Genomic DNA, 42,427 nt, shown 5'->3' on the forward strand with positions numbered 1-42,427 from the left:
ATAATGCCGGGTTACGAGGACGTTTGGTGGTTTCATGGCAGTGTTATCCAATCAGGAGGGAGAAAGACCGCCACGATAATAAGCACCCTAACCACATGCTGCAACGCAACGGTTGCGCATAAGATGCGACGTATTGCCGCATCTTGTAAAGTATTTTTATTGGCTTAACTCAATATAAAGTCTGATGCCTAAATCACTCTACCGTTACGCTTTTGGCCAGGTTACGGGGCTGGTCTACATCGGTGCCTTTGAGCACTGCTACGTGGTAGCTCAATAGCTGTAGCGGCAGGGTATACAGCAGCGGTGCAAGCGCTTCGTGAACATGCGGCAGGGTCAATACGCGAACATCTTCCTGAGTATCGATACCCACGCTCTCATCGGCAAATACAAACAGCTGGCCCCCGCGAGCACGGACTTCCTGAAGGTTGGATTTTAGCTTTTCAAGCAAGTCATCGTTGGGGGCGACCGAGATCACCGGCATTTCGCTGTCCACCAGCGCCAGCGGGCCATGCTTTAACTCCCCGGCGGGATACGCCTCGGCATGGATATAGGAGATCTCTTTGAGCTTTAACGCCCCTTCCAGGGCAATCGGATAGTGAGCCCCACGCCCTAAAAACAAGGCGTGCTGTTTTTCCGCAAACGCCTGGGAAAGCGCTTCGATGTTGCCATCCAGCGCCAGCACCCGCTGACACACCTCGGGCAGCGTGCGCAGTGCCGCGATAATATCTGGGTAGTCGGCCTGGTCTTTAGCTTTACTGACCGAAAGCGTCAGCAGCATTAGCGCTATAAGCTGAGTGGTAAAGGCTTTAGTGGAGGCCACGCCAATTTCAGGGCCTGCGCGGGTCATTAGAGTAATATCAGACTCACGCACTAGCGAACTACCGGGCACGTTGCAGATCGCCAGCGAGCCAATGTAGTTGAGGGTTTTAGCAAAACGCAGCGCGGCCAGCGTATCGGCGGTTTCGCCGGACTGGGAGAGGGTGACAAACAGCGTACCGTCAGGCACCACTGGGTGGCGGTAGCGATACTCGGAGGCCACTTCGACCTGCACCGGCACTCCCGCGTAGCGCTCTAACCAGTAACGCGCCACCAGCCCCGCATGGTAGCTGGTGCCACAGGCAATGATATGGACGTGGCGAGTGCGCTGGAAAAGCGCCAGCGCATCCGGGCCAAAGCTCTCTACTAACACACTTTGAGCACTCAGCCGTCCCTCTAATGCTGCCTCAATCACCGCTGGCTGCTCGAAAATCTCCTTGAGCATATAGTGGCGGTACTCGCCCTTACTGGCCGCGCCATCGCCGTGCTCAAAGGTATGGATAGGACGCTCAACGTCGTTACCCTGGCGATCCACGATGCGAATGGCCCCTTGATCGCGAAGCTCAACCAGATCACCCTCTTCAAGGTAAATAAAGCGATCCGTCACCGGCAGCAATGCCAGTGGGTCAGAGGCTAAAAAGGCCTCATTAATACCTACACCGACCACCAGCGGGCTACCCTGGCGCGCGCCAACCACTACGCTCGGCTGTTGAGCACACATGACTCCCAGCGCGTAGGCACCGCCTAAGCGGTTAACGATCTGCTGGGTAGCATCAAACAGCGTTAGGCCGTCAGCCAGTTTTTCGGAGAGTAAGTGAGCAATCACTTCGGTATCAGTTTCAGAGCTAAAAACATAGCCACTGCGCTGCAAGCCTTCTTTTATCGGCTCGTAATTCTCAATAATACCGTTGTGCACCACGGCAACCTGATCACTGCTGTGATGCGGATGTGCATTGGCCTCAGAGGGTTTACCGTGGGTTGCCCAGCGGGTGTGGGCAATGCCCGAAAAACCCGGTAGTGAGGCAGTATCCAACCGTGCCGCAAGCGCTGCCACTTTACCAAGCGCTCGATGACGAGTTAATACACCCTCACTCAACACCGTCATACCGGCCGAATCGTAGCCGCGATACTCCAGGCGTTTTAGTCCTTCTAATAGAATTTCTTGGACGTTGCGCTGGGCAACGGCGGCCACAATGCCACACATAACGACTCTCCTGAGTTTTTACGAACCTATAAAACGCCTAAAACGGTATTACCCTGGCGGTGAGATAGGAATACGGCTTTTTAATGATTCTTAGCACTATGTTTTTTTAGAGCTATGTTTTTTAAAAGCTATGTTTTTAGAGCTATGGCTCTATACGTTTGCTGGGGCGCAGCCAGTCAATTTTTTCTAACTGGCGGCCACGGGTGACGGCCAAGGCGTAGTCGGTGACATCTTTGGCAATCGTGGATCCCGCGCCAATGGTGGCACCTTTGCCTACCGAAACAGGCGCGACCAAAGCAGTGTTAGAACCGATAAAGGCATTATCGCCAATGTCAGTATGGTGCTTATTCGCCCCGTCGTAATTACAGGTAATGGTGCCTGCTCCCACATTCACGTCACGTCCTAAGCGAGCATCACCAACGTAGCTTAGGTGATTGATTTTGCTACCTTCACCCACGTCGGCATTTTTGGTTTCAACAAAATTGCCGACCTTGGCTTTTACCGCCATGCGCGTACCGGGGCGTAGCCGCGCAAAGGGTCCGATCTGATTTAGGCCCGCTGCCACGGTGCCGTCTATCACGCTGTGGGTATCTATCGCGCTTTGCGCACCAATGGTGCTATTTTTAATCACGCAGTAAGGGCCAACCCGCACGCCTTCACCTAGCTCAACCTCGCCTTCAAATACGCAGCCCACATCAATAAACACATCGTGTCCACAGGTTAAACGCCCACGTACATCAAGCCGTTCGGGGTCGGCGAGGGCTACCCCCTGAGCCATTAACTTATCAGCCAACTGGCGTTGATAAACGCGCTCCAAGCGGGCCATTTGTGCTCTGTTGTTAACGCCTTCCACTTCCACGGCGGTAGCCGGTTGGGCGGTGCATACCTTGATGCCTTCGGCTGCGGCCAGGGCTATCACATCGGTCAGGTAGTACTCACCCTGGGCATTATTGTCTGAGAGCTGTGGCAACCAGCGTTTAAGCTGTGCGCTGGTCATGGCCATGATGCCAGTATTGCATTCAGTGATGTCGAGTTGAGCACGACTGGCATCTTTTTGTTCGACAATCGCCACCGCATCGCCTGCATCATTACGCTCAATACGCCCATAACCAGTGGGGTCGTCTAGCGTTACCGTCAACAGCCCCATGTGTTGTTCATCCACATAGGCTAACAGTTCACTGAGGGAGTCCCGCTGCAGCAGCGGCACATCGCCGTACAGAACTAGCACCTTGCCACTGCCCAACCGTTCAAGCGCTTGAGACACCGCATGCCCAGTGCCCTTCTGCTCGGCCTGCACGGCAAACGTTACGGGCTGCTCTGCCAGCGCTTCGCGAAGCTGGTCAGCGCCATGGCCAATCACCACATGGGTGCGATCCGGTTGCAACCCAGAGGCTGTCTCCAGCACATGCTGAACCATGGGCTTACCCGCCAGGGTGTGAAGCACTTTAGGTATTTGTGAGTGCATCCGCGTGCCTTTTCCCGCAGCGAGAATGACAATATCCAGTTCTTGCATGTTATTCACCTGTTACCGGTTGGTCGTCGGAGGTGGTAGCTGTTAATGGAGCAACTGAAAATTGCTCTATGCCCAGCTCATCGACCAACGTTTCACCGAAGTAGTTAACAAATTCAGGGCTGGCAATACTACGCCACTGCTCGTCATCCCGAACCAACATCAGTACCTTCAGATTATTTTCAATCGCCATCTGCATAGCGTCCTGTTCGCCTACCACCAGTAGCGCAGTCGCCCAGGCATCCGCCCAGGCATTGGAAGGATGGAATACCGACACCGATGCAAGCTGATGAGTCACTGGCCGCCCCGTACGCGGATCAATAGTGTGCGAGAAACGCTGGCCGTCGACTTCAAAATAGTTGCGGTAATCACCCGAGGTGGCCACTGACATACTCTCTAGTGGAATAATATGCTGGGCTCGCTGCTGACCATCCTCGGGTACCTCAATGCCAATTCGCCAAGGCGTCTGTTCGTCTTCATCACGCACCCCACGTGCAATCAGATCACCGCCTAAATTAACCAAGTAGTGCTCTATACCCTGCTGATTCAGGTATGCGGCTACCCGGTCGGTAGCATGGCCTTTCGCGACGCCAGACAGGTCGACAAATACATCGCGAGTACGCCGTGCCTGCATATTTTGCGTATCGACCTCCACTGCATCAAACCCTACCTGGGCAAGCTGCTCGGCCAGGACATCATCAGCGGGCACCTCTTCAGGCCTTGCGCCAGGGCCAAAGCTCCAAAGATTAACCAGGTCGCCTACAGTAATATCAAAAGCACCATGGCTGGCTTCAGCCACTGACTGACTGATCGCCAACACCTCAATCAGCTCATTAGAGAGCGGCTGCCACTCCTCCAACGGGGCCTCGTTAAACGCGATCAGTTCAGAGTCATCCCGGTAGGTGGACATCGACTGATCAACGCTCTCCAGCTCTGCTTTGAAACCCTCTTCCAGCTCAAGGGATTCGCCTTGAGTGAGCGGATCCATAATGGTCACCTGATAGAAGGTGCCAAAAATATTGCCTTCAAAGCGTACCGGAGGCTCCAGCGGCCGATCACTCTCTGAGCAACCGGCCACACTGACCACTAAGCCCAACAGAAGGCCCATCACGGTCACTGCACGTCGCCACCTTGTACTGCGTTCAGCACACAATTCCTGTTTAATTTTTTTCATCGTTGCCTTGCCTAAAAATGAAGCACTTAAAAATGACGCACTTAAAAATGAAAGAACCACAGCAGCCAGGCGCCGAACAGCACGCGGTAAATCACAAAGGGCTGCATTCCCAATTTTTTTATAATTACCAGGAAGTAGTGAATGCACAAGTAAGCGCTTACTCCTGATAGTAGCGTACCCACTAGCATGGCGACCCAATCGATAGACTGCGGCGCATTAACAAGACCGATGGCTTCCAAACCACCGGCCAACACAATCACCGGAATCGACAGTAAGAAAGAGAAACGCGCAGCGCCCTCACGGCTCATACCCACCATTAGCGCCGCGGTAATGGTAATCCCCGAGCGCGACGTGCCGGGGATCAGCGCCAACGCTTGAGCGCCGCCAATAATCAGTACATCCCTTAAACGCAGCTGATACTCGCTTCGCGTACCCTGCTTACGCCAGTCGGCATACCCCAACAATAGACCGAAACCAATTAAACTGACGCCGATAATCAGCGTAGAGCGCATATAGTGAGAAATAACATCGTGCAGCAGTAAACCAATAATACCCACTGGGATAGTGGCCAATGTCACCCAGAAGGCGAGCCGCGCATCCTCGTTGACGCCCTTCCCCCCGATGGCGGCCAGGCTGCTGGTGATCATTTGCCAGATTTCGTGCCTGAAATAGATGATGACCGCGGAGAGACTGCCTAAATGTAGTGCCACATCAAAGGCTAAGCCTTGGTCTTGCCAATCTGTCAGAACAGGCACCAAAATCAGGTGGGCAGAGCTTGAAACGGGTAAAAATTCTGAAATGCCCTGAACAATCGCTAACACCACCACCTGGAGCCAATCCATAAAAAAATCCTGTGTATAAAAACAATTTGATGGTTTGCAATGGCGCTTAAGGATACACATCCGCTAATTCATTGTCCGCCACTGCTTTTGCTTGCACGCTTTTACTGACACTATCCGCCACTGGCACTCAAAAATGCCGTTTCACAGCTTGAACGCAGTGGAGGCTATAGAGGATATAAGGAGTGCGCTACAATAGGCATCTATTGAATGCGTGCGTCCTTGCAAGGTACCCATGACTCAGACCATCGAAACGCCAGTGGTTCACGACCAAGCGCAACTTAGCCAGGAAGCCAAACGCGTCACCTATATAGGTGCATGGTTGGATGGCCTGTTGAGCATCGTCAAAGTCACCATCGGTTTTATGGTCGGTTCAGCGGCGTTGATCGCCGATGGCATTCACTCCTTGTCTGATTTAGTCACCGACGGCTTTGTTCTTGCGGCCATTCATTATGGGCGCCAGGAACCCGATAAAGACCACCACTACGGTCACGGTCGAATTGAAACCCTGACGACGCTGCTACTGGGAAGCGTGCTGATTTTCGTGGCAGGCGCGATTGCCTGGTCGAGCCTGGATCGCCTGTTTAGCGGTACCGACGTTAACGCCCCAGGCGCGCTGGCAATCGTGATTACCGTCATCGCGCTGTTTAGCAAAGAGTGGATTTTTCGCTACACCATGCGGGTCGCCAAACGGGTAAAGTCTAAGTTACTCGAGGCCAATGCCTGGCACTCCCGCAGCGATGCGCTCTCCACCGCCGTAGTGCTGGTGGCACTGGTAGGTGCCCAGTTCGGTTTAGGCTGGCTGGATGCTGTGGCTGCTATCATCGTAGGTTTATTAGTCGGCAAGGTAGGTTTGGACTTACTGTGGGAGTCTGCTCGCGAGCTAGTCGATACCGCTCTGCCGGAAGATGTCCAGGATCAAATGCATGACGTTGCATGCAGCGTACCCGGTGTAGATAGCGTCCACGACCTGCGTACCCGCCAATCGGCTGGCTGGGTAATGGTTGATTTGCATGTGGTGGTGGGGCCAAAAATTACCGTCTCGGAAGCCCACGAAATCGGCAACGAAGTGAGCCGCCGCCTACGCCATGAATTCCCCGCACTGACCGATGTGATCTTTCACGTTGACCCTGAAGACGACGCTGGCGCAGGTGATCCCAGCCGCCTGCCCGGCCTACCGCTGCGACCAGAAGTTGAAGCTGCCCTGGATGCCCGCTGGTACAAGCATCCGGTATGGCGAACGCTGAACGAACTTCAGTTGCACTACTTGGATGACAAGGTCTCCGTATCGCTCATCATTGATGACGCCGTGCATCAGCCGCCCCAGTGTCTCGCCAGCCAGCTAAAAGCGCTGGCGAGCGATATCGAATGGCTTGGCCACGTAGAGGTGCTGTTTATTACCCGCGCAGCAAGCAGCTCAATGCGTTAGGTTTAACCGCCTGTTTACAGACCGGATAGCATGAGGGTGGCAATACTGAAGTAGATCACTACCCCAGAGGCATCAATCAGCGTGGTCACCAGCGGTGCCGACGCGGTTGCCGGGTCGACCTTAAAACGCTCGAGTACAAAGGGTAGGCACATGCCCAACAGGCTACCAAACAGCACGATAGTGACCATACTCAAGGCGACTACCATCGCTAGCGCCTCGCCGCCACGCATGATCCCAATAGGCGTTACCGCAATCGCCATGGTAATACCCAGCGAGCCTGCCACGAGTAGCTCACGGCCAAGTAGTTTCCCCCAGTCTTTAACACCCACGTCACCGGTCGCCATACCGCGCACCATGAGCGTGGCTGCCTGTGCACCGGCATTACCGCCACTGCCGATTAGCAGCGGTAAAAAGAACACCAGTGCCACCTGAGCGGCAATGGTATCTTCAAAGTAGGCGATCCCGGCGCCCGAGAACAGGTTGGCAAAGACCAGCAGTACCAGCCAAAACACCCGCTTACGGTATAGGCTCCAGAGCTTCACGCGGCTTACGCCATCTTCCAGTTGGCCGATCGACATCCCTTTGTGAAAATCTTCGGTGGCCTCGGACTCGGCTACGTCCATGGCGTCATCGTGGGTCACGATGCCGACCATACGGTCATCCGCATCAATCACCGGTAGCGCTAACAGGTCGTACTTCGCCACAATTCGGGCGACATCCTCCTGAGCACTATCGACCCGGGTGCTGATGACATCTTTGATCATGATGTCATCAACAATGGCACCGGGGCGTGCCACCATAAGCTGACGCAGCGACATGGTACCGATCAATTGCCCGTCGCTATCAAGAATATACAGCTGGTAGACCGTTTCCGCATCGGGCGCCGTCTGGCGTACCCGCATCATCGCTTGTGACACCGTCATGCCACTGGCTATGGAGACATAGTCAGAGGTCATGATGGCGCCAGCGGTGCCCTCTTCGTAGCTGGCAAGCCGCTTTAGATCTTCACGCTCGCGATGCGCCATGCGACGCAGCAGTGCTTCGCGGCGGTCTTCACTGAGCAGATTAAACAGGTCGGCACGTTCGTCCGAGCCCATCTCTTCCAGCAGCTTGAGCACCTGGCTATCATCCAGTTTTCCAACTACCTCAAGCTGACTCTCGCCTGGGAGATAGCCCAATACGTTAGCGGCACGCTCAGCAGAGAGAATATCCAGCAGCGAGAGCGCCGCAGGCAGCTCTTCGTCGTCCTCAATCATCTCTTCGAGGATTTCGCCAATATCCGCAGAGCGGGTTTCGGCCAAACGCAAGGAGAGCAACGTTTTACTCGGTACTTCCTTGGCCAACTCGTCGAGCAGCTCGGCTTTTAATTCCTGTAGGCTTTCATCATTCAGTGCCATAGCTCTCCCCTTCACGCAAACTGACGTCGTACTGCCGACTTAATTCTACCTACTAACAAATTCCATATACTTACTTATCATACTGACAAACAAAAAAACGCCCCTTAAACCCTGGTACGGGTCTAAGGGGCGTTGGACACACGCCAAATGCGTGGTTGTTAGCCTTTACCCGCCTTTTTACGCAGTTGCTGAATCGTTCGCAGCTGTGCAACGGCTTCGGCAAGTTCAGCGGCAGCCCGAGTATAATCGAGCTCCGATGACTTCTCATTAAAGGCTTTCAGCGCCTGCTGACGCGCTTCTTCTGCAGCAGCTTCATTAAGGTCACTGGCACGCGATGCGGCGTCGGCTAGTATCGTCACCACATCCGGCTGGACTTCCATGAATCCGCCTGAGACAAAGAAGTTCTCTTCCTTGCCATCATCATGAATCACGCGAACCGGCCCCGGCTGAAGCTCGGTCAGCAGCGGAGCGTGACCGGGTAGAATACCCAGGTCACCCATCATCCCGGAAGCAATCACCTGCTCAACGGTACCTGAGAAAATGGATGCTTCAGCGCTGACGATATTGCAAGTAAAGCTATTCGCCATAGCGAATCCCCCTAATGGACGGGATTACTTCTTCATCTGGTTGGCTTTCTCGACGGCTTCGTCGATGGAGCCGACCATGTAGAAGGCCTGTTCCGGCATATCGTCGTATTCACCAGCAAGAATGCCCTGGAAGCCACTAATCGTGTCTTTCAGTGAGACATACTTACCTGGTGAACCGGTGAATACCTCCGCCACGAAGAACGGCTGCGACAAGAAGCGCTGGATTTTACGTGCCCGTGATACGGCCAGCTTGTCTTCATCAGACAGCTCGTCCATACCCAGAATGGCAATAATATCCTTAAGCTCTTTGTAGCGCTGAAGAACGTTTTGCACACCGCGCGCGGTAGCATAGTGCTCTTCACCAACGACCAACGGATCCAACTGACGCGAAGTGGAGTCCAGCGGGTCGATCGCCGGGTAGATACCCAGTTCGGCGATTGAACGCGCCAGTACCACGGTGGCGTCAAGGTGTGAGAAGGTGGTTGCCGGCGACGGGTCAGTCAAGTCATCCGCAGGTACGTAAACGGCCTGTACGGAAGTGATTGAACCGGTTTTCGTCGAGGTAATACGCTCCTGCAGAACGCCCATCTCTTCAGCCAGTGTCGGCTGATAACCTACCGCTGACGGCATACGACCCAGCAGTGCCGATACTTCGGTACCGGCCAAGGTGTAGCGGTAGATGTTATCGACGAACAGCAGAACATCGCGGCCTTCATCACGGAATTTCTCGGCGATGGTCAGGCCAGTCAGCGCTACGCGCAGACGGTTACCCGGGGGTTCGTTCATCTGACCGTAAACCAGCGATACCTTATCAATAACGTTGGATTCAGTCATTTCGTGATAGAAGTCGTTACCCTCACGCGTACGCTCACCGACACCAGCGAATACAGAGTAGCCGCTGTGCTCGGTGGCGATGTTGCGGATAAGCTCCATCATGTTAACGGTTTTGCCGACACCGGCGCCGCCGAACAGACCCACTTTACCACCCTTAGCGAACGGGCAGACCAAGTCGATCACCTTGATACCGGTTTCCAGCAGCTCGTTAGAGGCCGCTTGGTCGGCATAGCCAGGCGCTTTACGGTGGATCGGCATACGCTCTTGCTCGCCGATCGGCCCCGCTTCGTCAATCGGCTCGCCGAGTACGTTCATAATACGGCCCAGCGTTTCCTTACCTACCGGTACGGAAATCGCGGCACCTGTGCTGGCCACGTCCATGCCACGCTTCAAGCCCTCAGTGGAGCCCATGGCGATGGTGCGCACCACGCCGTCGCCCAGCTGCTGCTGGACTTCGAGGATGGTCTCAACATCGGAGACCTTCAGCGCGTCGTAGACCTTGGGCACAGAGTCCCGCGGAAACTCTACGTCAATCACCGCGCCGATGATTTGTACGATACGTCCGCTCATCTTGGTTCCTCTCTAAAACCTGCAAATGAAACCTGTCTGCCGGGAGCCGCTAATAGCGTCGGCTCCCTAGGCGTTATACGGCAGCAGCGCCGCCGACGATCTCAGAAATTTCCTGGGTGATGGCGGCCTGACGGGCCTTGTTGTAAACCATCTCCAGATCGTCGATCAGGCCGCCTGCGTTGTCAGTGGCACTTTTCATAGCGATCATTCGAGCAGCTTGTTCACAAGCGCCGTTTTCCACTACCGCCTGATACACCTGCGATTCGATGAAACGAACCAGCAGGCTATCGAGCAGCGCCTTGGCATCCGGTTCATACAGGTAGTCCCAGCTTCCGGGACGGGCGTTTTCGTCGTCCTGCTCTGCGTCTGCGCCCATATCAGGCGACAGTGGAAGAAGCTGACGAACCACAGGCTTTTGCGTCATGGTGTTAACAAACTCGTTATGCACCACATAAAGCCGGTCGAGACGTCCTTCATCGTACGCTTCGAGCATGACCTTAATACTGCCAATCAACCCCTCAACGGACGGGGCTTCGCCTAAACCACTCTTCGCCGCCACCAAATTGCCGCCGTAGTTGCGGAAAAAGGTGCTGGCTTTAGCGCCCAAGGCGCAAAAATCCTGCTCAGCGCCCTGTTTTTTCCACTCGCTGGCCTGTTTGAGTAAGGCTTTGAACAGGTTATGGTTTAAACCACCGCACAGACCACGGTCTGTGGAAACCACGATGTAACCAACGCGCTTAACCTCGCTACGCTCGACCATATAGTCGTGCTTGTACTCGGGGTTAGCGTCGGCAATGTGGCCGACCACATTACGGATCTGCTTAGCGTAAGGCTGACTAGCTCTCATCAGATCTTGCGCTTTACGCATTTTCGATGCAGCCACCATTTCCATGGCGCTGGTAATCTTCTGCGTATTTTTAATGCTCCCGATCTGGGTGCGTATCTCTTTTGCAGCTGCCATAGCGATCTACCCTTCGTTCGTGGCTCTCAGAAAGCATGCAAACCCGCCCGCAGGCGGGCCAGACATTACCAGCTCTGAGTCGCCTTGAACTGCTCGAGACCCGACTTCAAGCTGTCTTGAATCTCACCGTTGTAGTCGCCGGTCTGGTTGATCTTGTCGAGCAGATCAGCGTGTTCAGATCTCATGTAGTCGTGCAGCGCACGCTCAAAATCCAACACTTTGTCCACTTCAACGTCGTCCAGGAAGCCTTCGTTGGCGGCATAGAGCGACAGCGCCATTTCAGCGATCGACATCGGCGAGTACTGGTTCTGCTTCATCAGCTCGGTTACACGCTGACCGTGCTCCAGCTGCTTACGCGTCGCTTCATCAAGATCAGAGGCAAACTGCGAGAACGCCGCCAGTTCACGGTACTGAGCCAAGGCTAGACGTACGCTACCGCCGAGCTTCTTGATGATCTTGGTCTGCGCCGAACCACCCACACGGGAAACCGACAGACCCGCGTTGATCGCCGGACGAATACCGGAGTTAAACAGGTTGGTTTCCAGGAAGATCTGACCGTCGGTGATCGAGATAACATTGGTCGGAACGAACGCAGAAACGTCACCACCCTGGGTTTCGATGATCGGCAGCGCGGTCAATGAACCGGTTTTGCCTTTCACTTCACCGTTGGTGAACTTCTCGACGTAGTCGGCGTTAACCCGTGCTGCACGCTCCAGCAGACGCGAGTGGAGGTAGAATACATCACCGGGATAAGCTTCACGGCCCGGCGGACGACGCAGCAGCAGCGATACCTGACGGTAGGCAACGGCCTGCTTGGAGAGGTCGTCATACACGATGAGCGAGTTCTCGCCGCGGTCACGGAAGTATTCGCCCATGGTGCAGCCAGAGTAGGCGGCCAGGAACTGCATCGGCGCCGGATCCGCAGCGCCAGCGGCGACCACGATGGTGTGCTCCATAGCGCCATGCTCTTCAAGCTTGCGCACCACGTTGGCAATGGTCGACTGCTTCTGACCAATGGCGACGTAGACACAGGTCACGCCTTTGCCTTTCTGGTTGATGATGGCATCAATGGCAATGGCGGATTTACCGATCTGACGGTCACCGATGATCAGCTCACGCTGGCCACGGCCAATCGGCACCATGGCGTCGATAGACTTAAGACCGGTTTGAATCGGCTCATCAACGGATTGACGGGTAATAACGCCTGGCGCCACTTTCTCAACGGCGTCGGTCATTTTAGCGTTAATCTCGCCTTTACCATCGATGGGGTTACCCAGCGCATCGACAACGCGACCAATCAGTTCAGGCCCTACCGGCACTTCGAGAATACGACCGGTACACTTGGCGGTCATGCCCTCTTCAAGCTGCAGGTAGTCACCCAGTACCACGGCACCTACGGAGTCGCGCTCCAGGTTCAGTACCATGCCGAAAATACTGTTGGGGAATTCAATCATTTCACCAAACATCGCGTCTTCGAGGCCGTGAATTTTCACGATACCGTCGGAAACAGTGACAATGGTGCCCTGATTACGGGCTTCGGATGCGACGTCAAGCTTCTCAATTCGCTGCTTGATGATGTCGCTGATCTCGGAAGGATTCAGTTGCTGCATGCCATGTCCCTCAGACTCAAGCGGTTAGCGCTTCGGAAAGGCGGTTCAAACGACCACGTACCGACCCGTCAATAACGGTGTCGCCAGCACGCAGGATGACACCGCCGATAAGCGACTTGTCCACCTGAGTAGTAATGGAGATTTCGCGATTCAGACGTTTCTTGAGCGCGTTCGCTAGCTTGGTCTTCTGCTTACTGTCTAATTTGTAAGCGGAGGTGACGTTCACTTCTACACGCTGCTCGTGTTCGGCACGAAGGTGCTCAAACTCCGCAGCGATTGATGAAAGTGACATCAAACGACCTTGGTCTGCCAAAACATCTAAAAAACGCTGTAAAGCGTCGTCTTGTTCGCCTGGTGTCATATCGGCTAACAACGATACTTTTTGTGCATTCTCGAGTTTTGGACTGCCCAGCAAACGACGAACATCGCTGTCAGCGACGGCTAAGCTTAAAAAGCCCAGCGCCTGTGACCAGCGATCAAGCGCCTCATGATCACGCGCGTATTCAAACGCTGCTTTAGCGTAAGGACGAGCGACGGTCAGTAATTCCGCCATAATTCACCTCCCTACAGTTCAGCAGCAAGCTCATCAAGTAACTTGCGATGGGCTTGTTCGTCGACCGAAGCTTCAAGAACACGCTCGGCACCCATAACAGCGAGATAAGAGACCTGGGCGCGAAGCTCGTCTTTTGCACGATTCACTTCTTGCTCGATCTCTGAACGTGCGCTGGCTACTAGGCGTTCGCCTTCGGCACGGGCTTGCTCGCGGGCTTCTTCAATCATCTGGGCAGAGCGCTTGTTGGCCTGCTCAAGAATTTGAGAAGCTTGCTCCTTGCTTTCACGCAGCGTCTGTTCTGCCCGCTCTTGAGCAAGCTCAAGATCACGGTTAGCACGGCTGGCTGCGTCCAAGCCATCAGCAATTTTCTTCTGACGCTCATGAAGCGCGTTGCTGATCGGAGGCCACACATACTTTATGCAAAACCAGACAAAGATCGCGAAGGCGATCGTCTGCCCGATTAGCGTCATGTTGATATTCACAGGAATGTACCTCTGACAAGTTCGTGGCGACCGGAGTGAAACAAAACCGAGCGCTTAGCGCCCGGCTGAGCTGTCATTAACCGGCAACAACGAAAATCAGGTACATCGCAATACCAACACCGATCATCGGAACGGCGTCAAGCAGGCCGGCCATGATGAAGGTTTTGGTTTGCAGTTGGTCACCCAGTTCAGGCTGACGTGCAGTTGACTCAAGCAGTTTGCCGCCCAACAGAGCGAAGCCAATGCCGGTAGCCAGTGCGCCCAGACCGATGATGATGGCAGCTGAAAGATAAACCATTTCCATGATGAAGCTCCTGAGTTTAAGTTTTGGTTAAGGGTTGAGGGTTAATGAAAACGTTATTGCTAGGTTAATGGTGTTCGTGTGCAGCGCTCAGATATACAACCGATAGCGTTGTAAAAATGAAGGCCTGCAGAGTGACCACCAAGATGTGGAAGATGGCCCACGGCACATCCAATAGCCAGATAGCCCAGAACGGCAGCAGGGCGATCAGAATAAAGATCACTTCACCGGCAAACATGTTGCCGAAAAGACGTAGACCGAGACCTAGCGGCTTCACGAGCAAGCCAATGATTTCGAGTACTAGGTTGAAAGGAATCAGCGCCCAGTGATTGAACGGCGTTAACGATAGCTCTCTGGCAAAACCGCCTACGCCTTTCACCTTAATGCTGTAATAAATAATCAGACCAAACACACCCAGCGCCATACCCAGTGTGGCGTTGGGGTCAGTGGTCGGGACAATCTTCATATAGTCGACGCCAAGCTTGGCGAACAGCACAGGGAAGTAGTCCACTGGGATGATTTTCAGCGTGTTCATCAGCAAAATCCACACGAACAGCGTCAACGCTAATGGCGCAATCATCGGGTTTTTGCCATGGAAAGTAGCGCGAGTAAGGTTCTCAATAAACTCAACGACCATCTCTACCGCATTTTGTAGCCCACCGGGTACCCCAGTAGTCGCCATTTTACCGGCTTTGCGGAAAACCCAGATAAATAGCAAACCCATGGCGATAGACCAGCCCATGGTGTCTAAGTGAATGGCCCAAAAGCCCATTTCACGGGCCTCTTCAGCAGAGTGTGCCAGCGACCAGCCATTTTCGGGGTGGTTGCCAAAGGTCAGGTTCTGCAAGTGGTGCTGGATATAGTAAGTCGAAGAGACTTCGTTTCCTGCGGCCATGGACATGTCACCTCAATTAGTTGTGCGATCTCTAGGCATCAGCCAAGGCGTGAGCCAATGCGTTAGAACAACCGCGACGTAAGCATAAAAAAATAAAGCGGGGTTTGAAGGGGGCGCTGCCACGAACACTGCTACAAACAGTGCCACCGTCAAACCAAACTTACCTGCTTCAGCACGAAATAAGTGCATCGCTCCTCGTGTTCGGCGCCTAGGTTGACCCCCCCCCATTCGCTGAATAAAAAAGGCGTGCGGCAATAAGGCTACCAACGCTCCTTTAAATACCGATGAGACACCTTCAACGTCTGCGGCTAAGTAGGCTGCTAGCATACCTACAAACGTAATTATCAGCTGTGCGACCGTCAGTCGAATGATATAGGTTTTTCGTCGCTGGGTTTCGTATCGCTGCATAGCTCTTGGGAAAAATACCCAGCCTCACTAATGAAAACCCATACCTCGACAAGCTAATAGCTAGACAAACCAAGGCAACCTGCACAAATCTTGCGCGATTATAGGGAAGCGCTATCACACCTTCAACCGAACTCGCACCGATTTTGCCCGTTAAGGGCCCTATTTGCGACCAAAGAGGGAAAACGTGTGCACTTCTTACGCGATATTGAATAGCCTGCTATTTAATATGATTTAAGATACCGTCCAACTCTTCAAGGCTGGTATAGCGTATTGTTAATTTACCTTTGCCTTTTTGCCCATGGTCAATGGAGACAGGTGCACCGAGCAGCTCACCAAGGTGAGTTTCAAGCTTAGCTACATCGGGTTGCTTGCTTTGCCGGCTAGGCGTTTTGATTGGCGCTTGGCTGGTTTGGACTTTTTTCACCAGTGCTTCGGTGGCCCGCACCGTCATGTCATTGTTGACCACCTCATGAGCCACCTGCCGCTGTTGGGTGCTGTTGAGCGTTAACAGCGCCCGTGCGTGGCCCATATCCAGGTCGCCGCGTTCGAGCAGGGTTTGCACTTCAGGGTCTAGCGCCAGCAGACGCAACAGGTTGGCCACCTGGGTGCGCGATTTACCCACTGCGTCGGCTATCTGCTGCTGAGTCAGCTCAAACTCTTCGCCCAAGCGCTTAAGCGCCATGGCTTCTTCAATGGCGTTGAGGTTTTCACGCTGAATGTTTTCGATCAGCGCCAGCGCCAAAGCAACTTCATCGCTGACTTCCCGGATGACTGCCGGAATAACATCCAGCTCGGCAAGCTGAGCGGCCCGCCAGCGGCGCTCACCGGCAATAATTTCGTAGCGATCCACGCCGATGGGGCGCACGACGATGGGCTGCATCACGCCCTGGGCGCGAATGGAGTCCGCCAGCTCTTCTAACGCTTCGGGCTGAATATCCCGGCGCGGCTGATATTTACCCCGCGTTAATTGCCCTAACGGCAAGCGTTCAAGGCGATCCTCGGCAACGTCGCTGGCCGCAGCACTACGCGCGGCATCAGAAAGCTCCAACGGGGTGCCGTTACCGGCAAGTTCTAAGCTGTCACGGCGACGGGCACCGGCACCAATCAGGGCATCCAGGCCACGTCCCAGCGCGGGTTTACGCGTCATTCGCTTTTCCTCATTTTATAACGCTAGGCGACGAATCATCTCTTTCGCCAACACACGATAGGCCTGGCTACCCCGGGAGAACCGGGCATATTGCGTTACGGGTAATCCGTGGCTCGGCGCTTCGGCAACTTTTACGTTGCGAGGAATGGTCGTTTTCAACAGCATGTCGCCAAAATAGTCACGCAACTGCTTATCCACTTCCCGCGTTAAACTGGTGCGCTTGTCGTACATGGTGCGCAAAATGCCCGCAATGGCCAGATCAGGATTCACATTTTGCTTAATTTGTTCAACGGTATCGAGTAGTGCCGATAGCCCCTCCAGGGCGTAGAACTCACACTGTAGAGGGATCAGCACGCTATCGGAAGCCGTTAATGCATTCACGGTTAGCATGTTCAAAGAGGGCGGGCAGTCGATCAGCACTACGTCATACGCATCCGAGACCGAAGCAAGCGCGGTAGTTAAGCAGCTCTCGCTTTTATCGCGATCCAGTAGCTCGACTTCGGCGGCGGTGAGATCACCGTTGCCCGGCAGTACGTCGTACTTGACCGCCAGCTTTTTGACAATCGTTTCAGCAGCCGTTGCTTCGCCCAGTAGAACGTCAAGCACGCTTTTATCGAGCTCGTATTTGTCGATGCCGCTGCCCATGCTGGCATGGCCTTGGGGGTCAAGATCCACCAGCAGTACGCGACGGTCGAGCGCAGCGAGACTGGCCGCCAGGTTAACGGCCGAGGTGGTCTTGCCCACGCCGCCTTTTTGGTTGGTCAGGGCAATGATCTGGCTCACTTGCTCAACTCCTTCTGGGGGTCAGAATCAACGTTCAGCTTTCAATCAACATTCAGCTTTCACATTTAGCTTTCAACATCCAAGATCAGCAGCTGCCGCTGGGCTGCTTCAAAGGGTACTTCCAACAAATGACGCTGGTGTAAACGTATACCGGCGGGCAGGTCGCGCAGTTCATCATCCGCCCCAGGCCCTTTCATGGCTAACCACTGGCCGTCGGCGCTGGGTAGCTGGCGGGTCAAGGTGACAAAATCGACCAAGCTGGCAAATGCTCGGGAAATCACCTGATCAAAAGCGGCGGCTTCAAACTGTTCCACCCGCGCCTGTACGGGAGTTACGTTTTCAAGCCCGAGCTCCATTACCGCCTGACGCTGAAAGCGCACCTTTTTGCCATTGCTATCCAGCAGTGTCACATCAAGCTGGGGGGCTAATATCGCTAATACGATGCCAGGAAGCCCGGGGCCCGCGCCTACATCCAGTAGCCGTGGCCCCTGGACATAGGGCAACACAGCGGCGCTATCCAACACGTGGCGCGACACCATGTCATCCACCTCGCGTACCGCTGTGAGGTTATAAGCCCGGTTCCACTTGTGCAACAGTGCCAATAAGCCTAGCAGCTGTTCGCGTTGATGTTCGTCAACGGCGATGCCTAACTGGCTAAGCCCTTGATCAAGCCGTGGTGCAACGCTTGCAGGTAGCGTTTTCAACAGTGGGTTCAACGAACTCATCCGTTAACTACCTCAGCTGCAGCGACTAATCGGCGCTTTTTTAGATGCACCAGCAAAATAGAGACGGCCGCCGGGGTGACGCCTGAAATCCGTGCCGCATGGGCAAGCGTTTCTGGCCGCGCTTCAGCCAGCTTTTGGCGAATTTCGTTAGATAAGCCTTCCACTTTCAAATAATCCAGTTCCGCAGGCAGTGGCGTGGCTTCGTGGCGCTTGAGCTTATCGATCTCATGCTGCTGGCGATCAATATAGCCTTGATACTTAGCCTGAATCTGTACCTGCTCGGCGACTGCCGGGTCAGTGACCAGGGCGCCCTCGATACCGGGCAGATTGGTCAAATCGCTGTAATTGAGTTCAGGACGTTTTAGCAGATCGCTCAACCGATACTCGCGGGTAAGGGGTGCACCGGTTTTTTCCGCCACTTGTTCTGCCGCTGGGCTCCCCGGCTGTATCCACAGGGTGCTCAGCCGCGCGGTTTCTTGCTCAATAGCTTCGCGTTTTTGGCTAAACGCTGCCCAGCGAGCGTCGTTAACCAGGCCCAGCTCACGACCTGTTTCGGTCAAGCGCAGATCGGCGTTGTCTTCCCGTAGCAGCAAGCGGTACTCCGCACGAGAAGTAAACATGCGATAGGGCTCTTTGGTACCCATGGTAATCAGGTCATCGACGAGTACACCAAGATAGGCTTCATCGCGGCGGGGATACCAGACATCCAGCTCCATAGAGCGACGGGCGGCATTCAGGCCCGCCAGCAAACCTTGCGCACCGGCTTCTTCATAGCCGGTGGTGCCGTTGATCTGGCCGGCAAAAAACAGGTTGTGGATAAATTTGGTTTCCAGCGAGTGTTTTAAGTCCCGTGGATCAAAAAAGTCGTACTCAATGGCGTAACCAGGCCGGGTGATATGGGCGCTTTCCAAGCCTTTGATGGAACGGACCACCTGAATCTGCACGTCAAAGGGCAGCGAAGTCGAAATACCGTTGGGGTAGAGCTCGTGAGTATCCAGTCCTTCCGGTTCGATAAACACCTGGTGGCTGGATTTATCGGCAAAGCGATGAACCTTGTCCTCAATTGATGGGCAGTAACGCGGGCCGATCCCTTCAATCACACCCGAGTACATCGGCGAACGATCAAGGTTGGCCAGAATTAGATCGTGGGTGTGCTGATTGGTGTGAGCAATGTGGCAACTCACTTGCTGAGGGTGCATTTCCCGCGATCCCAGGTAGGACATCACCGGCGTCGGGCTATCACCTGGTTGCTCTTCCAACTGAGAAAAATCCACTGTCTTGGCATCAATCCGTGGTGGCGTGCCAGTTTTTAGGCGGTCAACACGAAACGGCAAAGCGCGCAGCCGTTCGGCCAGCGCGTTAGAAGGCGGATCACCGGCGCGGCCACCCTTGCTTTGATCCAAACCAATGTGAATCACGCCACCCAAAAACGTGCCAGTACACAGCACGACGCTGTCAGCATGGAAACGAATACCGGTTTCCGTGACAACTCCCCGGACGGTGTCGTTATCCACAATCAGATCGCCAGCGGCCTGCTGGAAAATCGTCAAGTTGGGCTGGTTTTCCAGCATTCCGCGGATAGCTGATTTGTAGCGTATACGGTCAGCCTGGGCACGGGTTGCCCGAACGGCGGGCCCTTTGCTGGCATTGAGCACGCGAAACTGGATGCCACCCAAATCCGTGGCAAGCCCCATGGCGCCGCCCAATGAATCAATTTCCTTGACCAAGTGACTTTTGCCGATACCGCCGATCGCGGGGTTACACGACATTTGGCCCAGGGTTTCGATGTTGTGGGTGAGCAGCAGGGTCTGACAGCCCATGCGAGCAGAGGCCAATGCGGCTTCAGTTCCCGCATGGCCACCGCCGATGACAATCACGTCAAAGCGGTCGGGGTAATTCAAGAGACACCTCGTCTTGTGCCTAGCGGCACGGATGATGTGGCCAGTGCAGTCGGTTTAGACGCAGCCACCTTAGATCAATGAGGCGGCAAGTATAAACCCCCTGTGGGTAACCGTCAGGTTTTTCCACACCCCAATTCACCAAACAGCCTCTATTAATAACAACATAAATATAAAATAAGAGAAGTTCTGTAAATGTTGTAATTACTAGTGTGGACAATTTCTGTGTATAAGCGAATTATTTTAAATTATTTCAGTAGCTTATATTGTTGACTTCTACATGTTTGAAGACGGGAGTGCCTGGGCAGAAAGGGTGATAAGCCTGTGGATGGAATAGCGCCTTATCCACAGATGGCATTGAGCACGGCTTATCCACCGGTCAGTACCTGGGTTGTTACCGCAGGTGTGAACAACCACCGTTTGGTGTGGAGCTAACGCTAAGAGACTCTCATGGTAGGCGTGACAGAGGTAATGCTGATCAATGTAAAAAAAAATTATCCACAGGCAAAAAAATGGCCTGTCGTGTCGACAGGCCGGTATAAAAGCGTCATTCAGCGTGAATAGGCAGCTATTTTATAGCTTGGAAGGGGGCAATTTAGTGTTTGAGCACCCGCGCCAGGAAGGATTGAGTGCGTTCGTGTTGAGGTGAATCGAACAGCTTTTCCGGGTGGCCCTGCTCAGTAATCTCGCCTTTATGGATAAAAATCACCCGGTCGGCAACCTCTCGGGCAAAGCCCATCTCATGGGTGACAATCACCATGGTCATGCCCTCTTTGGCCAGCTCACGCATGGCATCCAGTACTTCACCGATCATTTCCGGGTCAAGCGCTGATGTGGGCTCGTCAAACAGCATTAGGCGCGGTTCCATAGCCAAGGCGCGAGCCAGCGCTACACGCTGCTGCTGGCCGCCTGAGAGCTGGCTGGGATACTTTTCGGCTTGGTCGGCGATTCCCACCCGGTCAAGCAGGCGCTTAGCGTTGCTGACCGCGTCGTCTCGGCTTAAACCGCGCACTTTCATTGGCGCCAGAGTGACGTTGTCGATCACGCTGAGATGAGGAAAGAGGTTGAACTGCTGAAATACCATGCCGACTTCGGTACGGATAGTTTGCAGTGCTTTAGTGCTCTTGCCATGGGGCAGCAGCTCATTGTTATCGACTACCAGGCTGCCGGATTGGAACTCTTCCAAGCCGTTAATACAGCGAATGAGTGTGGATTTTCCTGAGCCACTGGCACCGATAATCACCACCACTTCACCGGGCACAATCGTAAGATCAATATTGTTGAGTACGTGCAGGTTGCCAAAGTGCTTGTTGAGCTGCTGCATACGCACAATTGGTTGCATTGTGTTGTTCAATGTCTCGTTCATTGCGCGTGTCCTTATTGTCCTGCCAGGCCTCTGCGCTCAAGTTGGCGCAGGATGATGGAGAGCGTCCAGGTGATCGCCAGATACATCAGGGCGACCATAAAGTAGACCTCAAGGGCGGTGAAGGTGGTGGCGATGTAGATTTGTCCCTGACGTACCAGTTCACCGACGCCGATCACTGAAAAAAGTGAGGTGTCTTTGATGCTGATAATGCCCTGGTTACCCAGGGGAGGAATCATGCGCCGAAACGCCTGGGGCCAGATAACATAGCGAAACGCCTGGGTACGGGAGAGTCCAAGTGAGAGTGAAGCTTCACCTTGGCCGCGTTCAATCGACTGGACGCCGCCGCGGACAATTTCCGAAATATAGGCGCCGGAATTCACTGCAATGGCGGCAATGCCTGCGACCAGAGCGTTAATGGGGCCGCCCAACAGTTGCGGTAAGCCGTAAAAGATAAAAAGCACCTGAACCAGAATAGGTGTGCCACGGAACACCTCGACATAGACAATGGCTGGCCAGCGCAACCAGCGTAGCGGGCTGATGCGTAACAGTCCAAAGAAGATGCCTATAAAGAAACCTATGGCCAAGCCGCCAAACGAGATCAGTAGCGTCCAGGGAATACCAGGCAGCAGGTAAGGGATAGACCCAATCGCCGCTGACCAATCAAACTGAAAATTGACGTCCACGCGTAGACTCCTGAAACAAAAAAACAGATGGCAAAAACACATATGAAACGCAGCAGGGCCGGGGGTTGTGGCCACCCGGCCCTGTAATGGCGTTACGCTATTGCTGAGCTTTTACGCTCACTCTTCGCTGGGCGCTTCACCAAACCACTTGGTGTAGATCTCGTCGTAAGTGCCGTCTTCCTTCATCGCTGCGAGCGCTTCGTTGGTGGGCTCTACCCATTCGCTGCCTTTGTGGAAAACAATACCGTACTGTTGGCCCTCGTAAAGCGGGCCAACGACCTTGGTACGGCCTTCACCACGGGTCTGCGAGAAGTAGGCAACGTTAGGTGCGTCATAGAGCACGGCGTCGACGTTACGGCCTAACAGCGCCATGTACATATCGGCGGTGGCGGGGTAGGGAGTGATGTCAGCATCATCGCCTAGCTCTTGCTGAAGGAAGTCGTAGCTAGTGGAGCCGATTTTAGTGGCGACGCTAAGGCCTTCTAGGTCTTCAAGGGTCTCAACATCGTCATTATCCGCACGCACGATAATTCTCAAGCCCGAGTCGTAATAGGGGTCAGAAAAGTCGACGACTTCCGCACGCTCTTCGGTGATGGTAGTACCGGCAATGGCGATCTCCTGACTGCCGGTTTGCACGGCGGGAATAATGCCCGAGAATTCCATGGTGGTGAGGTTGACTTCAAAACCTGCCCGTTCGGCAACTTCGTTGATGATATCCATATCGAAACCAACCATTTCGCCGGTCTCTTGATCCATCATTTCAAAGGGCACAAAGCTTGGGTCAGTGGCCACGTTCACCGATGGCGTTTGGGCCATGGCGGCAGTGGCGCTGCCCAATCCCAGTGCGAGCGCCAGCGTTGTTTTGGTTAGGCTGAGAGGTAGTGCTACTTTCATAAGTTTCCCCGTGATTTGTGTGGCTGTTTGCGGGTTGCAAAGCGGTTTACACCGTCTGATGCTCTTCATAAACCGCTATTTAAGCCATTGTTGACCTATAAACCTTGGCGAGAAACCGTCAGGGCGTCAAGTCGCGGGGCGCGCTGTGAGCCAACGCTGTTTAGACCATAAAGGAGGCGCCACAGCCGCAAGTGGTGGTGGCATTGGGGTTTTGAACGCGAAAACGCGCGCCCGCCAGGCCCTCTTCGTAGTCGACGGTAGAGCCGACCAAATATTGGTAGGAGAGGGGATCAACCACTAGGGCAGCGTTACCAAACTCAATAACGGTGTCATCGTCGGCGACGTTATCAGCAAAGTCGAAACCGTACTGAAAACCTGAGCAGCCGCCACCGGTCACGTAGACCCGCAGTTTAAGGGATGGGTTATTCTCTTCGGCAATCAGCGCATTAATACGTTTGCGTGCGCTATCAGAGAGCAGTAATGGGGTAGGAACAAAGGCTTCTGCACCGCTCATGGGTACCTCCCGCGAGCTTTAAGAACGAATAAATCGGCATTGGGGGGTGATTATGGGTAATTCCCAGCAAATTGGTCAACTATTGCTGGGAATTAGTTAGGGAGGCCACTGGTCTCTTCGGCGGCGAGGACAGGTTTACGCGAGGGCGCTGTGAACCCCACCAGGGGCGCTACTTTCGACATCTGACCGCCATGGATGGCGGAAATGCCGGAATTGTCGGGAACATTATTCCGGCCCTGGAAAAAGACCCTCGCACCACGTTAACTACCTTGGTCAAGAAACCTTTGAGGTACCCTCTGCATGCTGATGTTTTGTTTGGTTTAAGGCATCAGTGCTGGAGCGGTGAGTCCTGTGCTCTCGTCAAAACCAAACATCAGGTTGAGGTTTTGGATCGCTTGGCCCGAAGCGCCTTTGACCAGGTTATCGATCACTGATAGCACGACCACCGTGTTGCCATTGTTAGGCCGGTGGATCGCCAAGCGGCAGGTGTTAATACCTTTGACACTGCGCGTTTCAGGGTGGCTTCCCGCAGGCATCACATCGACAAAGGGTTCATTGGCATAGCGCTGCTCAAAGAGTGCCTGCAGATCGCCGGGATCAGCGGTTAGCTGGCCGTAAAGGGTGGAGTGTATTCCGCGAATCATCGGCGTTAAGTGGGGTACAAAGGTTAAACCCACCGTGGATTGCTGGATATCCTTAAGCCCTTGGCTAATTTCTGGCAGGTGGCGGTGGCCCGAGGCGCCATAGGCCTTCATCGACTCGCTGGCCTCTGCAAGTAGTGAACCTACTTTAGCGCCTCGGCCTGCGCCGGTAACGCCGGATTTGCAGTCAGCAATGAGTTGGCCCGGGTCGATCAAACCCGCTTCCAAAAGCGGCAGGTAGCCCAACTGAACGCTGGTGGGATAGCAACCGGGTACCGCAATTAAGCGTGCGTTTTTGATTTTCTCCCGGTGCATTTCCGGCAGCCCGTAAACCGCCTCTTGCAACAGTTCTGGTGCGCCGTGGGCCTGGCCGTACCAGCGGCTCCATTCGTCGGCATCGCGCAGCCGGAAGTCGGCTGACAGATCGATCACTCGTGTGCCGTTTTCGAGTAACTCTCCCGCCAGGGCGTGGGCAACGCCGTGGGGGGTGGCAAAAAACACCGCATCCATGGCTCCTAGCTGTTTGGCATCCGGCTCGCTAAACGCCAGGGTGTCGTAATGGCCGCGCAGGTTGGGGTACATATCGCACACCTTTACGCCCGTTTCCGAGCGCGAGGTAATCATGGCGACGTTGACCTGGGGGTGTTGGGCGAGTAGCCGCAGTAATTCAACGCCGGTGTAACCGGTACCGCCAACAATGCCGACCTTAATCACAAATCACTCCTTGCGGGTTACGCAAAACGGTTTTCACATATTACAGCCTAAGCGGATTGCTGCACGCTGTCGAAGCTTAGCAGTCTATGATACACAAGAGAGTAGAGAGATAAGAACACTAGAACTCATCATCAGGAAGGTCGCTGTGGCGCGTTTTTCCCTGTCGGATTTTACCTTAGAGAGTTTTCGTCGCCAGCTGGCCAACGTCGACGCCCTTCCACAGCTATGTGTGCTGGGGCTGGTCTCGGGCGTTATTACCGGCGCTGTGATGGTAGCGTTTCGGCTGCTTTTGGAAGCGGGCGCCGCGCTCTACATGACCAATGGAGACCCAGAAGCGTTTGAAAGCATGGCGCCGTGGCTGCGCACGCTGTTGCCCATGCTGGCAGTAACGCTAGTGGGAGTGCTGCTGTATAGGCAAAAACCGGCGGCGCGTAAGCTGGGTGTTGGCCATGTGATCGAGCGGCTTACCTACCACCAAGGCCGTTTTCCCCTGCGCAACTGGCTCAACCAGTGGTGGGTAGGTGTCATATCCGTCCTGGGCGGCCTCTCCGCTGGCCGTGAGGGGCCAGCGATTCACTTGGGCGCCGCGGCGGCCAGCGGGCTTGGCCAGCAGATGCGCCTGCCCAATAATAGTCTCAGGGTGCTGGTCGCATGCGGGACTGCAGCCGCCATCTCAGCCTCCTTTAATACCCCCATTGCGGGTGTCATCTTCGCTATGGAAGTGGTGATGATGGAGTACACCTTGATGAGCTTCATGCCGGTGATATTGGCCTCCACCATGGGGGCACTGGTGGCGCAGTTGGCTTATGGCAACGAGCCCGCCTTCCGTATCCCTGAGATAGCACTAGGCTCATTGATCAATTTGCCGTGGATTGTCGTGACGGGGCTTGTGATTGGCCTACTCGCAGGCTTGTTTATTCATATTTCTCGCAGTCAGCGGATTATACAGTGGCCACTCTGGATGCGGCTGGGCTTGGTAGGTGTGGCGACGGGTGTGGTGGCCTGGTGGTTCCCCCAGGTTCAAGGCATCGGCTATGACAGCGTAGCGGCAGCGCTCAATAATCAGTTGGAAATTAAAGTGCTGCTGGCGCTGATGATCATCAAGCTGCTGATTACGGCGTTAACCGTCGCAGGCGGTGTGCCTATCGGTATTATTGGCCCTGTGCTGGTGATAGGCGCTGCCACAGGCGCGCTGTTTGGTTTGTTGGGTGGCTGGCTTTGGCCAGATAAAGCCGCTGATCCGGGCATTTACGCGATGCTAGGCATGGCTGCGATGATGGGGGCGGTGCTACAGGCACCCCTGGCCGCGCTTATGGCGCTTTTGGAGTTAACCCATACGCCGAGTATTATGCTTCCTGGCATGTTGGCGGTGGTGGTGGCGTGTTTAACGTCGCGTCAATTGACCGGTTGTGAAGGGTTTTTTATCAGCACGGTGCGTTACGGGCTGCATCCGCTTCAACAGCCATTGATGCAGGCACTCTCACGGGTTTCGGTGCCAGCGGTGATGGAGCGCCAACTGGTGCGCACTGAGCGAATGATCACCCCTGAAAAGGCCCGACAGCTACTCGAAACTAACCCTGTATGGCTGGTGATTGAGCGTTCGAGCGAACAAAAACCGGTGCTGGCGCTCAAAGCTGCTGAGTTGGCGCGCTGGCTGCTTGAACACGATGAGGCGCTACAGGGGGAGGAGCCGCCTGGGGATGAGCTAATTGATTTACTGGAAATCCCTGGGCAGCGTTTGGAGCTGGCGCCGATTGGTTTACAGGCGACGCTTTCCGAAGCGTTTCTAAAACTGCAGGATGACGCGCTGGGAGCGCTCTACGTAGTTCATGGCTATCGCCCAAAGCAGCGGCGTATTTCAGGTATTATCACCCGTGGCGCCATCGAGCGTTATTACCACTACACTGATCCACGCGGCGTCGATTCCCGTGGCACCGATGCGTAAAACGATAATTTTCAAGGCATTATTTTAAAGACCTGATTTTAAAATCCTAGACGCACGCGAGAAGGATTCATCGCTTTAAGGAGCAACAATGTACTTATGGGTGAAGGCTATTCACTTAATGGCCGTAGTGACTTGGTTCGCTGCGCTGTTCTATTTACCCCGGCTGTATGTGTACCACGCCACCGCGCGGGATAACGGCGATGAACAGGCCATCAGCTACTTTAAAACCATGGAGCGTAAACTTTACCGTGGCATCATGACGCCATCGATGATTGCGGTACTGATTTTTGGGGGCTGGATGCTCTTCCTGGTTCCCGAATGGTTTAGCCAGGGTTGGATGCATGCCAAGCTGGCGCTTGTGGTTCTGCTTATCGCCTATCACCACGTCTGTTTGATCTATTTGAAGCAGTTCGCTCAGGATCGTTGTACCAAAGGCCATGTGTTTTTCCGCTGGTTTAACGAAGCGCCGGTGATTGCACTCGTGGCGATTATTCTGCTTGCCGTTGTGAAGCCCTTTTGATGCGCCGACCGCTTCCCCCCGTGGTTTTGGTGCTCGCCGGGCATGACCCGACGGGTGGCGCTGGGTTAATCGCTGACAGTGAAGCCATTGCGGCCTGCGGTGGTTGGGCGGTAACGATCCCCACTGCGCTGACGGTACAAAATTGTCATAATGTGACTCGCGTGATCCCTGCTGAGCCCACCGCGATGCGCCAAATGGCCGAGGCCATTAGTGAGATGCAGGTCGCGGCGATTAAGATTGGTCTACTCGCTGACGAAGCCACCCTGCGCGCTGCGGAGCAAATTATTCGCCGTTTTCCCGGCATCCCTGTGGTGGCTGATCCGGTCTTTAAGGCCGGTGGCGGAACTGAGTTATCCACACCCGGGTTACGACAACTCTTTATTGATCGCCTGTTACCGCTTGTGGATATCTTAACGCCCAACCGTGCTGAATTGGCCCAACTGACACCTGATATCGATACGCCTTTCGATGATACGGCCCGCGCGGTGGTACTGATGTCACAGGGGTGCCAAGCCATTTTGGTCACTGCCACCGATGAGCCGCTGCCCGGTAACGACCAGCAGGTTGTGCACACCCTGCATTCGCCTGACACCACTCGCCAATGGCAGTGGCCGCGTTTGCCCGAGCTCTTCCATGGCTCAGGCTGTACGCTTGCATCGTCCATTGCCGCTCGTCTTGCTGTTGGTGAGCGCTTACCAACAGCTTGTGAGCAGGCGCAGCACTTTACTTGGCAGAGTCTGTCTCAAGGCTTTCAACCGCCCAGCGGACAGTGTTTGCCACATCGATTTTCACGGGCTGTCCGTTTTTGATTCGATCTTCAATACGCCATTGACCGAGAGGATGCCATGACTACATCAGCTGAACTATTCGACCTTGCCAGTCGCCATATCCCCGGTGGGGTTAACTCACCCGTCCGGGCGTTTAAGGGGTTACACCGCCCGCCGGTCTTTATGGAGCGTGCTCAAGGTGCCTTTCTGTTTGACGTTGAAGGCAATCGCTACGTGGACTATGTCGGCTCCTGGGGGCCTATGATCACTGGACATGCAGACCAAGATGTACTGGCTGCGGTGCGGGCACGATTGGATAACGGCCTGTCCTTTGGTACCCCGACCGCCGTCGAAACCACCATGGCAGATTTGATCTGCGAGATGATCCCCTCCATGGATATGGTGCGTATGACCAGCTCGGGTACCGAAGCCACCATGTCGGCGATACGTCTGGCACGCGGCACCACCGGTCGCGATAAGATCGTTAAGTTTGAAGGCAATTACCACGGTCACTCTGATTCGCTACTGGTAAAAGCAGGGTCGGGTGCGCTGACCCATGGCGAGCCCAGCTCACCGGGTGTACCTGCCGCTCTGGCTGAACATACCATAACCCTGTCGTTTAACGACCCTGAAGGGGTCGAAGCGTGTTTTAGCGAAATCGGTGATCAGATTGCCTGCATCATCGTTGAACCCGTTGCCGGCAATATGAACTGTATTCCTCCCCAGCCGGGCTTTTTGGAAACGCTGCGTCGAGTATGTAATGAATACGGCAGCGTACTTATTTTTGACGAAGTGATGACCGGTTTTCGCGTGGCTATGGGCGGTGCTCAAGCCCACTACGGTATCGTGCCCGATCTCACCTGCTTGGGAAAAATTGTCGGCGGTGGCATGCCGGTGGGCGCCTTTGGTGGCAAGCGCGAGATAATGCAAAACATCTCCCCCCTGGGGCCGGTTTACCAAGCGGGAACATTGTCGGGTAACCCGCTGGCGATGGCCGCAGGCATCGCTCTGCTGACCAAGTTGCAGGTACCGGGTTTTCACGATGCGCTTACCCAGCGGGTTAATACCCTGTGCACAGGCCTTCAGGAGCGTGCCAATGCGGCAAGGGTACCGATGATGACACAGTCGGCGGGTGGCATGTTTGGACTCTTCTTCACCTCGCAAAGCCGTGTGGATAACTTTGCCCAGGCCACTGCCTGTAATCCGGATGCCTTCCGCCGTTTCTTTGGTGCGATGCTTGACCACGGTGTTTACTTGGCGCCATCGGCTTTTGAGGCGGGCTTTATGTCCAGTGCTCACACGCCGGAAGATATTCAGTTCACCCTTGATGCAGCAGAAAAAGCCTTTGCCGTTATGTAACGGCAAGTAACTAAAAGCCCGCTATACTGCAAGAGCCGCTCACCTTGAGCGGCTCTTATGTTAGTTGAGAGCTAAACTCATGACACTACCAACGGCTTGGCGATATGTGATCTGCGCAGCAGGGCTGCTAGCCTGCTTGCCGCTGGCTGCACAGTCGCCTCAGGAGCAGGACATGACCCAGATCCATATCACCATGAGCGGTTCGCCAGGCGCAGAATTTTCCGCCCACTGGAAGATTACCCACGAAGGCGAAACCACCGAGCACGTTGAAGAGAGCGGGACAGTACCTGCTGAGTACACTTTTACTGGCACAGAGCTTGAAGGAACAGTGAAACTGTTAAGTGACGATGAGCGGCTAGAGGTTGATATTCAAAAAGGCAGTAACCGGTCGCGTTCATCGACTCAGGGGGCAGGGGGGACATTGACGCTAATGATTCGTTAATACCCTTTTAGCAGAGGGTAATAAAAAAACCGCCCCAGTTCGGGGCGGTTTGTATGAGCACACGATGTTTATTTTAACATCGTTTTGCTTAGTGGCCTTGGCTAACAGTGTTAACGTTGCCATTGCCGTAGGTTACGATGCTAGAGGTATGCTGACCCCAGAAAGCACCGCTTTGCGTAACGGCATTGTTGTTATAGCTGCCATGAGTTTCGATATAAGAGTCGTGGCCATAGCCAGACTGAGCTACGTTATAGGTGTTGTGATCACCATTTGCTAGGATTGTGCTCTCTAAAGAGTAACCATTTTGATTTACAACGGCGTCATTGCGGTTACCACCCATATAAGCATAGCTATCGTTATATGAGCCAGTCTGTGTGATTTCAGCATCATTGAAAGCACCGTTTTGCTCAACTACAGACTTATTCCCAGCGCCATCTTGGTTGACAGTCGCATCATTGGCAAATCCTTCAATGTAGGCGTAGCTATCATTAAATTTACCACTTTGGGTGATGTCAGCGTCATTGTAGAAACCAATTTGCTCTACTACTGAAACATTTTTATAACCCTCTTGATCAACAGTCGCGCTGTTAAAGAGGGTCTCTTGATAAACGGTAGAGTCATTCTTAGTGCCTAATTGGGTAACGTCGGCCGAGTTGCCGCTACCAAATTGTTCTATACCAGAGTCATTAAGGCCAGGTAGTGTTGTAGCAACACCGGAGACATCATCTTGTGATACTGTTGCTGAGTTATAGCTGCCTTGTTGATAAATACGTGAGTTTTGTGATCCCCACTGGGTAACATCGTTTGTATTGTTATTACCGCTTTGATAAATCGTGGAGTCACTACCACCTGAATACTGTGCAAAAGCAGCAGTACTCATAGCAAAGGCAACGGCGGCAGCGATAGTGGTGATTTGAGTTTTCATGGTGTTTCCCCATTATGTCATGCTTGCTTTAGTTATTACTGAGACAACGTTTGTTGCTCAGTAGGTTTCGACGGTGACTGGGCGTGCATTGCTTGAAAACGATTGTTGTTCAACACTAATGCCACGGTAGCCACTCCCCGATTGTGAAATCTGTATGTCACTACGATTGCCAAGTTGGCGCACAGAAGAATTTAGCTCTCTTGATGTGCTTCCTGACTGGGTAATATTCACGTTATGATTTCTACCGATTTGTGAGATAGTACTAACGTTATTACCACCTGCTTGATGGACTGCCGCAGTGTTGTAGTTGCCTAGTTGATAAATACTGGAAAAATTCCCTGCTTGATAACTACCCGATTGCGAAACTTTGGTACGATTATTGTTACCAATTTGCGCAATAATGCTGTAGTTACCCTGACTGCTTTGAGCAGCGGTTTGCTTGGAAAACTGTTCAACGCGGCTGTTGTCGGCATTGATTGTTAAGGAAACTGAAAGAGTTGCCGTCAAGACTGTTGTCATCAACAGAGCTCGCTTGGTAGTGGTGTACTTCAGTTTCATCATATTTCCCTCTGAAACGTTTTGTATCAATTTGTATTTCTATTGTTCAGTTTGAATCAATTCGAAATTTTCGCTATCAGACATTTTCTTATTTTTGCTGTGTAAATTCCCGTGTTTATTAAGGGCTAAATGATGAGTTTTCTAATCGATTTTTTAACTTTTTTATTAAAAAACGGTCAGGTATTATCCTGACCGTTAATTTTAATTGATTTTTTATGGTTAATATTTTTGCTTTTTTATTTAATGAAAGCTCCCCGATAAAATTGTGGTGATTACAGCATAGGCACGGGGGCGTCTAAATAGTCTGCTAAAATGGTATCTTGAAAATTAACGTTATTGCCCAGATTCCAGAGATTACTCTCTACACCTCTCGCGACTAAATGTATAACTGCTGATTCAATCGCTGACATGACAGCAAGTTGTACTGGCTCATTAGTGGTAAGACCCACTTCGGCTTCTAGCAAACGTCGAAAGTCGATAAAACGATAAACGCCCGCCCGCATTTCTTTTGAATAGATGGTTTTTGTTGTGGTTACGTTAGCCAGTACTTCACCAGTGGATATTTCAACCGCGCGTAAGTTAACCGTTACCTGGTCAACTTGGTATTGCCCTGAGGCGCCAATGCCAAAATACTCAGCACCTGCACCACCGGTGCGCACGTTTGATTCGTAGGCGATAATGCCGCCTTCGAGCATCACAGAGGCTGCACGGAGTGATGGCAATGTATCTGGCTGACCGAAGCGCTCGAACTCCGCACGAATAATGCGTCTTTCGGTAAGTAAGTTCTGTAACCCTACTCGTTCAAGCGGTATAAACCAGCCGGAGTCTGCTAGTGCTCCGGTCAGCATCGCCGCAGCACCTTGTGTTACAGCGGTTGAAAACGTGCTGGCGGGTGCGGGGCGGTACTGACCTGTTTGATCGCGGAAGTCATAAACTGAAACGAATATTCGCCCCGCTGGAGGGGGTAAAGAGACCAAGTCTTGATAGGTTGCCCCCCGGGGCGTGAGCGTTGCTTGTGCCCCTTCTAAATTTTCAGATGTCGCGACCATACCAGCACAGCCGCTGAGCAAACTAACCATGAGTAGCGAAGCGATAATTTTCATAATGTTCCCCTGAATGACGCGCAACCGTAATTAGGCTGATTGATAGTCCCGTTAGTTTTTTCTTCGTATAAAAAGCAGGTAATAGTTCAGGGGTTAAATAAACCGCCCACGCTAATATTGGTAACATCACCGGTGACTTTATCGATCACTCTTACTATTAGCTGCCCGCCTTCATCACGCACCACAACGCTAAAATCTCCACTATCGAACGATCCTTCTCCCACATTACCTGCCCCAACATCACTGATTAATTGTGATATCAAGCGACTCTCAAGACTTTGAATAAGCCGTTCGGTCGATGAGAGTGACTCGATACCCCTGGCATTAGGATCGGTGTTTGTATCCTGGGACTGCGCTTTACCCAGTAAATAGCTACCCATGAAAGGATCCCCGCCAAAGGAGGGATTGATGGGTGTATAAATCAGTTCTCCTGCGTTTGCGTTTAGGGGCAGCGTAGTTGCCAGGATGATAGTTGCCAGGGCACTGCTAGCTGTTATTTTGAGTATGTTTTTCATTAACGTAGCTCCTCTTTTCCCAGGTCTTTGTCAGAGGTAAGCGCAGCGGCTAGTTGTTGGCGTAGCAGCGCTTCTTCGACGGTTTGCACGGCTTCCCCAGCGGCACGATCGGCTTCATTGATCCTGGGGGAGAGCTGTGTACGGAAATACATACGATTGCCTTCCATCACCCATATTTGGCTACCCCAACGCGCATCAGGGCGCTCATTGATAGTGATAGTGGCATTGCCAATAATCAGGTTATCCATTGCCCGCTGGCTAAAGGCGCGATAAAAAGTTTTACCGGCCATGGTGATTGTTCTATCTACCATCACGCCAGTTAGCTCACTTCCGGCGTTAGTGCTGCCCCGCACTTCAGGCCCATCAGGGCTAGAGAGCTGATTAATAGCGTCAATCGCTTCTTGTTCGTTGGCGGGCATTGCCTCGGCAGGGTCAGCCGGTTCGTTGGCCAATGCTGTAAATGACATAATCCATACAGCTATGGTTAAAAAGCCGATGCTTAAACGGTTTATTGATGACATAGCAGTTACCTCTACCCTTTAGCGTTACCGGTGTCGCTGAAGGCTGCGTGCGGTTTCTATATTGGGCAAAATTGGCCCCAAGTTTTGATGAATCCAGTTGAGCGCTTGAATACGGTTGTGAACGTTAATCTTGCGAAAAATGTTGTAAAGATGTGATTTAACGGTGTGTTCGCTTACAAATAGCTTTTCAGCAATTTGTTGATTGGATGAGCCTGCGCTAAGCAGCGAAATAATTTCCATTTCCCGGTTAGTAAGTCCGCAGGCCGGGCGGAAAGCATTACTTTGGTATTTGCGATAGAAAAGGATCAAGCGCGCCATTAAGTCGCGGGACATCCACAGTTCCCCTTCCAAAAGCGCGTGGATGCCTTTGCAGATGACCTCAAGACTTTCGTTACGATAAAAAACCCCTTTTAGCTGAGCGCACGAGAGCGCTTCCAGGGCGTGATCCATATCGTGAATATTGAAAGCAGCTAGAGGTGTTTTAGTGAGTGCATCGGGTAACTTATCTTGCCACTCTGGCAGCGCATCAATCCCTATATGATCACTATCTATAAGAATCAACATGTTACCTGTAGCAGAAATAGGTAACGCCGAGTGAGGAGAGTGAATACTGATTTGGCATCCGGTGTGTTTGTTCAAGTACTCAGCGAACAGCTGTACTTGAGGACTTTTTTCGGTCACGACATACACCGTACCGGTAGACTTTTCCTGCGACATTGGGGAGCCCTCGTGGAGAGAAAGAGTGAGCAGGTAACCTTTGAATTGTTGACCAAAAGATACGTTACGTAAAGTTTTGTTATTAAAAAGATGGTAAAAATATTTCTAAAAGGTCGGACTTTTTTTCTTTCATTCGTTTTAATTTCTTTAAAAACAGATATTAGCGTGTTTAATTAGCAGGATATTGAGTAAGTATTTTTAGATACGTTGGGTAACATTTTGAAGGCTTTTGATACGGTGGATGAGCGCGTAAACTGATTCTCTACTGTTAGGAGTTTACATATGACCGCCGTCAATACCCTTGTTCTTGCCAGTGGAAATTCGGGAAAATTAAAAGAATTCAATCAATTACTTTCACCTTTGGGCTTCGATGTTCGCCCCCAGGCAGACTTTGGTGTCACCGAGGTTGAAGAGACGGGGCTAACCTTCGTCGAAAATGCCCTGTTAAAAGCTCGTGAAGCGAGCCTCGTTAGTGGATTGCCGGCATTAGCTGACGATTCCGGGTTGGAAGTGGACGCTTTGAACGGCGCCCCCGGTATCTATTCCGCCCGGTATGGCGGTGAGCCCAGGAGCGATGAGAAAAATAATCAAACGTTGTTATCCGCGTTAAGTGACTATGCGGAAGGACAGAGGAGCGGTCGTTACTGGTGCGTGCTGGTTTATTTGCGTCACCCGAAAGATCCAGTGCCGGTCATTGTGCAGAGCAGTTGGGAAGGAGAGATTCTTGCTCATCCCCGAGGGAAGGAGGGGTTCGGCTATGATCCGCTTTTTTGGTTACCTGATCAGGGTATGAGTGTTGCCGAACTGCCTAGCGACACTAAGAATCGCCTTAGTCATCGTGGCCGTGCGCTACAAGGCTTGGTGGAGTTATTGAAGGTGGCGCATGGCTGATAAGCTGCCGCCACTCTCGCTGTACATCCACACACCCTGGTGTGTCCGTAAATGCCCGTACTGTGATTTCAATTCTCATGAGCCGGGGACGCATGGTTTTACGCCTCGGGATTTACCTGAAGCCGCTTATCTTGATGCTTTGTTACAAGACCTGGATAACGATCTACTCCTCGCTGCTGGGCGGGAAATTCAGACGATCTTTATCGGCGGGGGCACACCCAGCCTGCTGTCACCCGTTTTTTATGACCAATTATTAAAAGGGATCAACGCCCGTTTACCCTTCGCCAATGATATAGAGATTACCCTAGAGGCAAACCCAGGTACCACTGAGCAAGAGCGTTTCATTGGTTACCGCAAAGCAGGCATTAATCGCCTCTCGCTGGGTATTCAAAGTTTTCAGCCCGATCAATTGCATGCATTAGGGCGTATTCATAGCGGTGATGAAGGGATCACTGCGGTCACGCAGGCGCGCCAGGCGGGCTTTACCAACATTAATATCGATCTGATGCACGGTTTGCCCGACCAAACGCCTCAATTGGCGATGGATGATATTGTCCAAGCGCTGGCATTGGCACCTGAACATCTCTCTTGGTATCAATTGACCCTTGAGCCAAATACGGCTTTTCACTCTCATCCTCCGGTGCTTCCCGAGGAAGAGGCGCTTTGGGATATTCAGGATAAGGGGCATCAGCTATTGGAGCAGGCGGGCTTCAAGCGTTACGAGATTTCGGCTTACGCTAGTGCCAATCATCAAAGCCGCCATAACCTTAACTACTGGCAGTTTGGTGACTACCTCGGGATTGGCGCGGGTGCCCATGGCAAGCTTAGCTATATTGACGAAAATGGCCAGTGGCGCATTGAACGGCGCTGGAAAACTCGCCAACCGGACGCTTATTTAAAGCGCACGGGCGATCTGCGTGGCTTTATAGCGGGTAAGCAGCTTATAAACGTCGATGAGCTGCCGTTGGAGTTCGCCATGAATGCACTACGGCTTACTGATGGCGTTGCTGTGGATACATGGAGAGCTAACACCGGGCAGGCTCCTGCAATGTTACTTGCGCGTTTACAATCCGCCGAGAAAAAAGGACTTTTGATGCAAATGCCCGAAAAACTGCGTGCATCCCCTCAAGGTCTATTATTCTTGAATGAGTTGCTAACCTTGATCAGTGATGATTGATTAGCGATGAATAAAAAGGTGTTTTTGAATATAAACAAGGAGTGAGCAATGCGTATTTCTCGACTACTGACACCGCTGGCGGCCGCTATTCTACTGGCGGGTTGTGCCACATCGGATCCTTATGGTGGCCAAACGCAGCGCTCCAGTACCGCGATGGGCACTGGGATTGGTGCCGCCGTAGGTGCCGCGGCGGGTGCCCTTTCTGGCGATGGTAGTACTAGCCGACGCGACCGTGCATTGATCGGCGCCGCAGTGGGTGCTGCAGCCGGTGCTGGTATTGGTGTCTATATGGACCGTCAAGAGCAGCAGTTGCGTGAAAATCTGCAAGGTTCGCGCATTGAGATCGATCGCCGTGGCGACGATATCGTGCTTAATATGCCTAGTGGCGTGACCTTTGGCTTTGATTCTGCCGACCTTACCAGCGAAGCACGCAGCTCTCTTAATGAAGTCGCTAATGTTCTTACCCAGTATCAGGATACCCGCGTTAATATTGCAGGTCATACCGATAGCACCGGTGATGCGAGCTATAACCAGCGTTTGTCGGAGCGACGCGCTCAATCTGTGGGTAACTACTTAACCCAGAACGGCGTTTCATCTTCGCGTCTTAACACCACTGGGTATGGCGCTACCCAGCCAGTGGCTAGTAATGACAATGAGCAGGGCCGCGCTCAGAATCGCCGGGTAGAAATTACGCTAACTCCCACTGGTGATGGTCAGCGCTAATAATAAGTCTCTTAACTGGCTATTACCTATCCAAGCCCGCTATGCTCACATAGCGGGCTTTTTTCATTCACTTGTCGATGAGTCTTCATGCTCTCTTATCAACATGCCTACCATGCCGGTAATTTTGCCGATGTACATAAACATCTAACGCTTTATGCGGTGATGGAGTATTTATTACGTAAAAGAACTGCCATTACATATGTCGATACTCACGCAGGGCGAGGACTCTATCCGCTAAATGCCCAGGAGACGCAACGCTTGCAGGAGTACCGCGAGGGCATATGGCCGGTGTGGCAAGCCCGTGCTGGGGTTCGCGATTCGCTACTTAACGCGTGGCAAGCAGCACTATCAAGCGCTCAACCTGTGCCAGAGGCACTGACTCACTATCCAGGCTCTCCTTGGTGGCTGAGTTATTTTCTACGCGAGCAGGATCAGCTGCGGCTGTTTGAACTGCATCCCGGCGAGCATGAGCAGCTAAGCACCCAAGGGTTATCGCCACATGCACAACGTGTGTTTGGTGACGGTTTGAAGGGCCTAACAGCGATGCTGCCGGTCACATCACCACGCTTGTGCGTGCTTATCGATCCTAGTTACGAGCGTAAAGTGGAGTATCAAGAAGTTGCCGAAACAGTGGCTTATACGCTGGATAAAGCGCGCCATGGGGTGGTATTGATTTGGTATCCGCTGCTGCCAGCAGGCCATCATCGCACGCTTCTAAGCAGCCTCAAAGAGAGTGGAATTCGCAAAATATGGCGCAGCGAGCTGCTGCTGCGCGAACCTGGCGAGCAGGCTCACGGCATGTTTGGCAGCGGTATGCTGGTGATTAATCCGCCCTGGGGGCTGGATGAACGCCTGGCAGCGGCGATGACGGAAATTACCCCGTTATTCGCTGCAAAGAGTCGCTATCAGGCGGAGTGGTGGGTGGGGGAGTAGTTGTTGTAACGAAACGGCCCTATTTGCCAATGCAAAAACTGCCGAAAATCTCGCCCAAGAGATCATCGGCGCTGAATTCGCCGGTGATCTCGCCTAAGGCCTGTTGGGCATCACGCAAATCTTCCGCCAGCAGCTCTCCAGCGCCGTAGCCACTTAGTTGAGCCTGCCCGGTGGTAAGCGCCGTCATTGCTCTATCTAGGGCATCCAGATGTCGCCGTCGCGCGGAGAAGCGACCTTCCGTCGTCGCGGTATAGCCCATCACCTCTTTTAAATGCGCTTTTAAGTTATCCACACCCTCGCCCGTTTTGGCGGATAAGCGCACGGTTGGTGGTGTTGTGGATAAATCTAAACCAGCGGGCTCTGCACTGGTATCAATCTTGTTGCGCACTAGTGTCAAGCGCTGCTGATCAGGGAGACGAGCGACGAACTCGGGCCAAATAGCCATAGGGTCGGTGGAAGCCGTGGTGCTGGCATCAACGAGTAGTAGTACCCGGTCAGCTTTCTCTATCTCGGCCCAGGCACGTGCGACACCAATTTTCTCAACCGCATCCGGCGTATCGCGCAGCCCAGCGGTGTCGATGATATGTAGCGGCATACCGTCAATATGAATATGTTCACGGAGTACATCCCGGGTAGTACCTGCAATATCGGTCACAATGGCGGTATCTTGCTCAGTGAGAGCGTTAAGCAGGCTCGACTTACCCGCATTGGGTCGCCCGGCAATGACCACGCTCATCCCTTCACGGAGCAGGGCGCCTTGGCCTGCTGACTGACGAACGTCGCTCAGCGCTTGCTGGACGCTGCTTAAATGCTGGGCAACATGGCCGTCAGCTAGAAAGTCGATCTCCTCTTCGGGAAAGTCAATCGCCGCCTCCACATAGACGCGTAGCTCTATCAATCGCTCCACCAGTGTGGAGACTCGCTTTGAAAACTCGCCCTGTAGTGAGCGTACGGCGTTCTCTGCCGCTGAGCGTGATGTGGCATCGATGAGGTCTGCGATGGCTTCTGCCTGGGCCAGATCCAGCTTATCGTTCAAAAACGCCCGTTCTGAAAACTCACCCGGCCGGGCCAGGCGAGCTCCCAGTGCTACGCAGTGCTCCAGCAACATATCCATAATAATCGGGCCGCCGTGCCCCTGGAGTTCCAGTACGTCTTCGCCGGTAAACGAGTGGGGGCCAGAGAAGAACAGGGCGATGCCCTCATCAATGCTGCCTTCCGCGCCTTGGAAGGGGCCGTAGTGAGCGTATCGCGGGGCAGGGCAATGCCCCACCATGGCCTGAGCGATTTTGCGGCAGGCAGGCCCAGAGACGCGGATGATACCCACGCCACCGCGTCCAGGGGGGGTCGCTAGCGCCGCAATGGTATCAGGTGTATAGAGGCGTTCGGCCATGGTGAATCTCTTTTAAAATTGGCAGGTAACGAAATTGATCGACCTAGTGTGAATTTTTCGGTCTTAAAACGCCAGACCCCCGCTCAAGGCGGGGGTCTGGAGGCGCTAATTAAAGCAGCGGACTATTTGGTTTTCATGCCCTTGCCGATACTCGGGTCATTTTCGATTTTACGCGTAATGTAATACTGCTGCGCCACCGAAATGATGTTGTTGACCACCCAGTAGATGACCAGACCGGCCGGGAACCACAGGAAGAAGAAGGTAAAGATGATGGGGAGCATCTTCATTATCTTCGCCTGCATTGGATCTGGCGGTGTTGGATTCAGCATCTGCTGTACGAACATCGAAATGCCCATCAGAATTGGCAGAATGAAGTACGGATCCTTCACCGATAGATCCTGAATCCAGAAGATAAACGGCGCATGCCGCAATTCAACCGACTCCAGCAGCATCCAGTAGAGAGCAATGAAAACAGGCATTTGAATCACAATAGGTAGACAGCCCCCCAGCGGATTGATCTTCTCCTTCTGGTAGAACTTCATCATCTCTTGCGACATTTTTTGCCGGTCGTCGCCATACATCTCTTTAAGGCGTTGCATTTCCGGGCCGAGTTTACGCATCCGACCCATGGATTTGTAAGCTTTGGCAGAAAGCGGGAATAGCACTGTTTTAACCAGAACGGTTAACAGGACAATCGACCAACCCCAGTTACCGACAATGTCGTGGATGTGATCCAGTAGCCAAAACAGCGGGTTTGCAATAAACCACAGCCAGCCATAATCCACAGTCAGTCTCAGGTTGGGGGCGACTTGCTCCAGGTAATCTTGAACCTTTGGCCCCATGTAAAGTGTGGCGCCCAGCGTCGCTTCACTGTCGGCTGCAATAGAGCTGGTGGGGCCAGCAAAGGCCACTACGTTACGGTTACTGGAGTCAGTGGTAACGTAGTAAAGGTTCTGTTGATCCTGCTGGGGCGCCCATGCCGACACAAAGTAGTGCTGGATGATGGCTATCCAACCACCTTGTGCTTCGCGGTTTTCAAATTTATGGCTTTGAATATCGTCGAAGTCGATCTTCTCGTAGCGTGCATCTGGCGTTGAGTAGGCCGCCCCTAAATAGGAGCTCATGCCCATGGATACACCGCTTGAGGGATCAGGGCTATTATCGCGTGCCAACTGGCCGATAAAGCGCGCACTCACCGGTGCATCGGTGTTATTGGCCAGGTAGTAATTGACGTTGACCGCATAGCTACCGCGCTTAAAGGTGAGACGTTTAATCACCTCAACGCCGTTAACGTCAGCGGTTAGATCAACGCTGAGTTCGTCATCGTTATCGCCTAAACGATACTCTGAGTTCTCAGGTGTGAATGCGATACGGCTAGCTTGGCCATCGAGCTGAAGGCCTGAACGAGCCACGTAGCTACGACTGCTGTTATCCGATAACAGCACGTAGTTACGGTCTGAATCGAGGGAGAGCTTGTGCTGCGGTAACGCGGCATAAACAATGTCGCCGCCGTGTGGATCAATACGCACATCGAGAACGTCAGTGGTCACGGCAATAAAGTCGCGGCTGGATGTCTCGCTTTCGGTATCCGGAATACCTTCACCTACCGCACTCTGCTGTGAAGACGTGCTCGGCACCGCTAAGCCGCCCTCTCCATCTTCAGTATTGCCAGGAGATGTGGAATTGCTGCGTTGCGTCGTTTCAGGCACTGAATCGTAATTCGGCTGCCCGTAATCCTGATTCCACTGGACGACTAGCAAGTAGGCGAGTACGGCTAGTGGAATCAGTAATAAAAGTCGTTTTACGTCCATGAGGGTTCTGCCCGCTGGGTGGTGAACATACTAATGGCGCAGTGTCATTTACTCGACTCTTGACACACGAAAGCCTGCCAGTTGGCAGGCCGAGGTCGAGCGGCGAGGGGTGCGCCAAAGGTCACGTGTCACGCTTAGGCGTTGGTTCTGCTGACATCGCCTGTGCGTCACGCTGAAGTCGCTTCCACATGCCGTGTAACTGGCGATGCAAGGTGTCGTTATCGATATCCTGAACACCGCGTCGTGCAAGCACCACTATATCCACAGAGGGTAGTTGATGTTGACGAAGGCGAACGGATTCTCTAACCAGACGCTTGAAACGGTTGCGATCTACGGCGCGTTTAACATTTTTTTTGCTGACCACTAGTCCAAGGCGGGGATGTCCCCGAGTACTCAGGCGGACTAACGCCATCATACCTTTGCCATGCACTTTTAGGTCGGCTTGCTCAAACACGTGACTAAAATCCCCAGCATTTAGTAACCGTAATTGCCGGGGAAAGCCTTGCTGCGGCACACGCAATCTGAGATCAGGCGCTCAGACGCTTACGGCCCTTGGCACGACGACGTGCGAGGATGGCGCGACCGTTTTTGGTTGCCATACGAGCACGGAAGCCATGCGCGCGCTTGCGCTTGAGAACGCTAGGTTGAAAAGTGCGTTTCATAACTCGTTATTCCCACGTGGTTTAGGACGGAAAGTGAATTCCAAAAAGCCCGGTCCAGTGAGGAACTAGCCGGGGAGATTCAATTCAAGACCGGAAATTGTAGAGACTTCCTCTGCTGGGTGCAATTTTTCCTTGCATAAAAGTGTTATTCCACTTCAGCCAGCGTGCTTGATATGCCGAGAGTAGCCATTAATCAAGTCACTATTATTACTAGTTAGTAGTTCTAAACCTGTTGTTATTAATAGTGGGGATACTATTTGTGGATAAGTTATATTAAGCATTATTTTTCAATGGATTATAATTATAAAAAATCTGTGTGTAACTCCCGTATAAGCCGTCCACAAGGTGTTGGGTAGATGTGATTAACCCTTGGGTAAAACACATATTTAATGATTATCCCCGCTCCTCCACAGGGTTTTCCCATAGGCTCATGCTAAGTTGTCCACAGCCGGGAATTGAAGGCTAAACCCGTGTGGATAACCGAGGCTTTGGGCGCTACAATGGTCGGCCGTTTTCAACCGATGGTGAGATGA

At 53.1% G+C, this 42,427-nt stretch carries 44 protein-coding genes (1 of these 44 only partly in view); 10 read left to right on the plus strand and 34 right to left on the minus strand.

The genetic code is table 11. The annotated features are described in order from the left end of the window. From nhaD to ACFIOZ_RS21955, 5 genes are all read right to left on the minus strand, one after another. On the minus strand, positions 1-36 hold the start of the coding sequence (gene nhaD / locus ACFIOZ_RS21935) for a sodium:proton antiporter NhaD (protein ID WP_386081315.1). The gene continues 1,431 nt to the left of window position 1, outside the view; the window shows 36 of its 1,467 coding nt (coding positions 1-36); its start codon is at positions 34-36; its stop codon lies beyond the left edge, outside the window. A 157-nt stretch (positions 37-193) separates the two neighbouring features. Next, positions 194-2,020: a glutamine--fructose-6-phosphate transaminase (isomerizing) gene (gene glmS / locus ACFIOZ_RS21940; RefSeq protein WP_386081317.1), complete on the minus strand. Its 1,827-nt coding sequence runs from the start codon at positions 2,018-2,020 to the stop codon at positions 194-196. Between the two features lie 142 nt (positions 2,021-2,162). After that, the gene (gene glmU, locus ACFIOZ_RS21945; protein ID WP_386081319.1) at positions 2,163-3,533 is read right to left on the minus strand and encodes a bifunctional UDP-N-acetylglucosamine diphosphorylase/glucosamine-1-phosphate N-acetyltransferase GlmU; all 1,371 of its coding nucleotides are present in this window, start codon (positions 3,531-3,533) and stop codon (positions 2,163-2,165) included. A gap of 1 nt (position 3,534) precedes the next feature. After that, positions 3,535-4,638, minus strand: a complete 1,104-nt coding sequence (locus ACFIOZ_RS21950; RefSeq protein ID WP_386084159.1) for an FAD:protein FMN transferase — start codon at positions 4,636-4,638, stop codon at positions 3,535-3,537. 107 nt (positions 4,639-4,745) lie between these two features. Beyond that, on the minus strand, positions 4,746-5,546 hold the full coding sequence (locus ACFIOZ_RS21955) for an undecaprenyl-diphosphate phosphatase (protein WP_386081321.1): 801 nt from the start codon (positions 5,544-5,546) through the stop codon (positions 4,746-4,748). 232 nt (positions 5,547-5,778) lie between these two features. On the opposite strand from ACFIOZ_RS21955, the gene ACFIOZ_RS21960 reads away from it, so the two are divergent. Beyond that, positions 5,779-6,972, plus strand: a complete 1,194-nt coding sequence (locus tag ACFIOZ_RS21960) for a cation diffusion facilitator family transporter (RefSeq protein WP_386081322.1) — start codon at positions 5,779-5,781, stop codon at positions 6,970-6,972. Positions 6,973-6,986: 14 nt separating this feature from the next. On the opposite strand, the gene mgtE is transcribed toward ACFIOZ_RS21960, so the two are convergent. The 19 genes from mgtE to argC form a co-directional block, all read right to left on the minus strand. After that, on the minus strand, positions 6,987-8,369 hold the full coding sequence (gene mgtE, locus ACFIOZ_RS21965; RefSeq protein ID WP_386081324.1) for a magnesium transporter: 1,383 nt from the start codon (positions 8,367-8,369) through the stop codon (positions 6,987-6,989). Between the two features lie 158 nt (positions 8,370-8,527). Further along, entirely contained in the window at positions 8,528-8,956 is a 429-nt protein-coding gene (locus ACFIOZ_RS21970; protein WP_226248983.1) for a F0F1 ATP synthase subunit epsilon, read from the minus strand. A 24-nt stretch (positions 8,957-8,980) separates the two neighbouring features. Further along, positions 8,981-10,360, minus strand: coding sequence for a F0F1 ATP synthase subunit beta (atpD, locus tag ACFIOZ_RS21975; protein ID WP_226248982.1), 1,380 nt, complete (start codon positions 10,358-10,360; stop codon positions 8,981-8,983). Between the two features lie 73 nt (positions 10,361-10,433). Further along, positions 10,434-11,321 carry a F0F1 ATP synthase subunit gamma gene (atpG, locus tag ACFIOZ_RS21980; RefSeq protein ID WP_007112221.1) on the minus strand — a complete coding sequence of 296 codons (888 nt, stop codon included), beginning with the start codon at positions 11,319-11,321 and terminating at the stop codon, positions 10,434-10,436. A gap of 65 nt (positions 11,322-11,386) precedes the next feature. After that, positions 11,387-12,931, minus strand: a complete 1,545-nt coding sequence (gene atpA / locus ACFIOZ_RS21985) for a F0F1 ATP synthase subunit alpha (protein ID WP_386081327.1) — start codon at positions 12,929-12,931, stop codon at positions 11,387-11,389. Positions 12,932-12,947: 16 nt separating this feature from the next. After that, positions 12,948-13,484, minus strand: a complete 537-nt coding sequence (locus tag ACFIOZ_RS21990; protein WP_226248975.1) for a F0F1 ATP synthase subunit delta — start codon at positions 13,482-13,484, stop codon at positions 12,948-12,950. 11 nt (positions 13,485-13,495) lie between these two features. Then, positions 13,496-13,966: a F0F1 ATP synthase subunit B gene (locus ACFIOZ_RS21995; protein WP_064232398.1), complete on the minus strand. Its 471-nt coding sequence runs from the start codon at positions 13,964-13,966 to the stop codon at positions 13,496-13,498. A gap of 76 nt (positions 13,967-14,042) precedes the next feature. Beyond that, positions 14,043-14,270, minus strand: a complete 228-nt coding sequence (atpE, locus tag ACFIOZ_RS22000; protein WP_007112217.1) for a F0F1 ATP synthase subunit C — start codon at positions 14,268-14,270, stop codon at positions 14,043-14,045. Positions 14,271-14,334: 64 nt separating this feature from the next. Further along, positions 14,335-15,162 carry a F0F1 ATP synthase subunit A gene (gene atpB / locus ACFIOZ_RS22005; protein ID WP_386081329.1) on the minus strand — a complete coding sequence of 276 codons (828 nt, stop codon included), beginning with the start codon at positions 15,160-15,162 and terminating at the stop codon, positions 14,335-14,337. A gap of 12 nt (positions 15,163-15,174) precedes the next feature. Beyond that, positions 15,175-15,570 carry an ATP synthase subunit I gene (locus tag ACFIOZ_RS22010; RefSeq protein WP_386081331.1) on the minus strand — a complete coding sequence of 132 codons (396 nt, stop codon included), beginning with the start codon at positions 15,568-15,570 and terminating at the stop codon, positions 15,175-15,177. Positions 15,571-15,787: 217 nt separating this feature from the next. Then, positions 15,788-16,717, minus strand: a complete 930-nt coding sequence (locus ACFIOZ_RS22015; protein WP_386081333.1) for a ParB/RepB/Spo0J family partition protein — start codon at positions 16,715-16,717, stop codon at positions 15,788-15,790. Positions 16,718-16,732: 15 nt separating this feature from the next. Beyond that, positions 16,733-17,500: a ParA family protein gene (locus tag ACFIOZ_RS22020; protein WP_071694847.1), complete on the minus strand. Its 768-nt coding sequence runs from the start codon at positions 17,498-17,500 to the stop codon at positions 16,733-16,735. Positions 17,501-17,565: 65 nt separating this feature from the next. Then, positions 17,566-18,225: a 16S rRNA (guanine(527)-N(7))-methyltransferase RsmG gene (rsmG, locus tag ACFIOZ_RS22025; RefSeq protein WP_386081336.1), complete on the minus strand. Its 660-nt coding sequence runs from the start codon at positions 18,223-18,225 to the stop codon at positions 17,566-17,568. Next, positions 18,222-20,126 (minus strand): tRNA uridine-5-carboxymethylaminomethyl(34) synthesis enzyme MnmG, encoded by a 1,905-nt coding sequence (gene mnmG / locus ACFIOZ_RS22030; protein ID WP_386081338.1) that lies wholly within the window; start codon positions 20,124-20,126, stop codon positions 18,222-18,224. The genes rsmG and mnmG overlap by 4 nt, the downstream gene beginning before the upstream one ends. Positions 20,127-20,718: 592 nt before the next feature. Beyond that, complete coding sequence (locus ACFIOZ_RS22035) at positions 20,719-21,489, minus strand: amino acid ABC transporter ATP-binding protein (RefSeq protein WP_386081339.1); 771 nt, start codon at positions 21,487-21,489, stop codon at positions 20,719-20,721. Between the two features lie 11 nt (positions 21,490-21,500). Further along, entirely contained in the window at positions 21,501-22,172 is a 672-nt protein-coding gene (locus ACFIOZ_RS22040; protein ID WP_386081341.1) for an amino acid ABC transporter permease, read from the minus strand. A gap of 117 nt (positions 22,173-22,289) precedes the next feature. Further along, the gene (locus ACFIOZ_RS22045; RefSeq protein ID WP_386081342.1) at positions 22,290-23,066 is read right to left on the minus strand and encodes a transporter substrate-binding domain-containing protein; all 777 of its coding nucleotides are present in this window, start codon (positions 23,064-23,066) and stop codon (positions 22,290-22,292) included. A 160-nt stretch (positions 23,067-23,226) separates the two neighbouring features. Further along, the gene (erpA, locus tag ACFIOZ_RS22050; RefSeq protein ID WP_144810096.1) at positions 23,227-23,580 is read right to left on the minus strand and encodes an iron-sulfur cluster insertion protein ErpA; all 354 of its coding nucleotides are present in this window, start codon (positions 23,578-23,580) and stop codon (positions 23,227-23,229) included. A gap of 320 nt (positions 23,581-23,900) precedes the next feature. Then, positions 23,901-24,935, minus strand: a complete 1,035-nt coding sequence (gene argC, locus ACFIOZ_RS22055) for an N-acetyl-gamma-glutamyl-phosphate reductase (RefSeq protein ID WP_386081344.1) — start codon at positions 24,933-24,935, stop codon at positions 23,901-23,903. A gap of 145 nt (positions 24,936-25,080) precedes the next feature. On the opposite strand from argC, the gene ACFIOZ_RS22060 reads away from it, so the two are divergent. The 5 genes from ACFIOZ_RS22060 (at position 25,081) to ACFIOZ_RS22080 (ending at position 29,968) form a co-directional block, all read left to right on the plus strand. Beyond that, complete coding sequence (locus tag ACFIOZ_RS22060) at positions 25,081-26,880, plus strand: chloride channel protein (protein ID WP_386081346.1); 1,800 nt, start codon at positions 25,081-25,083, stop codon at positions 26,878-26,880. Positions 26,881-26,968: 88 nt separating this feature from the next. Continuing rightward, a complete protein-coding gene (hemJ, locus tag ACFIOZ_RS22065; RefSeq protein ID WP_386081348.1) occupies positions 26,969-27,400 on the plus strand; it encodes a protoporphyrinogen oxidase HemJ in 432 nt (143 codons plus the stop codon). Continuing rightward, positions 27,400-28,209 (plus strand): bifunctional hydroxymethylpyrimidine kinase/phosphomethylpyrimidine kinase, encoded by an 810-nt coding sequence (gene thiD / locus ACFIOZ_RS22070; RefSeq protein ID WP_386081350.1) that lies wholly within the window; start codon positions 27,400-27,402, stop codon positions 28,207-28,209. Before hemJ ends, thiD begins: the two co-directional genes overlap by 1 nt. A gap of 36 nt (positions 28,210-28,245) precedes the next feature. After that, positions 28,246-29,526: a glutamate-1-semialdehyde 2,1-aminomutase gene (gene hemL, locus ACFIOZ_RS22075; RefSeq protein ID WP_386081352.1), complete on the plus strand. Its 1,281-nt coding sequence runs from the start codon at positions 28,246-28,248 to the stop codon at positions 29,524-29,526. A gap of 79 nt (positions 29,527-29,605) precedes the next feature. After that, positions 29,606-29,968: a hypothetical protein gene (locus tag ACFIOZ_RS22080; RefSeq protein WP_386081353.1), complete on the plus strand. Its 363-nt coding sequence runs from the start codon at positions 29,606-29,608 to the stop codon at positions 29,966-29,968. 88 nt (positions 29,969-30,056) lie between these two features. On the opposite strand, the gene ACFIOZ_RS22085 is transcribed toward ACFIOZ_RS22080, so the two are convergent. From ACFIOZ_RS22085 to ACFIOZ_RS22110, 6 genes are all read right to left on the minus strand, one after another. Beyond that, positions 30,057-30,893, minus strand: a complete 837-nt coding sequence (locus ACFIOZ_RS22085; RefSeq protein WP_386081355.1) for a curlin subunit CsgB — start codon at positions 30,891-30,893, stop codon at positions 30,057-30,059. Positions 30,894-30,950: 57 nt separating this feature from the next. Continuing rightward, entirely contained in the window at positions 30,951-31,451 is a 501-nt protein-coding gene (locus ACFIOZ_RS22090; RefSeq protein ID WP_386081357.1) for a hypothetical protein, read from the minus strand. A 272-nt stretch (positions 31,452-31,723) separates the two neighbouring features. After that, on the minus strand, positions 31,724-32,554 hold the full coding sequence (locus ACFIOZ_RS22095; RefSeq protein ID WP_386081359.1) for a CsgG/HfaB family protein: 831 nt from the start codon (positions 32,552-32,554) through the stop codon (positions 31,724-31,726). A gap of 86 nt (positions 32,555-32,640) precedes the next feature. Beyond that, complete coding sequence (locus ACFIOZ_RS22100) at positions 32,641-33,069, minus strand: curli assembly protein CsgF (RefSeq protein WP_386081360.1); 429 nt, start codon at positions 33,067-33,069, stop codon at positions 32,641-32,643. Next, positions 33,069-33,590 (minus strand): CsgE family curli-type amyloid fiber assembly protein, encoded by a 522-nt coding sequence (locus tag ACFIOZ_RS22105; RefSeq protein ID WP_386081361.1) that lies wholly within the window; start codon positions 33,588-33,590, stop codon positions 33,069-33,071. Before ACFIOZ_RS22105 ends, ACFIOZ_RS22100 begins: the two co-directional genes overlap by 1 nt. Positions 33,591-33,614: 24 nt before the next feature. Then, complete coding sequence (locus tag ACFIOZ_RS22110) at positions 33,615-34,307, minus strand: LuxR C-terminal-related transcriptional regulator (RefSeq protein ID WP_386081363.1); 693 nt, start codon at positions 34,305-34,307, stop codon at positions 33,615-33,617. A gap of 282 nt (positions 34,308-34,589) precedes the next feature. Between ACFIOZ_RS22110 and rdgB the strand changes: the two genes are divergently transcribed. The 4 genes from rdgB (at position 34,590) to ACFIOZ_RS22130 (ending at position 38,031) form a co-directional block, all read left to right on the plus strand. Next, a complete protein-coding gene (rdgB, locus tag ACFIOZ_RS22115) occupies positions 34,590-35,198 on the plus strand; it encodes an RdgB/HAM1 family non-canonical purine NTP pyrophosphatase (protein WP_386081364.1) in 609 nt (202 codons plus the stop codon). After that, positions 35,191-36,375 (plus strand): radical SAM family heme chaperone HemW, encoded by a 1,185-nt coding sequence (hemW, locus tag ACFIOZ_RS22120; protein ID WP_386081366.1) that lies wholly within the window; start codon positions 35,191-35,193, stop codon positions 36,373-36,375. Before rdgB ends, hemW begins: the two co-directional genes overlap by 8 nt. Before the next feature lie 48 nt (positions 36,376-36,423). After that, positions 36,424-37,098, plus strand: a complete 675-nt coding sequence (locus tag ACFIOZ_RS22125) for an OmpA family protein (RefSeq protein ID WP_386081367.1) — start codon at positions 36,424-36,426, stop codon at positions 37,096-37,098. A gap of 87 nt (positions 37,099-37,185) precedes the next feature. Next, a complete protein-coding gene (locus ACFIOZ_RS22130) occupies positions 37,186-38,031 on the plus strand; it encodes a 23S rRNA (adenine(2030)-N(6))-methyltransferase RlmJ (RefSeq protein WP_386081368.1) in 846 nt (281 codons plus the stop codon). Positions 38,032-38,050: 19 nt separating this feature from the next. Here the strand turns inward: ACFIOZ_RS22130 and mnmE are convergent, their stop codons facing one another. The 4 genes from mnmE to rpmH all read right to left on the minus strand — a co-directional run bounded on the left by mnmE (position 38,051) and on the right by rpmH (position 41,894). Then, a complete protein-coding gene (mnmE, locus tag ACFIOZ_RS22135; RefSeq protein WP_386081369.1) occupies positions 38,051-39,421 on the minus strand; it encodes a tRNA uridine-5-carboxymethylaminomethyl(34) synthesis GTPase MnmE in 1,371 nt (456 codons plus the stop codon). 122 nt (positions 39,422-39,543) lie between these two features. Then, a complete protein-coding gene (gene yidC / locus ACFIOZ_RS22140) occupies positions 39,544-41,232 on the minus strand; it encodes a membrane protein insertase YidC (protein ID WP_386081370.1) in 1,689 nt (562 codons plus the stop codon). A gap of 121 nt (positions 41,233-41,353) precedes the next feature. Beyond that, positions 41,354-41,746 carry a ribonuclease P protein component gene (gene rnpA, locus ACFIOZ_RS22145; RefSeq protein WP_386081371.1) on the minus strand — a complete coding sequence of 131 codons (393 nt, stop codon included), beginning with the start codon at positions 41,744-41,746 and terminating at the stop codon, positions 41,354-41,356. Between the two features lie 13 nt (positions 41,747-41,759). Beyond that, positions 41,760-41,894 carry a 50S ribosomal protein L34 gene (rpmH, locus tag ACFIOZ_RS22150; protein ID WP_088698236.1) on the minus strand — a complete coding sequence of 45 codons (135 nt, stop codon included), beginning with the start codon at positions 41,892-41,894 and terminating at the stop codon, positions 41,760-41,762. Positions 41,895-42,427 lie beyond the last annotated feature (533 nt).

This window comes from Vreelandella sp. F11 (assembly GCF_042466685.1).
Taxonomy (GTDB): Bacteria; Pseudomonadota; Gammaproteobacteria; order Pseudomonadales; family Halomonadaceae; genus Vreelandella.

Coding starts and splice junctions, on each gene's coding strand:
- glmS (WP_386081317.1), bottom strand. CDS start 2,020: ATGTGTGGCATTGTGGCCGCCGTTGCCCAGCGCAACGTCCAAGAAATT.
- glmU (WP_386081319.1), bottom strand. CDS start 3,533: ATGCAAGAACTGGATATTGTCATTCTCGCTGCGGGAAAAGGCACGCGG.
- ACFIOZ_RS21950 (WP_386084159.1), bottom strand. CDS start 4,638: ATGGGCCTTCTGTTGGGCTTAGTGGTCAGTGTGGCCGGTTGCTCAGAG.
- ACFIOZ_RS21955 (WP_386081321.1), bottom strand. CDS start 5,546: ATGGATTGGCTCCAGGTGGTGGTGTTAGCGATTGTTCAGGGCATTTCA.
- ACFIOZ_RS21960 (WP_386081322.1), top strand. CDS start 5,779: ATGACTCAGACCATCGAAACGCCAGTGGTTCACGACCAAGCGCAACTT.
- mgtE (WP_386081324.1), bottom strand. CDS start 8,369: ATGGCACTGAATGATGAAAGCCTACAGGAATTAAAAGCCGAGCTGCTC.
- ACFIOZ_RS21970 (WP_226248983.1), bottom strand. CDS start 8,956: ATGGCGAATAGCTTTACTTGCAATATCGTCAGCGCTGAAGCATCCATT.
- atpD (WP_226248982.1), bottom strand. CDS start 10,360: ATGAGCGGACGTATCGTACAAATCATCGGCGCGGTGATTGACGTAGAG.
- atpG (WP_007112221.1), bottom strand. CDS start 11,321: ATGGCAGCTGCAAAAGAGATACGCACCCAGATCGGGAGCATTAAAAAT.
- atpA (WP_386081327.1), bottom strand. CDS start 12,931: ATGCAGCAACTGAATCCTTCCGAGATCAGCGACATCATCAAGCAGCGA.
- ACFIOZ_RS21990 (WP_226248975.1), bottom strand. CDS start 13,484: ATGGCGGAATTACTGACCGTCGCTCGTCCTTACGCTAAAGCAGCGTTT.
- atpE (WP_007112217.1), bottom strand. CDS start 14,270: ATGGAAATGGTTTATCTTTCAGCTGCCATCATCATCGGTCTGGGCGCA.
- atpB (WP_386081329.1), bottom strand. CDS start 15,162: ATGGCCGCAGGAAACGAAGTCTCTTCGACTTACTATATCCAGCACCAC.
- ACFIOZ_RS22010 (WP_386081331.1), bottom strand. CDS start 15,570: ATGCAGCGATACGAAACCCAGCGACGAAAAACCTATATCATTCGACTG.
- ACFIOZ_RS22015 (WP_386081333.1), bottom strand. CDS start 16,717: ATGACGCGTAAACCCGCGCTGGGACGTGGCCTGGATGCCCTGATTGGT.
- rsmG (WP_386081336.1), bottom strand. CDS start 18,225: ATGAGTTCGTTGAACCCACTGTTGAAAACGCTACCTGCAAGCGTTGCA.
- ACFIOZ_RS22035 (WP_386081339.1), bottom strand. CDS start 21,489: ATGAACGAGACATTGAACAACACAATGCAACCAATTGTGCGTATGCAG.
- ACFIOZ_RS22045 (WP_386081342.1), bottom strand. CDS start 23,066: ATGAAAGTAGCACTACCTCTCAGCCTAACCAAAACAACGCTGGCGCTC.
- erpA (WP_144810096.1), bottom strand. CDS start 23,580: ATGAGCGGTGCAGAAGCCTTTGTTCCTACCCCATTACTGCTCTCTGAT.
- hemJ (WP_386081348.1), top strand. CDS start 26,969: ATGTACTTATGGGTGAAGGCTATTCACTTAATGGCCGTAGTGACTTGG.
- thiD (WP_386081350.1), top strand. CDS start 27,400: ATGCGCCGACCGCTTCCCCCCGTGGTTTTGGTGCTCGCCGGGCATGAC.
- hemL (WP_386081352.1), top strand. CDS start 28,246: ATGACTACATCAGCTGAACTATTCGACCTTGCCAGTCGCCATATCCCC.
- ACFIOZ_RS22080 (WP_386081353.1), top strand. CDS start 29,606: ATGACACTACCAACGGCTTGGCGATATGTGATCTGCGCAGCAGGGCTG.
- ACFIOZ_RS22085 (WP_386081355.1), bottom strand. CDS start 30,893: ATGAAAACTCAAATCACCACTATCGCTGCCGCCGTTGCCTTTGCTATG.
- ACFIOZ_RS22090 (WP_386081357.1), bottom strand. CDS start 31,451: ATGAAACTGAAGTACACCACTACCAAGCGAGCTCTGTTGATGACAACA.
- ACFIOZ_RS22095 (WP_386081359.1), bottom strand. CDS start 32,554: ATGAAAATTATCGCTTCGCTACTCATGGTTAGTTTGCTCAGCGGCTGT.
- ACFIOZ_RS22100 (WP_386081360.1), bottom strand. CDS start 33,069: ATGAAAAACATACTCAAAATAACAGCTAGCAGTGCCCTGGCAACTATC.
- ACFIOZ_RS22105 (WP_386081361.1), bottom strand. CDS start 33,590: ATGTCATCAATAAACCGTTTAAGCATCGGCTTTTTAACCATAGCTGTA.
- ACFIOZ_RS22110 (WP_386081363.1), bottom strand. CDS start 34,307: ATGTCGCAGGAAAAGTCTACCGGTACGGTGTATGTCGTGACCGAAAAA.
- rdgB (WP_386081364.1), top strand. CDS start 34,590: ATGACCGCCGTCAATACCCTTGTTCTTGCCAGTGGAAATTCGGGAAAA.
- hemW (WP_386081366.1), top strand. CDS start 35,191: ATGGCTGATAAGCTGCCGCCACTCTCGCTGTACATCCACACACCCTGG.
- ACFIOZ_RS22125 (WP_386081367.1), top strand. CDS start 36,424: ATGCGTATTTCTCGACTACTGACACCGCTGGCGGCCGCTATTCTACTG.
- ACFIOZ_RS22130 (WP_386081368.1), top strand. CDS start 37,186: ATGCTCTCTTATCAACATGCCTACCATGCCGGTAATTTTGCCGATGTA.
- mnmE (WP_386081369.1), bottom strand. CDS start 39,421: ATGGCCGAACGCCTCTATACACCTGATACCATTGCGGCGCTAGCGACC.
- yidC (WP_386081370.1), bottom strand. CDS start 41,232: ATGGACGTAAAACGACTTTTATTACTGATTCCACTAGCCGTACTCGCC.
- rpmH (WP_088698236.1), bottom strand. CDS start 41,894: ATGAAACGCACTTTTCAACCTAGCGTTCTCAAGCGCAAGCGCGCGCAT.